The organism is Microcoleus sp. FACHB-672 (assembly GCF_014695725.1).
Classification (GTDB): domain Bacteria; phylum Cyanobacteriota; class Cyanobacteriia; order Cyanobacteriales; family Oscillatoriaceae; genus FACHB-68.
Genome location: NZ_JACJOU010000030.1, coordinates 1 through 48,129, shown reverse-complemented (window position 1 = coordinate 48,129; position 48,129 = coordinate 1). Strand labels below are relative to the sequence as shown.

The window sequence follows — 48,129 nt, the reverse complement described above, 5'->3', positions numbered from 1 at the left end:
TCTGGAGTTGATGGTTTAATTAAACTAGCACTTCAATTAATGAATCTCGAACATCTCAAAAATTGGTTTACACATTGCTGCTACTGTACCTCATAGACTTCGAATTTGCTGTATATTTTTCTACTGCATTCAGCAAATTGTTTAATCGAGCGCCAAACTCATGAGTTCGATAAATTGGGCGATACCATTGTTGTTTCGTAAAGATTGCTTTAGCGAGCGGATGGCAAAATATCAGTCCTTTACGGGCGTAAATTGAAGTTTTCATCACATACCGCTTGACCCAATCTGCATCGATTAAATCTTTTTCTGTAACTTGCCGCTGAGAAAGCCAAGGATATTCAGCTTCTTTGACTGATGTAGCAAGATAATCTGTCCATTGAGAGTTATAGACGATAGTTTGTCCGCGCAAAACATCGTAAGGTCTAACAAACTCTTCATCATAGTATAAATTGGTATAGTTGGCTACTCCACCTGCGCCGGTTAACATAATTTCAGCCCTTATCCCATCTCCTAAACAGATAGTAGTTCGGTGGCCGCCCGTTATAATCGATTCTACAAAAATGATTTCAACCGGCGCTGGATATCCAAAGATATATTCAAATAACAACTTAGGCGGCAATTCTGGAGCCACTTCAATTCTTTGGGCTTTTCCATTGACAAATGCGATCCTAAACTCTCCATCCGCTGGAAAGTCTGGAAAGAATTTTTGCAAGCCTTTTATAGGATAATTGACCATGACTTCGCGATCAACCAATGGCTTACCAAAATATCCTTCTATCGTTCCAAACGATTGATTGAGTACATAACGTCCCATAGTTTTTTTGAACTCCAAACGATAGATTTATGAAATTTGGGGAATTGGAAACCTGTTTTACTATTGCACCAGCACGATATAATGCCGGTGCAATCAAAATGTTTAAACTTTAAACTGTTGCTCCAATTGACGATATTTTGGCACGCCAATAATTTGCTCAAATTCTTGAAAATTCACTAAATCCTCGAAGCCGGCAGTGGTCCCATGTTCTTTTAAATGGCGGAAACAATTCGCCATTGCTTTTGTTGCAGCAAACAAGCCGGCAAGCGGAAACACTACAATTTTATAGCCTAATAGTTGCAATTCTTGAGCGGTGAGTAGGGGTGTTCTTCCCCCTTCTATCATATTGGCAAATAGCGGCACATCGGGAAAAGCCGATGCAATTGCTTTTAAATCTTCAATTGACTGCGGCGCTTCTATAAAAATGATATCTGCGCCGGCTTCATAATAAGCGCGTCCTCTGCGAATGGCTTCTTCTAATCCTAATGGTGCGCGGGCATCAGTCCGACCAATAATGACTAAGCCGCTATCGCCTCTCGCATGAACGGCAGCTTTAATTTTTTCGACGTGTTCTTCGGCAGAAATTACTCTTTTTCCTTCCATGTGACCGCATTTTTTCGGCCATTCTTGGTCTTCTAAAAGGATGCCGGCGACTCCCAATTGTACGATATCGGTAACAGTGCGGATGACGTTGAGGGGGTTGCCATAGCCGGTGTCGATATCTGCAACGAGAGGGATGCTAATTGACTGTGCAATGCGTCCGACGCTGTAGAGCATTTCAGTGCCGGTGAGCAAGCCGTAATCTGGGCGACCAAGGGTTGAGCCGGCGATTCCGAAACCACTGGTAAATACGACCTCAAAGCCGAGTTGTTCGACCATCTGAGCGCCAATACAATCATAAATTCCTGGGAGTGTAAGAATACCAGGTTGTTCAAGAATTTGATGCAGTTTTTGGGCTTGAGACATGAAGACTTAGATAGAGTAATTTAAAGATAAATTTAGTATTTTTATCGCCATAATTGTTAAAAGTTTGTATAATTTTAACAAATAGTAAGAAAAAGTAGTTGAATCACCCATACAGCAAGTGAGAGAGTGCGCTGGACAACCGCAGATCTGGAATTATTTCCAGATAACGGAAATCGCTACGAGATTATTGATGGAGAGTTATTTGTGACAAGAGCGCCGCACTGGAACCACCAAAAAAACTTGTGGTAGAATTTTTGCTTCCCTGGATGCTTGGTCGCTATCTACAGGTTTAGGGCAAGCGGCGACACACCAGGAAATTATTTTTTCGGATGCTGATAATGTTATCCCTGATGTTGTTTGACCTAGCCATGAAAGATTAGTTGTTTTGTTAGATGAAGCGAAACAATTTGGAGAATATACGGAAAGTTTCTGGCCATCGGTATTTATGGGATAGTTACAGAGCAAGTTTCTGCTTTTTGTTCGATAAAAGTTCACTAGATGGAATTTTTTTTGGTCTAAGAAATAGTTAGGCGCTTTACCTAAAAATCAAGAGATAAGAGATATATGAGAACAGCAATAATATCAGACATACATGGTAATTATGATGGATTAATAACTGTGTTGAATGACATTGATAGAAATAATTGCGATAGAATTATTTGCTTAGGAGATATTGTAGAGGGTGGTGATAGAGATGAGGAGGCTGTCAATGAAATTAGGAGTAGAAGTATACAATGCGTGAAGGGCAATCATGATGAATTTAATAACTTAAAGTTAACTTCAGACATAAATAACTATCTATTAAGCCTGCCAGAAGAGATTATTGAAGAGGATGTTATTTATACACATATATCACCCAGATTCAAGAAAATAAAGATTGATAGTGACATAGAAGCATGGAATGTATTTGATGAAACAAATTATCGAATAACATTTATTGGCCATATCCATTATCCCCTTGTTTTTGGCAAAAATAATGATGATCCTTTCTACGCGAAAAACTATCAATTTATTTACAATCAAATATTTGCCTTGAATTCTGATGATAAATATATAATTTGTGTGGGTGCAGTGGGCTATGGTAGAGATAGGATTGGTAAAATAAGATATTGTATTTATAATGATTTTGATAACTCTATTGAATTAAGAGCTATTGATGGGCCTTTACTTTCCCTTGATTGGATGAGACTTGACTTTCTAAGGGGGTGACATGAAGGCTAAAATGTAGATTAATTTAACTCCATAGGCCTCAAAATCAAGGAACTGCAAATCAAGGCTGTAACATTATTTTGTTTTTCACCTTCAATTTCTCCTATCTGATTTCAAACATCGTGAGGATGAGAAGTCTGGAAGAAAAACTGGAGTTTTTAGGGTTCGCAAATAACTGAATGTTGCTATAGCATTTCTAATTGAGTTGTGAAAAAGCTGGATATTTTTTAAAATTGGGAAAGTTAAAAATTTGCTTCTCTAAAAAGAAGTGAAATAAGTGTTTCACAGCTGAAAAGCTTTTGCAAAAAGGATAAAATGGCCTTGATAAGTTTTTTCTTTGGAGCCAAAGGGTTTCTACTGGATTAGATTCAGGCGCGTAAGGGGCCAATCGAGTACAGCTCACAAGCCATTGTTCTCAAGCTAATCACTTGATTCGTTTCCTCTAAGAACTTTTGCATTTCTGTACCTTGATGATAGGCGGCACCATCCCAAATTAATAAAATTCTTTGTCCGGGATGTTGAGAGTGCAATCGTTGAACGAATTCAACCGTATTTTTCTATTTCCACTTTAAAACTCCATCAAAGTGAATTCTTTAGGCCAATAATTTAAAGCTCCATAGTAAGTTTGTCTTTCTCGTTGATTAACTATTGGAATTTCTACACGAGTTTGAGTAGGCCCCCATACCATGCCACAAACATTACCCCAAACTAAGTGGTACTCGTCCAGAATATAGACGATTAGGGCCTCCGATTCAATTAAATGCCGCAGTTTTTCTAAGAGTTCGGCAATTTCTTTATTCTTTTTTTTACTATTTCTGGGTCTTTTCTCGAGTTGATGCTCTGCGCTTTCTGCCAAGTTATTTTAGCTTCTTTCAACAAGCTATAGTAGCTTTGATAAGATTTAAACTCAACTCCTTTTGCTGATGAACTGCAACTCCTACTTTGATTTGCCCCTCAATCTCTGCCCCATTATCAGCGAAGCATAAGGGCTATTTCCCTTTTGCAGTCTGTTTTTTAGCTTCCTTGTCGCCTCTTCAGGGGTTTATCAACCTAACCTTGCTCAGCTAACTTGCTAAGTCAGTCGCCTAAAGGGTTGCCGGTTTTGAGACTGTAGAAGGTAATATCTAATATCCCTTGATATGGCACTTTTTGAAGCGCAAGTAAAAACGGAGGTTGAGCCTCAGAAGCGAAATTCATTTGGCAGCAACTGAGGTGCTTAAACTCATTATTTCTATCCCATCGCTCTACTCGAATCTGGTGAAGAACTTAGCCTATAGCAGATAGCGTTGACAGTCGTATGCGCCCTTTGTATGGGTTTTTAAGATTTTTGCAATACCTCTAAGGTAAACTCAGATGTTGCACTTTGAATCGGGGTTCCCCCTGTACGGAGATTTAGAGCTTGGGCATAGAACTTCGCAGTTATGTATTTTTAGACAGCTTGCAGCCTCAGCACGCGGCTTATATGGGAACCGTTGCGCTGGGTTTCCTACCATTGCCCGGTGACACTTCCTTGTGGATTGAAATCTCACCCGGCATTGAAATTAACCGCATTACCGATATTGCACTGAAAGCCACCTCGGTACGTCCTGGGGTGCAGGTTGTCGAACGACTTTATGGGCTTTTAGAAATTCATTCCAGCCGGCAAGGCGACACCCGAACTGCCGGTAAAGCCATTCTGGACGCTTTGGGAGTCAGTGCAAGGGACTGCCTGAAACCCCGGATCGTTTCCAGTCAAATTATCCGTAACATTGATGCTCACCAAACCCAACTGATTAACCGCACTAGACGGGGACAGATGATTTTAGCAGGGCAAACACTTTATGTCTTAGAAGTGCAACCGGCTGCCTACGCCGCCCTAGCTGCGAATGAAGCAGAAAAAGCTGCTTTGATTAATATCTTGGAAATTCAAGCGGTGGGCAGCTTTGGACGCCTCTACTTGGGCGGAGAAGAACGGGATATTATGGCCGGCTCTCAAGCAGCGGTGGCAGCGATTGAAAATGTGGTTGGGCGGGAAAATCCTGTCGGTGGAAACGAATAACCAACCTCTCAGGTCAGCGTAAATTTTGGTATCACGCCTTGTTACAGTCTTTGTTGGCACTGCTGGATTTGAAGCAAAGGAAACTTTAGATGGCAAACCTAGAGCATCTCGCACGTCTGCAGAAAGGTGCAGTGAGATGGATTGAGTGGAAAACGGAAAACCCAGACTTAGAACCGGACTTGAGCGAAGCAAATCTCAGCAACGCTAATCTCAGAGGTGCCAACCTGCGCGGCGTTAACTTCAGAGGCGCTGATCTATGCAAAACCAAACTTATTGCAGCGGATCTGTGCCATGCTAACCTAACCACTGCGAATCTCTACGAAGCTGAACTCATTGATGCTTATTTGATTGAAGCAAACCTCAGCATTGCTAACCTGATCAAAGCGAATTTGACGCGAGCCGATCTCACGAATGCTAACCTGGTGGGAGCCGATCTCACGAATGCTAACCTGGTGGGAGCCGATCTCACGAATGCTAACCTGATCGCAACGAACCTCAGAGAGGCAAACCTCAGCAGCGCCGATCTCAGTGATGCTCAGCTTAACAGAACCAATCTCAGCAGCGCTAAGTTGATTGCAGCGAACCTCAGCCATGCAAACCTTAGCAATGCCAACCTTCACGAAGCGGAACTGATTAACGCCCATCTTTACAAAGCTGACCTGCAAAAAGCAAATCTCATTGAGGCGCATCTCAGTAGCGCTTACATCTTTGGGGCTAATTTGAGTTTGGCCGATCTTTACAAGGCTGATTTCAGATGGACAAATTTAAGCAAAGCCAATCTGGCTGGGGCTGATTTAAGAGGGGCTAACCTCAGAGGCGCTAACCTCAGCAAAGCCAATCTGGCTGGGGCTGATTTAAGAGGGGCTAACCTCAGAGGCGTTAACCTCAGCAAAGCAAATCTTGAGGAAGCCAATCTGATTGAGGCTAACCTGGAACAGGCTAATCTGAGCAATGCAAAGCTTCACAGGACACTCATGCCGGATGGGGCAATTCACCCTTAAATTGCAGAACTTTGTGCCAGCACCGGCAGCACTTTTTCCCCAAAAACTTCAATAAATTGCTGCTGATCCCGGTTAACATTGTGCAGAATTAACTCGCTAAATCCCAGTTCCAAATCTTTCTGAAGCCAGTCAATATGCTGCTGGGGATCTGCGGAGATTCTGACGTGTTCATTCAGTTCTTCTGGCTGCACAAACTGGCCGGCAGCATCAAACTGTGCCGGTGTCCGCAGTTCTGTCATCAAGATATTTTCAAAAATGTTATTGCGCCACTGTTTGTGTGCTTCTGTCCTTGCTGTCGCCTCATCTTGGGCGTAAGAAAGCTGTACCTTCAGGTACATGGGTTTGCCCTCTCCGCCGCCTCGGTGAAAGGCTTCTACAACTTGCCGCAGCTTTTCCGGTGGGCGAGACGTGGTAATCAGCCCATCTGCAAAACTGCCGAACCACTCAGCCGTCTGGGGGGTAACGGCTGCGCCAATGATGCGCGGTGGCGTCTGGGGGCGAGTGTAAAGCTTTGCTTCTTCAACGCAAACTCGCCCATGATGGGTTACCGTTTCGCCGGCCCATAAAGCGCGAATGATTTCAATACATTCTTTAAGACGGGCGTTGCGCTCAGCTTTAGCCGGCCATACCGTGCCGGTGATTTGTTCATTCAGCGCCTGACCACTACCGAGGGCCACCCAAAAGCGATCCGGGAACATCTCAGCCAGGGTTGCCGCAGCTTGGGCGATAATGGCTGGGTGATAGCGCTGTCCAGGAGCACAAACAACCCCAAAAGAGAGGGATGTTGCCTGCATTGCCGCACCCAGCCAAGACCAAGCAAACCCGCTTTCTCCTTGTTGCTCACTCCAGGGGTGGAAATGGTCGGAGGATAAAGCAGCAGTGAAGCCGGCTTGCTGAGCCATTTGCGCCCACTCTAGCAGAGCGCTGGGTTTAAACTGTTCGTGAGAAGCGTGATATCCAAACTTTGCCATGTTTAAGCCCATGAATTAAGAACAATTTGGGTAAGGATTTAGCAGTGTTTTTTACCTTACAAACTTCCTTTATCTATTTAGGTTGTTGTGTAAGTTTCCCACTGCTGAATCCCTTGATTATTCAGAATCGATTCAGCATGCGTGAGTTCGTCTTCATTGCCATTTAGGATGACTAAATAATCACCTTTAGCCAAATGTTCGTCATAAATTCTGGCTTGCTCTTTTGAGATGCCGTTGCCAATTGCTGCGCCGATAATGCCACCGGCTGCTGTGCCATAATAGCCGCCGGCAAACAAACCGCCTAGGGCGACTTTAGAGCCGGCAACTGCGACTGCACCCAAGCCAGGAATCGCTAGGGTACTCAGTCCCACTAATAAGCCACCGAGACTGCCCAAAGCGCCGACGGTGAGGGCACCTTTTGCCAGACCCCCGACGGTTTTATCACGAACGAATTCACTCTCAGAACGGGTGAGTTCATCCTCTGGATTGCAATCACGCACTACAACAGACACTTTATCCATCGGGTAATCAGAATTTTTCAACTCGGTGAGAGCCGATTCTACTTCTTGCCGGCTGGAAAATGCCCCAATGCCGCATTTAGGTAAACCCAAACTCATGTTTCTCTCCTCCTGTTATCAAAACGAGCGGTTACATCGGCAAACTGTTTAGTAATGATTGCATTTGCTATCTGTTTGATTTGAGCTTCGTTGGTTCCTTCCAGCAAAAAATTAAAAATTAGCGCTCTCTTCCCTTCATTTTTAATGTTTAGTTGCTTCCGGACACCTATCCAACACAAATCACTAGAGTGAATTAAGCAAACACAACAACTAACGCTCTTGCGAACGATGTAAATCCTCTTTGCCGATACGATATCAAGCTTTTGAAAGCGCTTCACTCTCCCAAAGGAAACATTTTTGGCTTAGGCAAGCGCTTAAATTAGGTAGATTGATAACAGGATTTAAATAAATTGTTAAGCCTAAATGTGGAGCCGAGGAAATATCTGTCTGAAGTCTACCCAAAGTCTACCGATGCAATCTTGTGTGCAGATTTAAGCGGCGAAGACTAATATACCAAGTTGAATCCAGCAATATGGTTAATCAATTTGAGGATGGCCGCCACTCCTTTTGATACACTCTGTTTCTCTCCACAAGAATTTTGATAGAGTCATCAGGGATGTTTAGTTCTCTTAGCAAACAGATTTGTAGAATCACGGTTAAAGTATGAAAAAGTTGGACTAACTCTTGACCTTTTCCTGCTTTCTTTCGTTTTTCCTTGTCATGATGTGTTAGCGCATTGCGAGTTTCAGAGGCTTTACGAGCAAACAATCCTCTAGCTTCTAGGCTTCCTATAAAATTAGGTGGTAATAAACAGAAAATCTCACTTAGAATTTCTTTTAGTCGGGTTTCCAAAGTAAACCGCGTTTGAGATTTCAGTTTTCCTTTCAGAGCATTCCTAAACTCATCGCTAATTCCATTTTCGTTATCAACGCTTTCACTTGGAAAATCTTTCAATACCTCTAGAAATTTCTTATAAAGTCCCTTTTCATAAACCTTCTTGTCTTGATATATACCTTCATATTTGCTTGTGTGATAAGCTTCTAAAGCTTGAATTATATTTATAAGCCCATAATGTAAGTAAAGACTGGGAGTATACATTGTAGTCATTAACAAGTCAAAAACAGATTCATACGTCTCCCTTTTCTTAATCCACGTCTCAAAAACCTCGCCCAAACTGTTTTCTACATCACTAAATAGAAACAGCATCTCATTGGGGGATAGCTTCGTCTCAGAATTCTTCTCAGAATTCCATAAGCCAAACATTATGATGACTTGAGTTTCCCGTAACTCTTCTTTTAATGTAATACTTCCATTGGCTTGCTCTATAGGCTTTGTCTGAATAACATCTGTTTTTCCAGTAACAGAGATTACTGAAGTTGGTTTTGTCATGGCAAAGCTTAATAAGTCACGAAAGCTTATCAATAAATTAATACACTCATCTAAGGGTTGATTCCCAGGATTTTGTATAGTTAGATACGTTTTTTGCTCAATATTTGCCTTGTAATAGGTTGCGCCCAAATAAAAATCAAATGGATTAACATTTATTGGAGAAAAAGTAATATTTAAATCTAAACTGCCAATCTTCGTCAAGTGAATATTTGACGGTGGCTGATAACTTATCCATATTTTATTTTCCTCTTCTAAAATGACAGCCTGTATACCAGATTTACCAATCCACTGCTCTAGGTGAGAGTATTGGACGGAAATAGATTTTAATTTTATATTTTGTTCATCTTGAAAATGAATTTTTCTGAAAATACACGCAATATTGAATAAAAGATTTGGTCTGTTTTTTACAAATTCAAAGCTTTTCATTCGCCCAGAGCATCTATATAGGGTAATTTCCTCATTGTTATCAAGTAACCCTAGAATAATAATTTCTTCAGGCTTAATAAAGTCAATTCTTACCCGTGAGGTTAGATTGAAATTCTCTTCAATGGAAACAAAATCACTTGGTAGCTCAATGCCTTCTACTTGACCTATCTCTTCAAACTGTGAACTATAAAACGAGCCAATCAATTCTAATTTTGCTCCACTTACAGGTGAAAAACTTAGTTTTCCAGGAACTACTACTTCTGGATTATTAGGAAGCCACCACTTCCCTAAACTGACAAATTCTTCAAGCATTTGCGTTCTATGTTTATTTAGCTTTGCACTGTTTATACTATGAAATTTTTCTCTAGGACGATGAGCGCCCCATAATTACCCCGAAATTACGTCCCCTTGATAACCTTGCGCCAGTTTAAATTTGATCACCAACAGTTTAGCTTCCGATTATGCCACTGCCAAGGGCTAAGCGGCATAATATTCTTTTTAGACTAAAAAGTTTCCGCATATTACCCTAAATCGGCTGGATATGCAGAAACTTTCCCTATCGTAGGCTAAACAAATGATGTATTTTTAGCTCAAATGCTGATGGAATCGCGCCCAAAAAAGCTTTTAGATTAAGCGCGAGATACAATTCGGCTCAAGTATTACGCTGCTCGCACCGAAGAAACCTATGTGCAGTTTTCCAGCCCTAATTTGTGCCGATACCCAAAACAAAAGACGCTTTCTTAAATAAAAATCAAGAAAGCGTCAGCAATTTTATGACATCTATCAGAAGATAGATTATTTCATCTTTTCTTAAGCACGCCGCTCCTATTCAGGAAAATCGGGATAAACCCATTGTGGGGGTGCTGACATTTTTTTCATTCGCGCTGCTTCAGCAATCTCCAGCATTTTATCCAGCGAAGTGCTGCTGATAAAATCTGATGTGGCTGCTGCATATTCTTTATTGGGGCATTCATCCCCTAGAACGCAGCCATTCACGCAAGCTACAGCACAGTCTACTTTGTTTTCCACCCTAACCTCCCAAGTCTAGTTTGAGTTTAGTGTTTCTATACATTGAACCGGAATAACATCACATCCCCTTCCTGCACCACATACTCTTTCCCTTCGCTGCGAACTAAGCCTTTTTCTTTCGCAGCAGTCATTGAGCCGGTGGTTACTAAATCATTATAAGCAACCGTTTCTGCCCGAATAAACCCCCGCTCAAAATCCGAGTGAATAACTCCCGCCGCTTGAGGCGCTAGCATTCCTGCGGTAATCGTCCAAGCGCGAGTTTCTTTCGGGCCGGTTGTCAGGAAAGTGCGTAAACCCAAGAGTTGATAAGTTGCCCGAATCAGAGACTTTAAGCCGCCTTCTTCAACACCTAGAGATTGCAGAAAATCAGCGCGTTCTTCTTCTGCTAACTCAACAAGTTCTGACTCGACTTGGGCAGAAACAACAACAACTTGGGCATTATCTTCTGTCGCGATTGCTCGCACTTTTTCTACCCATTCATTGCCCGTCGCTAAGTCCTCTTCCGAGACATTTGCTGCATAAATCACCGGCTTGCTCGTCAGTAAATTAAGTGGCTGCACCAACTCGGCTTCCTCTTCATTTAAAGTCACCTGACGAGCCGGCTTGCCTTCATTCAGGGCGGCGCTTAATTTTTCCAGTGCCCCTAATTCTATCTGCGCTTCTTTATTGGTACGAGCTTGCTTGCGAGTGCGATCAATGCGTCGCTCAACCTGCGCTAGATCTGACAAAGCAAGCTCTAGATTAATTACGTCAATATCTCGTGCTGGATCTACAGAGCCGGCAACGTGGATAATGTCATCATCATCAAAACATCGCACGACATGAATAATGGCACTCACTTCTCGGATGTGGGATAAAAACTGGTTGCCCAATCCTTCGCCCTGGCTTGCGCCCTTCACCAAGCCGGCAATATCCACAAATTCCATCCGCGTTGGCACCGTTTGCTCGGATGACGAGAGTTTAGTCAGCATTTGCAACCGCTCATCTGGCACCGCCACAACGCCTACATTCGGTTCAATTGTGCAGAAAGGAAAATTAGCGGCTTGCGCCTTGGCATTGGCCACTACAGCATTAAATAAGGTAGATTTGCCTACGTTGGGAAGTCCGACAATACCGGCTCTTAGCATCTGTGTTTGAGGGTTAGAAAATCAGCAACTAAAACCCAGTTTATACGGGTTCGGGAATGGGCTGTGGAATGGGTGCCGGCACCGGCTGCGGAATGGGAGTTGGCACCGGCTGCGGAATGGGTGCCGGCACTGGATCAGGCACCGGGGTTGGCTCTGGCGTGGGGAAAGGTGGCTGAGGCATTGGATTAGGAAAAGGATTGATCATAACGATTTCAAGAACTCATCTTTCTCAAAGTAGACGGAAATTGAGTGTTAGTACATCTTCCTAAATAGCGAATGTGAGTGGGAAGAAAAGTTGCCTTATAATTTGCCTCATGTCAAAAGACTCTCAAGCCACTACGCCGCTTCTTTCCGCCCTGCAAACCTGTGCCGGCAAGCCTGACGCTCCCTTTTACGCACCTGGGCACAAACGGGGACAAGGAACGCCCCAGCGACTGACAGATTTGCTGGGGTTGCCGGTGTTTCAAGCGGATTTGCCGGAACTGCCAGAACTCGATAATTTGTTTGCCCCAGAAGGCGTGATCGCAGAAGCACAGCAACTCGCCACAGCGGCTTTTGGCGCTGCACAAACTTGGTTTCTTGTCAATGGTTCGACTGCCGGCATCATCGCATCCATCTTGGCGACTTGTGGTGTCGGCGACAAAATTATTCTGCCTCGAAACGCCCACCGCTCTGCCATTTCAGGACTGATTCTCTCCGGCGCGATCCCCATTTTTGTCAACCCTGAATATGACCCGGCTTGGGATCTCGCCCACAGCATCACACCGGCATCTGTTGCCGACGCCTTAGCAGCGCATCCAGACGCCAAAGCAGTGATGATGCTTTACCCGACTTACCAAGGTGTTTGTGGTGATTTGCCGGCAATCGCAGAGCTGGCGCACCAGCATGGTATCCCCCTTTTGGTAGACGAAGCTCACGGCCCTCATTTTGCCTTTCACCCCGACTTGCCAAGCTCTGCATTGTCTGCCGGTGCCGACTTAACCGTGCAATCAATTCACAAAGTTTTGGCAGCCATGACTCAAGCATCCATGCTTCACGTACAGGGCAACCGCATTAACCGGCATCGGCTGGCTCAAGCCTTGCAATTGGTGCAGTCCACCAGCCCTAGCTATTTACTGCTTGCGTCTCTAGATGCGGCGCGGCAACAAATGGCTACAGAAGGTAAGCCACTCTTAACCCAGACATTGCAGCTAGCACAGGAGGCAAGAGTGCGAATCGCCCAGATTTCCGGACTGTCCGTTTTAGAAGCACCGGCAGCCAATCAAGCCGGTTTTCTCGCCCTCGATCCCACACGCCTCACAGTCAGCGTTGCCGGTTTGGGGATCACCGGCTACCAAGCCGATGAAATTCTCCATCAACAACTGGGTGTCACTGCCGAATTGCCCAGCCTGCGCCAACTAACCTTTATCATCAGCATGGGTAACACTGCGGCAGATATCGAACGTCTAGTGCAAGCCTTCACCACCTTGCCTGATTACGCAACAGAAAATAAAGCCACACTCTCCCCCACTCTATCCCTCTCAGCACTCAGCACTCAGCACTCAGCACTCTCTCCGCGTGATGCCTTTTTTGCCCAAACAGAAACGCTGCCGGTGGAGCAAACCTGCTCTCGTATCAGTGCTGAGAGCGTTTGTCCCTATCCTCCCGGCATTCCCGTTTTAATAGCCGGTGAAATCATTACCGCAACAGCTCTTGACTACTTGCAACAGGTGCAGCGTCATGGTGGCACAATAACAGGGTGTAGTGACCCTAACCTTAAAACGCTTAAGGTTGTGCGAGAGTAAAGACTATCCTTTGTTGCTAAGAGCTAACGGTCGGGCTTAGCAATTAGCAATTTATAATGAACAATTCGCAAAACTTTCTATGCTTTGGCCTTATATCACCCCTGGCATTCCGGATGAGCTGTTCGAGCGCTTGCCCGGAATTCCCTTAAGCAAGCGAGAAGTTCGGTTGCTGATCATCTCTCACCTGCGTTTAAAGGCAGATTCTGTGTTGTGGGATATTGGTGCCGGCACCGGCACGATCCCTGTGGAAACCGGCTTACTCTGTCCCCAAGGTCGAATTATCGCCGTCGAACGGGATGAGGAAGTCGTCAGCTTGATTCAACGTAACTGTGAGCGCTTTAGTGTCCGCAATGTAGACATTATTGAAGGCAGCGCGCCGGAGTGTCTCAAAAACCTCCCGCAAAAACCTCACCGGGTGTGCATTGAGGGAGGACGCCCGATTAAAGCGATTTTGCAAGAAGTTTGGCGCTATTTGCTGCCCCAAGGTCGAGTTGTGGTGACAGCAGCCAATCTGGAGAGTTTATATGCCATCTCAGAAAGTTTTTCTGAACTGCAAGTCCGCAATATTGAGATTGTCCAGTCTGCCGTCAACCGGCTAGAGACGCGCGGCACTCATCAGGTCTTTGCCGCTGTCAATCCTATCTTTATCCTCAGCGGTGAAAAATTGGATTGATGCCTGAGCGCCGGTTTACACTCTCCCTCTTAGCCCATCTCTTCTCCCCAAGTCCTAGCAAGGTTATTCTATCCGGCAGGTTTTTAGAACGAATCAATCAAAGTTATAGCGTTCCAGACACCGACCTAGGAAAATAGTATTAACCTTTAATTAACCTCTCTACGTGGTTTAGTGACCGGCTGCCAAAGTGCGTGCCGGCCATTTAATCAGCCTGCGTCTAGAGAATTAATTAAAAAGGGAAAATTATAAATTAGAACAGGAAGAAAAACTTTCTTTTTGTCATTTGTAATTTTTAATAAGTTGCTGTCTTCAAGAGAAAAGCGTCCTATGCCTTGGTCTCGTATCCTCAGTGGAATTGTTGCGATCGCCCTTGCTCTGGGGATGACTCTCCTAGGAGGGTGGTACTTCACCCTCGGTTTCGCTATTATTGTCTATCTGGGCCAGTTAGAATACTTCCAGCTAGTTCGAGCCAAAGGAATTGCGCCCGCCGGCAAAACGACCTTAGTCGTTAGCCAAGCTTTGTTAGTAATTTCTACCATCTCTTGTCCACTCGCTGACGCTGTCGTGCCGGTAGCGGGGACGTTTATTTGTTTCTATCTGCTGTTTCAGCCAAAATTCGCCACAATTGCTGATATTTCCGCTTCAATTTTAGGACTGTTTTATGGGGGTTATTTACCCAGTTATTGGGTGCGTTTGCGCTCATTAGACAGTGCTTCATACAGTAACCTGCCAATGGGCGGATACTGGCCAGAAACCGGCCTACATATACAAACAATGCCACAGGGATTGATCGTAACCCTGCTGGCCTTCTTTTGTATTTGGGCCGCTGATATTGGCGCTTACACTTTTGGTAAATCTTTTGGACGGACTCGCCTTTCTGAAATCAGCCCGAAAAAGACAGTTGAAGGAGCAGTCTTTGGAGTTGCCGGCAGTGTGGCGGTGGCATTAGCTGGGGCGTGGTATTTACAGTGGCCGGCTTGGGAGTGGACAGGTTTAGCACTGGGTTTGCTCATCGGGATCGCCAGTTTGCTGGGCGACTTAACCGAGTCGATGATGAAGCGTGATGCCGGCGTTAAAGATTCTGGCCAGCTAATTCCCGGACATGGTGGCATCCTAGATCGCGCTGACAGCTACGTTTTTACGGCTCCCTTAGTTTATTACTTCGTCACCCTTTTGTTGCCTCTGTTGCAAAGCTAGAGGGAGAGTGCTTAGTGCTGAGTCCTGAGTCCTGAGTTCTGATTGAGAGAGTAGGAGAGTGGAAGAGTGGGAGAGAGCTAAGGAAGAGTTCTGAGTGCTGAGTGTCTCTCCCACTCTGTTCACCCTAGTCCCTAACCCTCTTCCAGTGGGATCACCATGAGCCGGCCTCGACAAGTGAGGAGTCCGGGACTGAGGGTGAGTTCCTGAATATCAACTTCTGGGCCTAAATCGATGATGAAGCCATCCAAATTGGCCGTCGGCAATGCCTGTGAAGTCTGTAGATGGGTGCGGACAAACTGCAATTCATGACTGCTGGCTAGCTGCAAGCCGCTACGCAGGACAAAGGGCGTTGGGTTGCCGGCAGGAGACACTAACTGGGCGCGGAGGGTCAGTTGTCCGTTATCGAGGGTCATTTGAGAATTTTGCAAGCGATAGCGTGCCGGTTGAGGCGCAAGATCGTTTGTTTGTAGTAAGGGAAGTAGAAACTCGATTAAAGCGTTAGCCAGCAAGGGAGCTTGCAGGGAGGCATTGAGATCGGCTTCAGGCAGTTTCAGCTCACCGGCAACGGGGATCGGTTCTAAAAGGCGCAGGGGTTTGCCTTTGATGACTTGGCCGATGTTGATGCGAATGCCGGTGCCGGTGAGCTGAATTTCCCCGAGATGCAATCCTTGATAGACTGCACCTTTAGCGGTGATGGATACGCCAGGAATACAGCCTGAGAGGATTTGCCGGTCGCCTCCCTCAATTTTTACTTGCAGATGTTGGACTTGCTCGACTTGTGAGCGCAACCATAACCCAACTGCGGGAGATAGGACTTTACCAATCAGCCGGCTCTGTTTTTGCGTCAAGGCTTGTGGATTGGGATCTTGATTATGCATTGACAGATTGAGCGGCCTCCTGAAACATAGACTTCGATTGTACGGAATTAAAGTCTAGTTGTGCGAACGATTGTTGAAAAAAATCTGTTGAGACGTGCCGACTTGATCTTGTTGAACTCAAGTTTTAACCACAAAGAATTGAGGCAAAGTTTTGGCTAATAACGATTAGAGCATTTTACCCAATGATTACTGTCGCTTAAACTCCTGTTTGCTTTCTCAGCAATCACCTAGGTTCTGCTGAAATGTCGGCTTGTCAGGACAGTTTTCTCCCGCTTTGCTTTGCAGCCGGTTTGGGTCAGATAACTCTTTTTAAAAAAGAAGGCCAGCCGTCTAGAGAGGCCCGTTTGAGCCTTGAATGGGTTGCTGCCGGTGAAAACACTAATCTTCTCACCTTTTTTCCTTACCGAAAATTTTGAATCGCCCCTCCAATCCAGAGACATCCCTATTTTTAGAAAGGCTATCAAGTTTACTTATAATTTCTGACTCAAGCGACTGCTGATGCTATTGAAATTGTTTAAAATGATATGCAGTCTGGAGCTTTTTCCGGTATGATTCAATTACAGTCAAAAAATAACTATGTAAACTCGTAGCCTAAAAAACTGATGCTTTGCCCGGATTTTATTTCCGTCCGGACAAGTCCCAAGGTTTGAAACTTAGCGAATTGAGCTAAAAAAGACCCACTCATGTATTATTTCCGTACAAAATATTGTAGACAGCATAACCGTCACTCTTAAGATGAAGCGAGGAAAGGCGGAAAATCGCTCAGTTATCCGTGAAAATGGCCGGCTTGCCGGTTGCACGAATAGATTGACTTCTAGCTAGCCGCTCACGCTCAATCCTTAGCTCTGGTTTCTGCGGCTGCTGAGCAGTTGATAGGGTAGATACCGGCAGTCTTAGCTCTGAGCCAGAAGGTGGTAAGCACCACTTTACAGCTCACGACCTTTAGCTTAAAGTTTTTGCGCTGGGTCACAGTTTGCGGAACCTCGTGAAAACAGGGACGCCCTTGGAACCACCTGTCTTGTAATATTTGTACATAGTCTGTGCTGACCAACACGCAGATTAACCGAACGCTCAACTGATTCAAAACCTCACACCTTTACACATTTGTCTGAGCATGGAGGAACGACTGCAAAAAATTCTCTCTGAATGGGGAGTTGCCTCGCGCCGGCAAGCTGAAAAAATGATTCTAGAAGGGCGAGTGCATCTGAATGGCCAAGTGGTACGGCTGGGGCAAAAAGCCAATCCAGAGTGCGATGAAATTGAAGTGGATGGAGTCCCCCTCAAGCCGGCTTATCGTCCTCAGTCGGTGTATCTATTGCTTCACAAGCCCAAGGGAGTCGTATCTACCTGTAGCGACCCGTGGAAGCGGTCTACAGTGTTGGATTTACTGCCGGCATCACTTCGCAAAGGTCAGGGCTTGCATCCCATCGGACGCTTAGACGCTGAATCAACAGGAGCGTTGCTGCTGACTAATGACGGAGGGCTGACATTTGGCCTTACTCACCCCCGTCACGGCATTCCCAAAACCTATCAAGTCTGGGTGCAAGGTTATCCCCCTGAATCGGTTTTGGAAGCATGGCGCAAAGGCGTTATCCTATCTGGCAAAAAAACATTACCCGCCCAAGTCCGTGCCCTAGCAAAGTATCCTGGTTCTCAAACACTTTTGGAAGTAATTCTTAAAGAGGGCAGAAACCGCCAGATTAGAAGGGTCGCAGAACAGTTAGGATATCCAGTGGTTAACCTGCACCGCACGGCAATAGGACCCATTTTATTGGAACCCCCCGAAGAACCAATGTTGAAACCTGGTACTTACCGCCCTCTGAAAGATTTTGAGCTAAGGTTCTTGCAAACCCAGCTCAACCTAACATCAGTTAATGTGCCAGCAGACATTGAGGAGCACACCCTATGATGAAAAATAAGAAAAAACCTATACGCAATTTTGAGCAAGAACGCGCAGAAAAGCTTTCAGAACTGGGAGCAAAACTGCGTCAAGTCCGTGAAAACCAGGATTTGTCCCTAGAAGATGTTGCGGCTAGGACAATGATCCGGTCGGGAATGCTGCACGCAATTGAGGAAGGCAAGTTACAACACCTGCCAGAGCCGGTTTACATTCAGGGATTTATCCGGCGTTTTGCTGATGCTCTGGGGATGAATGGTGCCTTGCTGGCGAGTGATTTTCCCACGGAAACGAATCTGCGATTGTTCAAATATTCTTGGATACAATTATCCCCGCCTCAATTAAGACCGATTCATCTGTATTTGGTTTACATATTCCTAATTATGTGTTCAGTTAACGGGATGTCTTACATGATGAACCGTTCTGTAGCGCAGGTGAGCGGTTTGGACAATAAGCAGGAGTTAAAGAACCAGCCGTCTCAAGGAAACCAAGCGCCAACCGGCCAACTGGCAAAGGTAGAGAACGCTAGCTTATTGAAAACCGTCACAAATTCCAATCAGGCTGTAAGAGTTGGCCTTACTTTAAAGGCTGAATCTTGGATACAAATTGTTGCCGACGGCAAAATTGAGTTTGAGGGGGTTTTGTCGGAAGGAACGCAGCGCAGTTGGGAAGCTAAACAGCAACTGGTTGTGACTGCCGGCAACGCGGGGGGTGTGTTAGTCGCGGTTAATAACGGGCAAGCCAAGCAAATGGGCGAACCCGGAAAGGTTGAGGAAGTGACGGTTAAGGCAAATCCTCGATCTTAAGAGAGGGGAATGGGCATTGGGCATGGGCGTGAAAACTGGCAAAGTTATAGTTATCTCGCCTGTTCACCAGAAGGGAGATTAAGGACTAATCTTCAGTCTTTAATCTCCCTTGCCCTAGTCCCTAACCTCTAGTCACTTTTTTTCGGGACTCGGCCATAGGTTTCTGTTAAAGTTCTGAAGCGATCTCGCAAGTCGTCCGTTAACGCATTGTGCCAATAGCGCCACTCCCAATTTCCTTCTGCTTTGCTGGGAAAATTCATCCGGGCTTCGGTGCCTAGTCCTAAAATATCTTGTAAGGGAATTAGAGCTTGGCTAGAGACAGAACTCAAGGCTAAACGGATGAGATCCCAATGAATTCCATCGTTGCCGGTGCAGCCTAAATAACGCAACAAAGACTCTTTTTCCTGTTCAGATACTTGGCTGAACCAGCCAACGGTTGTGTCATTATCGTGGGTGCCGGTGTAAACCACGCTGTTATGCGGATATTGGAAGGGCAAATAAGGATTGTCTGCATCGCCCCCAAAAGCAAAATGCAAAACTTTCATCCCAGGAAATTCAAACTTATCTAGTAAGTCCTTCACTTCTGGTGTGATCATTCCTAAATCTTCAGCCATCACAGGAAGCTTGCCCAATTTATCATTAAGCACCGTAAAGAAAGCTTCCCCCGGCGCATCAACCCACTCCCCATTTACTGCGGTAGTTTCGCCTTGAGGCACTGCCCAGAAAGATTCAAACCCTCGGAAGTGGTCAATGCGAATAATATCCACATAATCAAGCATGAATTTGAAGCGCTGCACCCACCAATCAAAATCGTTTTGTTGCAGGTATTCCCAGTTATAAACCGGGTTACCCCAGAGTTGGCCGGTGACACTAAAATAATCCGGTGGAACGCCGGCCATTAAAGCCGGCTCACCTGTTTCTTGATTGAGGCAAAAACTTTCCGGGTGTGCCCAAACATCTGCACTGTCATGAGCAACATAAATGGGAATATCCCCAATAATTTGAATTTGGCGCTCATTCGCATAATGCTTGATCGCTGACCACTGGCGAAAGAAGACAAACTGAGTAAATTTCTGGAATAATAACTGATCGCTTAGCTGTTTTTCCCACAACTCTATGGCTTCCGGGTGGCGTTTAGAAATACCGGCATCCCAAGTGTGCCAACCATCGCCGGCGTGGGCTTCTTTGAGCGCCATGAATAAGGCATAGTCATTAAGCCAGTAAACTTTGCTCTCGCAGAATGTCCGAAATTCTTGTTGCAACTCTTCAGAAGCGTGAGCTTTAAAATTTTCACACGCTTTTTGCAGCAAGGGAATTTTGACTTGAGCAACTTTCTCAAAATCCACACGATTTTCGGGAAATTCAGGCAAATCTCTGAAATCTTCTTCGGTTAGTAACCCGTCATCCCGCAGTCGATCTGGGCTGATTAAAAGTGGATTGCCGGCGAGTGCAGAATAAGACATATAAGGAGAGTTGCCGTATCCCGTGGGACCCACCGGCAAAACTTGCCATAATGTCTGTCGGCTTTCTGCCAGAAAATCAACAAAGCGACGGGCTTCTTCTCCCAAATCGCCAATTCCAAATCTACTAGGAAAAGAAGTTGGGTGAAGCAAAATACCGCTAGATCTTGGAAAAAGCATAGTTTAGAAACTGAAGGATAAAAAACAAGAAAATAGCGAAAAGAACGAAGACAAAATCTTTGTTCAAAACTCAAAACTCAGAACTCACGACTCTTAATAAAACCGGCCATAAACTTCACTTAGGGAAAGAATGCGATGACGTAGTTCATTGGTTAATGCACCATCTGTGTATCGCCATTCCCAATTTCCCTCACCTTTACCAGGGGTATTCATCCGCCCTTCACTGCCGATTCCCAAAATATCTTGAAGCGGAGTAATTGCCCAATCCGCAACAGAATTCATAGCCGCCCGAATTAGATCCCAATGAATTTCTTCATCGTCAGTGCGACCTAAATAACGCCGGACTTCCTCTTTTTCGCGGTTTGACAGATGATTGAACCAGCCTAGAGTTGTGTCATTATCGTGAGTGCCGGTGTAAGCAACAGTGTTACGCGCGTAATTGTGGGGTAAATAAGCGTTGCCCCAGCCGGCACCAAAGGCAAAATGCAAAATCTTCATTCCCGGCATATTAAACTGATCCCGCAGCGCTTCAACTTCTGGGGTAATTGTGCCCAGATCCTCGGCAATAAAGGGTAGCCGGCCTAACTGTTCTTCGATTGACTCAAAAAAAGCGGCTCCCGGCCCTGTCATCCACTGGCCATGCAACGCAGTGGTTTCGCCGGATTTGACCGCCCAGTAGGCTTCAAAGCCCCGAAAATGGTCAATCCGAATCCAGTCTACTAATTCCAGCATTCCCTGGAAGCGCTGCACCCACCAGTGATAGTCTTTCTCTTTAAGGATGTCCCAGTTATAAATGGGATTGCCCCACAACTGGCCGGTGGCGCTAAAGTAGTCGGGTGGGACACCGGCCATGAGTGTGGTTTCGCCGGTTTTGGGATTCAAGCAAAAGTTTTGGGGGTTCGCCCAGACATCAGCGCTGTCATGGGCAACATAGATCGGAAGATCTCCGAGGATCTGGATGCGGCGATCATTGGTGTAGCGCTTGAGCAGCGCCCACTGGCGAAAGAACTCAAACTGTAGGTATTTGCGGAAGGAAATTTCGGTTTCTAGCAGCATCTTGGCGGATGCCAGGGCTTCGGGTTCACGGTTGGCAAGGGCTGGGTTCCACGCATTCCAACCTTTTCCCCGATTCATCTGCTTAATCGCCATAAACATGGCGTAGTCATCCAGCCAGTGTGCGTGATGAGCGCAGAATGCTTCAAATTCATCTTGTGGCTGCCGTTGGAAATTTTGGCAAGCTTTCCACAGCAAGTCCATTTTTACGGCGATTACTTGGTCATAATCGACTCTCTCGACGGGAAATTCTGGTACACCGGCTAAATCTTGATCGGTAAGCAAGCCATTGTCTCGCACCAGTTCTGGGCTGATCAGTAGGGGGTTGCCGGCCAGTGCGGAATAGGACATATACGGCGAATTGCCATAGCCGGTGGGACCCAAGGGTAAGACTTGCCACAACTGTTGGCCACTCTCTGCCAGAAAATCAACGAAGCGATAAGCTTCTGGGCCTAAGTCACCAATACCAAAACGTCCGGGCAAGGAGGATGGGTGTAGCAAAATCCCGCTAGCTCTGTGGGGCATATCCGCGCAAAGTCCTGATTGGGAGAGTCCTCCGTAATCTTATACTTATCTCAGTCCTGGTTACTCACTCTAGAGTCTTAAAAATTTTTGCTTGTGACTTATAAAAATCCTGTCCCTACGGTCGATATCATTATTGAGCTGATCGACCGGCCCCACCGCCCTATCATACTCATTGAACGTCGCAATCCTCCCTATGGCTGGGCGATTCCCGGCGGTTTTGTTGATGAGGGAGAGTCTGTGGAAACGGCAGCTGCACGAGAGGCTGAAGAAGAAACAGGGCTGCCGGTGCAGTTGGTGGAACAATTTCATGTATATTCTGACCCCAAGCGCGACCCACGAAAGCACACGCTTAGTATTGTGTTTATCGCGACGGCCACCGGCAATCCCCAAGCTGCTGATGATGCAAAGGATTTGGGGATTTTTGAGTCTTGGCGCGTGCCGGCAGACCTATGTTTCGATCACGATCAAATCCTGCGGGATTACTGGCACTACCGGCACTACGGCATCCGTCCTCGTCTAAATTATTAAATTTGCATAATTTATCCCAAAATTTTAAATGGAAAAGCACTGAAGCGGGACGATAGCAAGCTTCTTTTTTAGGTTGCCGATCAATTTGTTTATATAAATTAAATGTAATAACTCAAGAAGCCATCTTCATCAGGGAGCGGGGAGTAAGTATAAAGTCTATTAAAGATGAAGATTTGAAATCCTTATCAAAAGTTCAGAGATTTTTTTTATTCAAAACCTGGTAATTTAATGGAGAAGATAATTGCAAGTAATTCTCAAAATAATGTCACTTTCAAGTTTGACAAAAGAGCTATTCAGAATCGCGGGTAAACGGGTGGGACTGAATGCCGGCATCGCAGTGGTCGTGCTGGCGGGTTTAATCGGCTGTGGGCAAGAACAGTCAGCCCAAAATACCCCAGCGACGACTGAAAGCACCCCCGTTGTTAAAACAACTCAGACGACCACGACTGTCCAGACTGCGACAAAACCCCTAACTCGCCTGACGGTTGCTTTTGCAAGTCGCAAAGAATCTACAGATTTGGAGCAAAAAGCCAAGGCTGTCGGAGAGTTCCTCTCGAAAGAAGTGGGGATGCCGGTGGATACAGTGATTGGCGATGACACCGCAGCCGTTGAAGCGTTGAACGCCGATCGCGCTGATGTCGCCTTCTTGAGCAGCCGGCCCGCTTTGAAAGCCGAGGAATTAACCGGCGCGCGTATGGCCCTCGCTGAGGTGCGGAAAGATTATTCGGGTGGACACACCTATAACTCTGTATTGGTAGTGCCCGCAGATAGCCCTCTAGAGTCTAAGGCGACCGCGAAGGAAACCTTGGAACAGCTAAAAGATAAAAAAATGGCGTTTGCCTCTCGCACCTCTGGATCGGGCTTTATTATGCCCACCGGCGAGTTCGTCAACCAGGGATTTGTGGATGGCCCTGATCGCTTAGAGAATTTCTTTAGCGAAGTCACCTATGGTGATGGCTACGGCAGCGCCTTGCAAGCAGTATTGCGAGGTCAGGCTGACGTGGCTGCAGTTTCGGAATACGCCCTTAAGGCTCCTTATATTACAGAAGAGGAAGCCAAACAGTTGCGGGTTCTTCACAAGATTCCTGGTGTACCGGCGCACGGGATTGTTATAGATGATGATGTGCCGGCGGAGACCAGAGAAAAGCTCGTGAATGCAATGATGAAGTTGAACGAGCCGGCAAACAATCAAATGTTCACCGCGCTTTATAATTCAACCGAATTGGTGAAAGTCGATCATGAGACTCACCTCTCACCGATGCGCGACGCGATGAAACGGGCGGGAGTGACCCCGTAAGCTGACTGAAGAGGGGGTGAGGGATTAGTGGGTGAAAATTCCCCATGCCCGATCCCCCATGCCCCAGGCCCGATCCCCCATGCCCCATGCCCCATGACTATCGAGTGTGAAAAACTACATAGCCCTTACGCCCTGTCGCTCAATCGTCCGATTCTGAATGGCATTGATTGCACGATCCAGCCGGGGGAATTTGTGGCGTTGCTCGGGCTGAATGGGGCCGGCAAGTCTACACTATTGCGGGCGCTGGTGGGGCTACTGCCATTGCAACGCGGCGAGATCCGCATTAATGGCGTGGTGCTGACTCCGCGCACACTGGGGCGGATTCGCCGAGATGTCGGCTTAATTTTTCAGGGCGGGGGGCTGGTGCGCCAGTTGCCGGCTTTGGATAATGTGCTGTGTGGAAAGCTGGCGACGTTGCCGGCATGGCAAACCCTGTGGGGCTTCAGCAAGGCAGATCGCCGGCACGCTTTGGATTTGCTGGCTAATTTGGGGCTGAAGGATTTGGCTTACCAAAAAACCGACCGGCTCAGTGGGGGACAGCAACAGCGGGTAGCGATCGCACGGGCGCTGATGCAATCTCCGCAGATTTTGCTAGCGGATGAACCGACTGCCGGCTTGGATGTGAAGGTGGCGCAACAGGTGATGGACATTTTTGCCGATCTCCACCGGCAGCAAGGAATGACGGTTGTAACGGTTTTGCACGATTTGGGAATGGCGAGTGCCTACGCAGAACGGGCAATTATTTTAGATGCCGGTCGTGTGGTTTATGATGGCCCTTGCCGCAATTTATCAGAGCGATTTGCGGAATTAACTCAAGTTTCTATTTGATAAAAAATTGGGTTGTTTAGTGGTTGCTTAGTTGTTTAAACCGGCCAAAACGCCAAAGAATTTAAAAAGAAGGGTGAGCAGAATTTTTTAATCATGAAAGATTTGGTGAGTTGGTGGCGACGCTATCCCTGGCTGAGCCGGCTGGCAACGGTTGCCGGCATTTTTTTAGTCTATGGTTGGGCGTTGCAGGGTCTTGAGATTAATCTGGAATTACTGAAGACCAGTTGGCCTCATATCACTAATTTTATCTCCCGGTTGTGGCCTCCGAATTTGGATGTTCTGGATATCGCCGTGAAAGCGCTGATCGAGACGATCCAGATGTCGATTTGGGGAACCACAATTGGGGCAATTCTTTCTCTGCCGCTTGCTATTTGCAGCGCTCACAATTTAGCACCGCGCTGGTTGCAATGGGTTGCAAATTTTATGCAAAATGCCGTGCGTTCAGTCCCGTCTATTGTGTTGGGTTTGCTGTTTGTGGCGGCAACCGGCTTAGGTGCGCCGGCGGGGACGTTGGCAGTGAGCATTTACACCATCGGTTATCTTGGGAAGTTTTATCAAGAGGCGATTGAATCGGTTGAGCCGCGCTCGATTGAATCGTTGCAGGTGGCTGGGGCATCTTGGCTGCAAATTGCTCAATATGGAATTTTGCCGCAAGTGCTGCCCTTGGGTTTAGGTTATACATTATATATGTTTGAATACAACATCCGTGCGGCTTCCGTGCTGGGGGTTGTCGGTGCCGGCGGCATTGGTTTTGAGTTGGTTAATTATATCCGCGCGTTTGAATATACAAAAGCCACCACGATGATGCTGGTGCTGTTGGTGGTGGTGACGGTGATCGATATGGCAAGCAGCAAGTTACGTCAGCGGTTGGAGCGGATGTAGATCGGTTGCCGGCATTATTAGCGAATAGTAAAAGCCGACTTATAAATTCCTTAAAAGCAAGGATGCAACGCTATAAGAACAAGGAATAATTTATATTTCCTTTGAACGCATAACCGCCTTATTCAGTTGTTTTCAGACGACTTCAGCTATTAGCTAAAGATTATAATCCTTCGCGTGCCGGCAGTGAAAATAAGGACTTGAAACAACAGTCTGCAACGTTGCTATTTCTAATTGCCGGTTTACGCTTCGGCGGTAAACTAAATTCAGGGCAATAGAGAGGCAAATTTATGAACGCTACGGAACTTTTAGCAAAATACGCACAAGGGGAACGAAACTTTCAGCTAGCAAAACTGAGTGGGGTCAACCTAAAAGGTGCCAACCTGAGTGGGATAGACTTAACCAGTTCAGATTTGACTGGAGCAGAATTGAGCGGGGCATCCCTGAGCAATGCGAAACTTAACAGTGTAAATCTTAGTAGGGCATCTCTGACGGGTGCAAATTTGAGTGGATTAGTGGAAAGTTACTCACTCAATCTGAGTTGGGCAGCTCTCGACGGTGCTGACTTTAGTGCAGCGCAAATCAACGGTGTTAATTTAAGTCATGCCGATTTAGATAAGGCAAATTTGAGTGGGGCGAATTTGAGCGGGGCGAACCTAAGTAAAGCTTCATTAGTTAAAGCAAACCTCACTAGAGCAAATTTAAAGAGTGCAAATCTGACCGAAGCGAAATTGCAGGGAGCTGATTTAAGTCGAGCCGATTTAACTAATGTGAAACTTCAAGCAGCAAATTTACAGGGAGCTAAACTCGGAGTCGTCAGCCTGCCAAATATGGATTTGTCGAGTGTAAATTTTGCAGATGTAGATTTGAGTAAAGCCGACTTATCTAATGCAAACTTCAAAAAAGCTTGTCTGCGAGGAGCAAATTTAGAGAGAGCTTGTCTGCAACGAGCAAATTTAATGAGGGCAAATGTTAGCGGAGCAAACCTGAAAAGAGCAGATTTGACGGACTCCAATATTTATGGAGCAAACTTTGAGAATGCAGACCTCACAGGTACGATGATGCCTGATGGAGAAATCTACGAACCGGCAGACTCTCAGTCAACTTCAGAAAAACCAATCTCTATCACGAAAAAAATTATCCGTACCGAACAAGCACCGGCACCCGTTGGCCCTTACAATCAAGCAATTACAGCCACCGGCACGATGATCTTTGTTGCCGGCCAAATTGCTATCGATCCCAGAATTAATGAGATTGTCTACCCCGACGATATCGCAAAGCAGACCGAACAAGTAATGAAAAATATTGAAGCGATTCTGGCGGCGGCTGGGGCGACTTTTAACGATGTCGTGAAAACAAGTGTATTTCTTTTAGATATGAATAATTTTGCGGCGATGAATGCCGTTTATGCGAAATATTTTGATGAGAAAACAGCGCCGGCACGCGCTACCGTTCAAGTTTCTCGTTTACCCAAAGATGTGCTGGTTGAAATTGAATGCACTGCGGTAATTTAAAAATAAAATTAGGGTGCCGGTGTACACCCTTTTTCAGCGATTAAACGGTAATCAAAATTCCCAGACTTTCATTAAACATCTGATCAACCGCGCACAGGGCAATAAGTTTCAGTTCAACCGCATTCGAGGTTACAGATGCCGTCAACAGTTGCAGCAGCGTCTAACTCTGAAAAACTAAGTTGTGGTAGTTAATTCAGCAAGAAAACAATAGAGAGCTTTATCAAGATAGCCCATAGTTAAGTCTGAGACGATGCTTTGAGGTTTGTACTAAAAAATTATATCTGAATTAAGCTACAATCATGGTGTATCTGATACACAAGAATGAACCCATGATCCTCGTTTTAGAGCGTGAGGCACCTCCTCTTTGGGAAGATGAAACTGGAGCGATTCGAGTTGGAAATTCAAGGGTTTTGCTAGAGATTGTAATCCGAGCATTTCAAGATGGCGCATCCCCTGAGTCTATTGTTCATCGGTATTCAACTCTGTCATTGTCTGATGTCTACAACACAATCGGTTACTATCTTCGGCATCAAAATGCTGTAGAAATGTACCTGAATCAAAGAGAGCAGTTAGCTGAGTCGGTACAGCAACGTTTATCTAGTATTCAACCTGATTTGAGTCTAATTCGTTCTCGTTTGTTATCGCAAGAGCAGTCTTAGCAGTGGTATGTTGAGATTGCTAAGCGATGAAAACTTTAATGGTGACATTGTTCGAGGACTGTTTCTGTGTCAACCTGACCTTGATTTACTTCGGGTTCAGGATGTCGGTTTGCGGAAAGTAGACGATCAAGCGATTTTAGATTGGGCGGCAAACAATGAGCGCATTCTTTTAACCCATGATCGTGCAACTATGCCAGACTTTGCTTATGAACGTTTGGCTAGAGGAGAACAGATGGCGGGGTTATTTGTAGTAAATGACCGAATGCCGGTTCGACAAGTGATCGATGAGTTGTTACTGCTGATAGATTGTAGTGAGCAACCCGAATGGAAGGGAGTTGTATTGTACTTACCTTTGTGAAAGCTAAATTTTAAGATATTTGCGCCGGCATCACAATTTAAATGCAGCCGGCAGATAAAAGATCCGGGTGTAACTGCAAGCGTGATCAACCGGCACTCAATTCTGCCATTAGATTGCTCTCCCTGGAAATTGATTTTGACACGCCGGCACAAAACCGGCTCGCTATTCCTTTAGACCAAGCTATTCTATATAACAGTAAAATTTGAGATGCTTAACGAAATCGTTAACAAATCTCTGAGCCAAAATCGCTTATCCTAATTTATGGATTACAAAACAGCCCGTAACTTTATCCTCTCACAGGGAACTGCTCTGACCACTCAGAAAAATCCCGATGCGTTCCTGATGCTGCTCAAGGAAGGTAAGCCGCCGGTGCCAGGGCAAATGACTTCGATTTTGCTGGCGGTGAAAATCATCGGCGACGCTTTGCACGAAAATCCCGACCTTGACCGGCAACTGGTAGTCGCCTTGTATTCAATCGCCGTTGAAAGTATACAGTTATTTGAAGCCGGCTACCGAGCGGGTGTGGAATGGCCACCGCTGTTAAAAGAAGACTTAGACCGGCTTGCCCTCGCTGTGAAAAATACCTTTGCCGGCATCCCGCAAGGCAAAGATGCGCTTGATTTATAACCGTTTAATGCGATCAAAACGTGAGGATCTCCGTGATTAAAGGCACGACAAAACTTTTAGGGGTGATCGGTTCTCCCATTGAACATTCTCTCTCGCCGGTGATGCACAATGCCGCGATTGCCGAGTTGGGCGTAGATTATGTTTATCTGGCGATGCCGGTTAAACCGGCAGATTTAGAAGTCGCACTTGCCGGTTTTGCAGCGATCAATTTGCGAGGATTTAGCGTCACCATTCCTCACAAACAGGCGATTATGCCTTTTTTATCAGAAATTTCCCCCATTGCCCAAGCCGTCGGCGCAGTCAACACCGTCTGGCACACCGGCACAAGTTGGGCCGGCACCAATACGGATGTTGAGGGCTTTGTCGCTCCCCTGAAAGCGTACAATCGAGATTGGAGCCAGACAGTCGCCGTAATTTTAGGCGCGGGCGGTGCGGCGCGGGCAGTGGTTGCCGGCTGTGCAGAGTTAGGCATTCAAGAAATTCATGTGATCGGGCGTAACCGGCAGAAATTAGACGCCTTTCAGCAAAGTTGGGTAAATTCCGCTGTGCCGGTGCCGGCAATTCACACTTGGGAAAAAGTGCCGCAATTGATCTCTCAAGCAAATTTGCTAGTAAATACCACGCCGGTGGGGATGCACCCGCAGGTTGATCAGATGCCGGTGAGTGCGGCTGAAATGAAAAACTTAAATGCCGGTGCAATTGCCTATGACTTAATTTACACCCCAAACCCCACGCAATTCCTAAAAGTTGCAGCGGAAATGGGCGCAACTGCCATTGATGGACTGGAAATGCTCGTTCAACAAGGCGCAACCGCTTTGCAAATGTGGCTGCAGCAACCTGTGCCGGTGGATGTGATGCGCCAATCTTTAACCCAACACTTAGGATTAAAAGTCAAAAATTAAACTGTAGTTTTATCGTTGCCGGCTACTATCTAAAACCGCAGCAATCCGCGAAATACCCTCTAATATGCTGCAACTCGCCCTCGATTCGCTTACAGCTTTGTATCAAAGAAGTCGACAAATTTAACTAACGCAAGAATTTTTAATTTTTAATTTTTCGGTTTAGACTGTAAGCTGAAGGTGAGAGTTGCTGCCAAAAAATTATTCAATTATTAGGGAGTTAAGGGAATGGTAAAGATGCGAATGCGACCCTTTGCTGTTGCCATTGTGTCCTGTCTCATCGGGATAGCCACTTGGTTCATAACGCCGCCGGCATGGGCGTTAACTCAAATTAAACTGACCGATATTTCCTACCATGATTGCCCAGCAGAAGTGGCAGAAGGAACCGTCACCAGTGGCGGAAACCCAATGGTTGCCAACTGCTTTATTGTCACCGGCAAAGCCAACAATACCACGGGTAAAACGGTTTACGATGCCGATATTTTCGGTCGCATCTTCGATGCCAATAACAACAACGTCATGCCCAACCGAACCCGCCTCGGCTCAATTGAAGAAATTCCACCCGGCGCGAGTGATTTTGAACTAAGAATCTCTGTAGCAGCCAATCAGCCCACTCCCCTGAAACTGGAACAATTTAAAGCAGCAGGATTTGCCGGCAAAGTTCGCCGCTAATTATAGCTGCGTTCAGCTGGTACGCTATCAGAAAGTTTCTCCCATGACTGGGTTCAAGAAAGCGCTACCAGCTAAACTCCTAATAAGTTAGCTTCAAAAGATTTCTGAAGCCGTGCGACAGGCTTTAAACAAGCCTTCAATTTAAAAACCTGATGTACTTTGGAAATTAAGCAGGGAAGGAAGAATCGACTGGACAACTTGCAGCAAAATAATGGCAAGAATAGCGGAAAAGTCAATGCCGCCTAGGGGAGGAATAATGGAGCGGAATACATTGAGATAAGGATCAGTTAACTGAGCCACAATTGAAAACGGCGGGTCAAACCAGTTAATATTCGGAAACCAGCTCAAGAGAATCCGAATAAACAAAAGTACCAAATAAATGCTTAGAAAGGTACTCAGGGTATTAATCAGCAGTTCGACGACAGAAGACATAGCGGTTAAAGCTTCCTTTGCTATTTCACAGGCTGTTTAGCTTCACTTAGTTTAATCGATTTGGGCAAGCGTCAGCATTGTTCAAAGGCCGGCGCTGGTGGTGGGTGCCAGGAAAGGACGACTTGGCAGCCGGTCAACTATCTTTGGGTAGGGAACGCTCAATTTCCGATGCAGCCGGCGTTCCATTGACATTGTTCAGTTGCAGGCGCACATCGTCAATTGCGTCGTTGAGTTGAGCAATCTTATCCTCTAAGCTGCGACGCGCCACTTCAATCGTCTCTTCTTTGATCTGCCGGGTTCTGGCTCGAATTGCCTTAGCTTCTGGCCGGCTGGAACTGCGTAATCTCTCCTCTGATGGGGCGCTTTCCTCTGTTCGTCGAGATACAAGCACTCCCAAAACCCCACCCACCAAGCCGCCTACTAAGGCTCCAGCGAAAAAGCCGCCGGCGAAACCATCACGATTGCTCATTGTTTATCTGCCGTAATTTTCTATAACCATCAGCTTAACTGTTGGCTGCTCACCGTGCCTACTAGGGGCATGGGGGGAGTTTTTAGTGCTGAGTTTGGTAGGTTGAGCGGAGTGAAACGCAGGGTAGCCAAGCATAACCCAACTTGAGTTTCCTAGGTTGGATTGAGTGCTGAGAGGGAGAGGGAACGAGAAAGAACGATAATTTAATGCCGGCATGAATGAAAGCACCGGGTTAATCGCCCCAGTCTCTCAAGTGCCAAAAGTCCGATCGCCGGCATCGCCTAAACCGGGCACGATAAACCCCTGAGCGTTCAGTCCTTCATCGATAGCGGCGGTGTAAATGTTTAAATTGGGGTAAGCGACGCTCAGCTGTTGCAGTGCCGGTGGGGCAGTCACCACAGAAATAATCCGAATTAAGCTGGGATCTACGCCGCGCTGAGTTAATTCTGCCATCGTTGCCATAATGGTGCCGCCGGTTGCTAGCATCGGTTCGCTGATCAGCACCCGTGTGTTTGGATCTAAGCGCGCCGGCAACTTGTTTAAATAACAGCTAACTTGCAATGTCTCCTCATTCCGCACCATGCCGAGGTGATAAATCGCCGCTAAAGGCAGCACCATCTGCGCCCCTTCCAGTAGCGCTAACCCCGCCCGCAAAATAGGCACCACCACCACCGGCACCTCTGGAGTCACCATTGTCGCTGGACAGGTTGCTAAAGGCGTCTGAACGGTGGTTTCTTCTGTTGGCAACCAGTCTCGACTCGCTTCATAAGTCAGCCAGCGTCCCAGTTCTGTCATGGCGCTGCGAAACAGAGCCGATGGCGTCAAAGCGTCGCGAGCTACAGCCAGCCAGTGTTTGATTAAGGGATGGGGTGGAACATAGACCCGCATTTGAAGCGTCATAAGCAGGAAATTCGGATAAGTTGCAAGGGTTACAGACCTGGAATATCATACTCTGTTCTGGGTGCGCCGGCTTCATTGATGTGTCCGCCTTGAACTCCCAGCTTTTGAAAAAATTTTTCAGTAAGTATTGACAATCTTTTTCAACAACCGCTATATTAGCTTTCAGTGTTCTCCTCTCTAAGAATCGGCAAGCGGGATCGGTAAGTCTGAACAGACAGATCCCGTGCTTTTTTTTTAGGGAGCAGCAATTGCCGGTGTGGCAAGCGGTTAAGATACAGTAAAGAAATGTTTTGTCACCCACAATTCCATGCCCGCAGCTTCTTTCCAACCCTCAAACCCCAACCTGCAAGCCTCGGTTTTTGATGCAATTGTTATCGGATCTGGCATCGGCGGATTAGTCACAGCAACCCAACTGGCAGCCAAGGGAGCCAAAGTGCTGGTGCTGGAAAGTTATCTGATCCCGGGCGGGAGTGCCGGCTATTTTGAGCGAGAAGGCTATCGCTTTGATGTGGGTGCGTCGATGATTTTTGGCTTTGGCGAACGCGGCACCACAAATCTACTCACAAGGGCGCTGAAAGCGGTTGATGTTAGTTTGGAAACTATTCCCGACCCCGTGCAGATTCACTATCATTTACCGGGAGGATTGGATCTGCAAGTTCACAAAGACTATGAGAAGTTTTTGCAAGAGCTGATCCGTTATTTTCCCCATGAGCGGGAAGGGATTCGCAAATTTTACGATGAATGCTGGAAGGTTTTCAACTGCCTAAATGCGATGGAATTGCTGTCGCTAGAGGAATTGGGGTATTTGACGCGAGTGTTTTTCCAGCATCCTTTAGCGTGTTTGGGATTGGTGAAGTATTTGCCGCAAAATGCTGGGGATATTGCCAAGCGCTACATTAGCGATCCCGCGCTATTGAAGTTTATTGATATGGAGTGTTATTGCTGGTCTGTTGTGCCGGCAGATTTGACGCCAATGATTAATGCCGGCATGGTGTTTTCAGATCGGCATTATGGGGGAATTAATTACCCGAAAGGTGGAGTCGGCAAAATTGCGGAAAAACTCGTGGAAGGCTTGGAAAAGGCTGGGGGTCAAATTCAGTACCAAGCCAAAGTGAGTGAGATTATTACAGAAAAGGGACGTGCAGTCGGCGTTAAGCTAGCAACCGGCGAAGTGTATCGCGCCAAGCGAATTGTCTCGAATGCAACGCGCTGGGATACGTTTGAGAAGTTGTTGCCGGCAGATCAGATGCCGGCGGCTGAGAAGAGATGGCAAGAACGGTATAAAAAGTCTCCTAGCTTCCTGAGTTTGCATTTAGGAGTTGAGGCGAGTGTGCTGCCGGCGGATACCGATTGTCATCACATTGTCCTAGAAGATTGGGAGCGAATGGAAGATCCGGAAGGCACGATTTTCGTATCTATTCCCACGCTATTAGATCCTGATTTAGCCCCCAAAGGCTATCACATCATTCATACCTTTACCCCTAATTGGATAGATGATTGGCAGGGATTGTCTGCCGGTGAATATGAACAGAAAAAAGAGGAAGCCGGTTGGCGAATCGTTGACCGACTAGAGAAGATTTTCCCCGGTTTAGATGCGGGGTTGGATTATATGGAAGTCGGGACGGGACGAACTCACCGGCGCTTTTTAGGCCGAGAAGATGGCACCTATGGCCCAATCCCCCAGCGCAAGTTATTGGGGTTGTTAGGAATGCCATTTAATCGCACATCAATTCCGGGGTTGTATTGTGTGGGAGACAGTACATTCCCAGGGCAAGGTTTAAATGCAGTAGCCTTTTCCGGTTTTGCCTGTGCTCACCGAGTTGCCGTGGATTTGGGGCTTTAATTTGAATCCAACATGAAGGCAAATGGATAGGGGAAATCACTCTTTAAAATAGCAGCAGATTGCCCGTTGCCATCTCATCAAAAAAAGCTAAATTTTGATCGAGGGATTCGAGAGCAATTCTAATATTTCTTGCGATTTGTTGTGCAAACCGCACTGGTACAGCGTTGCCAATTTGCAGATGAATATCCCGCTTATTTCCTCCTACAAAAACCCAATCATCTGGAAAAGTCTGCAAACGTGCGTATTCTCGATGTGTGAATGACCTCAGCCGCGAAGCTGAAACCCGCCAAAGCGTTACATCTGCTTCGGGATTTCTAACAAATTTTCCATTGAGTCTATCTTTTTGATGTCTCGCCGCCACAATATTTCCTTGCGCCCAGCCCCAAATTGTTGCCGTGTCAATAGCTGGAAATGGTGCATCAAATGAGCGAATGGGGTTGCCATCAGAGGCAGTTCTCGACAAACGCACTGGCACAATTTCCTCACCCGGAACAAATGGCTGGCGGGTTTCAATGTGAACTGCACTTTTGAACCCCCACTCAGGCTGATGATTTGGCAGGTTAGTTACTCTAGATTGCGCCAGCTCGTAGAGAAACTCTCTAATAGTTGTTTCTGAGTCTGGTCTTGGCAAAAAGTATCTTAAGGGGCGTCCTCCGAGAAATGCGACAAACACAAAGCGCCGGCGAGTTTGGGGCACTCCGTAATAGCAAACTTTGAAAATATCGGACAAAACTTCATAGCCTAGCTGCTCCAAGTCAGCAGCAATTTGCTCTGCAAAAGGTCGTCCGGTATCAGGAGTTTTCATTGTGCGAAGATTTAGCACATTTTCGATAACAATGACCCTTGGTTGGCAAATTTTTGCAATCCGAATTACTTGTTTATAAAGTAGGTTACGCGTATCATAGTTATTGCGATTTCCACCGAGAGAGAATCCTTGACAAGGAACGCCGACAAGCAGAACATCAGGCTGTTGTTTAATTTGCGGATTGTAGGAACAGACATCCCCTGAAATAACGTTTTAGTGTGGTCTATTTTCCTTTAAGGTTTTAATAAACCAAGGGCGCAACCCATTATCCGCTCTATCTCCTACCCCTCTTGTTATCACTTCAGTGCAGGAGCATAATCAGGATTGACACATTAGATACTGCACGCCCGCTTTGTCCATCAAATCTATGTGCTTGTTGAGTTTTTCAATCCAACCTTACGTCTAGAGGTGGATGTGGGGTTAGAAAGATGGGAGGTTTCGATTTCTGGCTTAGAATTCATTGTAAAGTCGCGCCAGCACTTGGGAATTTATAAACGCTTTCTTGCTGGCAAGCGTCTAACGAATCGCGGTAGCATAACAAAAGTTAATATCTTACTCAGATTGAGTAGTAGCGAGGCGCGATGACAGTTAAAGTTGGAGACACTGCCCCCGATTTCACCTTACCTTCTCAAGCCGGCACCCCTGTCAGCCTCCAGAATTTCCGAGGCAAAAAGGCTGTTGTGCTGTATTTTTACCCCAAAGACGACACCCCAGGCTGTACGACTCAATCCTGCGCTTTCCGCGATAAGTACGAAGCGTTTAAAGATGCCGGTGCTGAGGTGATTGGCGTCAGCGGCGACTCCCTGGCGTCTCACCAGCAATTTGCCACCAAACACAATCTCCCTTTCACGCTGCTAAGCGACGCCGGCAACCTGCTGCGGAAGCTTTACGGCGTCCCGTCAACTTTGGGAATCCTTCCGGGTAGAGTGACTTATGTCATTGATCGCGATGGTGTTGTGCAGCATATCTTTAACTCCCAGATGAACTTTAAAGCTCACATTGAGGAGTCGCTGAAAACGTTGCGACAAATCCAAGTTTAGGAACCATTAAGAAGTAAGCAGAAGCGAGAAGTGAAAAATTTATTTCTTTCTTTTCGCTTCTCTTTTTAGAAGTAATTGACAATTGTGTACTCAGAAGTGAGTTGGCTTCTTGTTTGGAGTAAACCAGTGCTTGTATGCGCCAACTTAAACCTCTGGTGCATTTGCGATTGCCAAAGTTAAAGGCAATAAGTGTCAATCAAAATCTATTTTCTAAGTCTCTACGAGTTTTATATACTTTCTAAGTCTCTACGAGTTTTATCTATATACGCTTTTGCTACCTTTAAATACTCCTTAACGGCATCCGCGTGTAATTGTGCAGCTTCAGAGTGTTCCTCTACTGATTTCACGTACAGTTCTGTGGAGTTTGATTTGTTTTCTGGGATTGCTTGAGCGAATTCTTGGGCTAATCGAGCGTGTTCCTGTATTGTCTTACCGTATTCTTCGATTAACTTTCCCTCTTCTTCTGTGCCCTTGCTCAGATCCTTGATAGCGTTCCCACAGTTTTCGACGGACTTGCCATGTTTTTCTGACAAGCTGGTGTGTTTGTGTGCCGCCTTTGCGTTTTCGTCTGAAATTTCATGCATAACTCATCTTCCTCTTAGCTTGAGAATCGATCTGTTAGATATTCAAATCGTTTGCTTTTAATACTTGTCTGCCTTAGCGCTCGTCTGACTTAAGATTGATATGCGTTTATGTATTAATCGCGACTAGCAGAGGTTAATGTTGAGCCGGCTTTATGATTAAATTGTTTCAAATTGTCCGTTATGTTTGTAAGCCTTGAAATGAGGCCGGCAATGCCCGATCTGCGCTGATCGAGCGGGCATTACCGGCTGCTTACTTAGACCTTATATCTGCCCAGATTTTGACTTTTCCGGATTCGCACTATTGCTGTGAGCGGTCTTTCCGTTTTTACCATTGGTATGGCCATTGCCGTTACGCGGTTGAATCACCCCATAACCGCCGTGGTTTTTTCGTTCGTATATGACGTTAATCTCGCCGCTTTCGGCATTGCGGAACATATAGAAATCGTGATCGATGACCTGTAGCTGTTCTAAGGCTTCAGCAATCGTCATTGCCGGCATGGCGAAATACTTTGTCCTCACCACTTCGCTGGGAAGTTCGGCAGTGCGATCACCAATTAGATCGGGCACCACTTGCTCTTGTTCCGGAACCTCCACAGTGGCGGTTGGTTGAACGTTCGTTTTTTGATCCTGGCGTTTTTCTTTATATTTACGCAACTGCCGAGCGATCTTATCCGCGACTAAATCGATGCTGGCATACAAGGTTTCGCTGCTTTCTTCGGCACGGATCACCGTTCCGTTGGCGTAGATCGTCACTTCAGCTGCTTGATTCGGGGTGATCCGAGGATTTCGAGCTACTGACAGATGCACATCTACTTCCATTGTCAAATTCTGAAAGTGACTCACCGCTTTCTCAATCTTTTGATTGACGTACTCACGAATCGCATCGGTGATTTCAATATTTTTGCCGTGGATAACAAGCTTCATATTCTATCTTTCCGCTGAATTCCCCATCTGTGGTAAAGGTGTAAGGCAGAAGGTAGAATTAATTGTTTTCCTTCATCCTTCATCCTTTCAGTGTGGGGGGAAAGCGGGGCGGAGATTACCGCTTCCCTTGACCAATGGTGTCGCCCGTTTTCAGGGACTTTCTGTCAAAACCGGAGCTGAGAATGTTGGTAATTCTCTGCTATCAAGGCGTTGGGGTTGATTCCCATTTTTGCTGTGTCTGTCTTTGCTTGCGCCACCCTGAGTAAGAGGATTGGCTTGGTGTCCGGCTTAGTGTAGTAACCGGCGATGCGTCGCTCTTTTGTGTCCTCAGGCGTTCGACCTTGAAGGGTTATGAATCAACCAGGGCAGATTCTTCTACTTGCAACCAGCTCTCCTCAGCGCATTAAGAAGGGGTTGTTCCAACCAAGTCCTCTCCTCGATAAATTAACCTACATACACCCTATCACTTTGTATTCTGGTGAACAGAGACTTTTGGTTTCTCTTCAAAATCTGTTGCATTCCTTGAAAAATCGTGATGTCATTCTATTGACTCTTGCCTGAATATACGTCAAATTCCTCTTGCTTTTTTTCATGGATTCGACTACTTTTCCAATTCCCACCGAACACCCTGAGCCGCAGCGCTATCGTTGTTGGCTCTATAACGAGGCACAAGTTCCTTACTCGGTTGCCTGGAAGTGGCAGCAGTCACTGGTCGCAGCACGCCGCGACAACCCTGAGTTAGAAGATGTTTTGATTTTGCTGGAGCATCCGCCAGTCTACACGCTAGGACAAGGTGCAAGTTTGGACTTTCTCAAATTCGACCCCACCGGCACCGAGTTTGAAGTGCACCGGGTTGAGCGAGGGGGTGAAGTGACTTATCACTGTCCAGGACAACTGGTTGGCTATCCGATTCTCAATTTGCGCCGGCACCAGCAGGACTTGCACTGGTACTTGCGCCAATTAGAGGAAGTTTTAATCCAAGTCTTAGAAACTTATGGACTTAAAGGCGAACGCGTTGCCGGCATGACAGGCGTTTGGGTGGAAGGGCGCAAAGTTGCAGCTATTGGCATTAAAGTTAGCCGGTGGATTACCATGCACGGGTTTGCTTTAAATGTGTGTCCCAGCTTAAAAGGATTTGAGCGCATTGTTCCTTGCGGAATTCCCGATAAGCCGGTGGGCAGTTTGGCACAATTTATTCCCAGCATTGAACTAGACTCGGTGCGTCAAGAGGTGGCTGCCGGTTTCGCCAGAGTGTTTGACTTGCAACTGATTGAGCAATACGAGCTTGATCAATTGTTTTGATTGAAGCAAAGGTCAAACGCTTGAGTGTAAATTTTTTTAACAGTAGTGGAGCCGGTTAAAAATCAAACCAAGAATTTTAACGTTGCTTCGTTCTCCCAAATTTCTTAAGGATGGGGCTGCCGGCAAATTCCCTAAAAATTCCCACACTGCAAATCGCTGAAATCCCGTCTGATTATTGACTTACCCGTTTACAGCCTATCTAAAATTGAAAATTGAAAATTAATCTGCGGTAAAATGGCGTCTAAAGATTGTTTAAAATTGCCCAAACACTGAGTACCAGTAGTTTCTGATACAGAATGCCATTAAACCGGCTTGCTGATTATCAGTGTGGGGAGGGTGCATCTACTGGCTGGAATTTTATTGCATAAGACACCAAACGTAAGGTTGTTAAGAGCGCTCTTGGCTCAATAGCATTCTTTCGTTTAGTTTGATGTTAATTCTTGTTGAAAATCTGTTTTTCTGTGGTCGAATCTGGGACAAAAACATCCGGATTATAACGGCATTGCAGACAAGCAAGAAGCAACTGTTTCCAGCCTAAAAATCCATGTTGAAGCCGGCTGTCACTCAGCAAAGTTGCTTTAGCAGTGCTGCGGCGAGTTTTGAGAGCCTTCCCCAATTATGAGTAAATCTATTGACCGCGTTGACTCAGCTTTAGCTGAGCTAGTTCGTTTCAGTTTGCGAGCGTTGGCGTCTAAACCCGCCAGACGTTTGCGGAACTTTTTGGGAAAAGAATCGCAAGGCGAGACAGAGGCGCGAACCAGCACATTGAGCAGTGCCGGTGCAGGAATTGGCAGCTACGCCGCACCCCTATCACCTTTGAGAGAACGAGACACAACTGCCTTGGCAGACTTGTTTGAGCGAGAGGATCTCGATGAAATTGAAGCAGATGTTAGCATTCATCTGCACTGGTTATGGCCTGAGCCTTGTTGGGAAGAGGAACCGTTGGACTTTTTTTTAGAAGAGTCTTTTTAAAGGGGATAGGAAAGAGGGGGAAAAATACATTTCATCCCTCATTCCTACTGTTCTTGTTGGTGCAGCCTTGCCCGATTCCCCTAAAAAGGAATTTCATCAAGGGGAGAATCTGAATCGCTCTCAGGGGTGGGAGGGATCGGAGCGGGACGGGATGCCGGCGGTGGGGTTTGGGTATTGCCAGCAGGAGATTGCTGCCATGAGGGCTTTGACTCTCCGCCGGTTGGGGCGTCACTCCAGCGAGGTGCGGGAGTGGGTGGAGTCCGCGAACCCAAGGGAACCACGTTGCTGGGGGCAGATGCAGGAGCGGCAGGAGAACTGAAGCCGGCATTAGCCCCTAGGATGTGTATCCGTTGAGCCGTTAACTCAGCGCGTTTTTCCTTAAACCCTTCAGGCCGGTCAATCGTGTTCATATTCAACCGGCCTTCAATTACAACCTGATCGCCCTGGTGATAGCGTTCTTGGATTTCTTGGGCCAAATTTCCCCATCCCACCACCTTCAACGTTGCCGGTGGATCTTCTGCACGGCTGCCGGGAAACTGCACCAGCATCTCAGCAATCGGGATTTGGTTGTCAGGGGTGTAGCGCAATTGCGGATCTTGAATAATTTCCGCCATCAAAATGCAGCTGTTCATAAACGAGCGTGTTCCTCTTGCAGTGGCTAGCGATTAGCTTTTTTGAGAGATCAATCCTTACCTCAAGTTTAGTATGGGCTTGCCGGTCACGACTCTTGCGTGATAAACACCTGAATGCGGTTGCGGTAATCCCGCAAGGTTTCATCCACCCATTCGGCACTGTTGCTGTTCGCGAAGATGTGCACCAACGGTTCGCCGGCATCGGGCAAAATTAACACCCAATTATCCCGACCCCGATCAAAGACCTTCACCCCATCCACTAACTCCAAACTATCAGTAGAGTGGATTTCTACCAGATGGCGCATCAAAGCCCCTTTAATCGTCCAAGGGCAGCGCATGGTGTAGGAACGATGAACAACGCGGGGCAATTCCGAGCGAATTTGGGCCAGGGAACGCTCTTGCAAGGTCAGCATCTCAATTAACTTGGCAATGCAGAACATTGCATCAAACCCCGGATGCAGTTGCGGGAAAATAAAGCCCATCTCGCCGCTGCCGCCTAAAACCACATTCGGATTCATCTGACACGCCTCCATCAAGGCTGTGGGATTGGCTTTCGTGCGAATCACTCGACCATCGTGCCGGCGGGCAATTTGCTCAACCGCACTTGAGGTGTGAATCGGCACCACCACTGTTCCCCTGGGATTTGCGGTCAGAATCATATTCACCATCATCGCGGTCAGCATTTCCCCACGAATTGGGCTGCCAGATTCATCCACAAGAATCATCTGTTCCCCATTGGCAGATACCTGCACGCCAAAATTAGCCCTGAGCGCTTCCACCACATGGCCCAGTTGAATGAGCAGGCTCTCCCGGTCGTCTGTTGAGGGTGCGCTTTGGTTGAGACTGGCATTGAGCACCACGGCATCACAGCCAAATTTTGCCAGCAGTTGCGGCAGCACGGCTCCAGAAACGGCATAAACATAGTCAATCACCACCTTGGCGCGAGTGTGGTGAATTGCTTCTCTATTAAGATTCTTTTCAAAGGCGATGCTGTAGAGATCGAGCACTTGACTGGGGTAAGCCATGTGGCCGATTTCATGAATCTGTGCTCGCCGAAAGTCTTCTTTGAAATAAGCCCCCTCTATTTTTTTCTCGCGGGCTTTGGTGATATTAATGCCGTTCTCATCAAAGAATTCTATTAAGAGGGAATCCGCCCGGTCAGGGTGCACGCGCACGTGAATGCCACCGGCAACGGATAAGGTGGGCACAACTGTGCGGGTTACAGGAATCGCGGTGGCTTCTAGGTTTTGGATATTGGTTCCCACAGACATTAAACCGGCAATCAGGGAGCGGGAAACCATGCGGGAGATACTGCGCTGATCGCGCGATACCGCGACATTGGCACCGGGTTTTAAGGTGGAACCATAAGCGGCTCCTAATTTGACAGCAAATTCTGGGGTGATGTCGATATTGGCCAGTCCGGAGACACCCCGCTGGCCGAAAAGATTGCGCTGGGCGGCGTGACCCCAAATTAAGTTAATGTTTAAAGTTGCCCCAGATTCGATATTTTTGCTGGGCCAGACTCGCACGCCGGGGCTGACTTGGGCTTCTTCTCCGACGCTTGAGAGCGCCCCAACGACGGCACCTTCTAAGACATGAGCCCGCCGATCTACCCGCACCCCTCTTGCAGTTACGCAGGCTCGTAGATGGGCTTCATCGCCGACAATAACGCCATTCCAGATGATGGGGCGTTTGATGTCGGCATCAGCACCGATGGTGACGTTGTCGCCAATCACGGTACCGGCATCGATCTGCACACGAGGGCCGATCCGGCAGTTGTTGCCGATCAGAGCCGGTGATTCAATGTGAGCGGTGGAATCGATATAAGTGTTTTGGCCTATCCACAGTCCTACAGAGCGCTCTTCGTAGGCAAAATCGAGTTTGACTTTGTTATGCAGACCATCGTACTGGGAGGAGCGGTAAGTGTCTAGGTTCCCGACATCGCACCAGTATCCCTCTGCAATGTAGCCGTACATCGGCTCATCTCGGTCTAAAAGCATGGGAAATAAATCGTTGGAAAAGTCGCTTTCTCGATTAGCCGGCAAATAATCTAAAACTTCGGGTTCTAAAATATAGATGCCGGTGTTCACGGTATCGGAAAAAATTTCGCTCGTGGAAGGTTTTTCTAAAAATCGGCGAATCCGGCCTTCTTTATCGGTAATCACCACGCCGAATTCAATCGGATTGGGAACGTGGGTGAGAACAATGGTGGCTTTTGACTTCTTTTGTTTGTGATACTGAATCGCGGCGGCTAAATTAAAGTCGGTGATGCTGTCACCGCTAATCACTAAAAAGGTTTGGTCTAGCAGTTCTGCAATATTCTTAACGCAGCCGGCGGTTCCTAATGGCTGATCTTCTTCTACGGCATACGTCATCTGCACGCCAAATTCGCTGCCATCTTGAAAGTAGTCGCGCATGACATCTGGCAAATAATGCAGTGTCGCAATAATTTCTGTAATATTGTGCCTTCTGAGAAGATTGATGATGTGCTCAGCAATCGGTCGATTCAGGATAGGCACCATCGGTTTGGGCAGATCGCAAGTCAGCGGTCTCAGCCGCGTTCCTGAGCCTCCAGCCATTAGCACTGCTCGCATAATTCCTCCTTAGCTGTGTGCACGCTTCATTACATCGTGGCGAATTCTGCGCGTTCGGATGGTCGCTCTCTAGTCTCCATCTGAGGTAGAACTCTAGGCTCCTACTCAGATGCGCTCTTGCTTCAGAATAGGTTGGCTTTTACAGCCGCTCCTCAATATAGATTATCGGATGAATTTACAGCCGTTGTGGGGACGAGATTTGGCCAATGTGTGACTGTATGAATCAGATCATGCTTAATCTTTAATATTTATTAAACATTAGTGGGGGTTCGCTGTGGCACAGTTGCGTGTTGAAAGCGCTAGAGTTGCTGGGCATTAAACAACGCCGAACCTTTGTAGAAGGATATAGCGGTGTAAAGTTTTCCGGTTTGGGAATCAGACCCAAGCAGACAGGTGGGTAAACTGGATAAACTAGAACAGAAGCTAAGCTTCTTTGAAATGTTGCTAAAATTCGCTGGTTAGCGTACCTGAACGAAAACATGAGGCCATTACCGGCCCGCAGGTCGATCCGCGTAGTCAAGCTGTTGCAGCGAAGGGTTTAAGCCTTATTCGCTGTGATCTACTCTTACCTGATGGTCAGATTCGGCTTGATGTTTTCAATCTTAATTTCTTTAGTCATTCTGGGAATAGATTGTAATTATGGGTCAGTTTATCTTTTTCGCCTTGCTAGTAGGTTATGGAGTGGGGATGTGGAAGTTTTGGAAGGGGTTTGAGCGCACGAATTTTGAGCGCTCTCTACCTAACCGGGTGAAGTTAGCCCTGTTGTGGCCGGGGTTGTGGGTGGCAAATCCGTCCTATCGCAAGAATTTCACGAAGGCACTAAAGGGCCGATAATGAAGTGATGTCTAAAAAGCGCGATTTGCCGGTTCAGGGCGGTAAAGATATTCCGCCGGAACGTTCCTATGATTTCAGCCTGACATCAGACAACTGGCAATCTCAATTGTCTCAGGTGGCTTTGCGCTTTAACCGGCAGTATCGAAAAGAACCTTTCGATCTGCCGGCAGAAGTTGAAGCGATGCCGATTTTTCACGAGTGGGCTGCCGGTACTTTACAAGCTAAAATTGTTTCTCCTTTCTGGGAAATTGCCCAACCCCAAAAGAATCAACGCTGCTTGGATGTTGGCTGTGGTGTTAGCTTTTTAATCTATCCGTGGCGCGATTGGGAAGCCTATTTTTACGGCCAAGAAATCAGCACTGTAGCACGGGAGGCTTTAAATGCCCGTGGTCCCCAACTTAATTCAAAATTGTTTAAAGGGGTAGAACAGGGGCCGGCTCACCAGTTAAAATATGAGCCGGCTCAGTTTGATTTGGCAATTGCTACAGGTTTTAGCTGTTATTTCTCTCTCGAATATTGGGATGCGGTGATGGCTGAGGTTAAGCGGGTGCTTAAACCAGGTGGTTTGTTTGTTTTTGATGTGCTCGATCCTGAGGCACCTTTATCGGAAAATTGGGCGATTTTAGAAACTTATCTGGGGGCTGAAGTGTTTCTCGAACCTGTAGCGGATTGGGAAAAAACGATAAAAGCTGCCGGTGCTCAGATCGTTAAGCGGCAACCGGGTGAGTTATTTCAATTGTATAAAACTCGATTTTAAGAAGTTCTCTGTTCTGCTTCTGTGCCCGCAGTTCTTGACACGCTTCTGCTGCTAAGGTTTTTGCAAAGGTTAAGATTTTTTTAACCGCAGATGATAGCGCAGCGTGCCGCAGGCATACGCAGATGTAGGCGAGATCTTGCTTACTGTTAGTTATACGCAGATGTAGGGGATAGTCTGTCGTTAGGTATAGACAGATTTTGATAATGGTTGATGATGGGTTCTGCAAATAGTTTGTTGACTCGCTCTAATAATGGTCGCATCTGGCTGATTGGCGGAACTCAAGAAAGTGCGACTCTGGCAAATAGGATTGCTCAGGAGCAATGGCCTTGTACAATCTCTGTAACGACGGAAGCAGCTACGGCTTTGTACCCACCGGCACCAGTGTTGCGCGTGCGGGTTGGCAAGTTGGACGCACTTCAGCTAGGGCAATTTTTGCAGACTGAGTCAATTTGTGCGATTTTAGATGCTTCCCATCCCTACGCGGTAGAAGTTTCTAAACTTGCGATTGCGACTGCTTGCCAATATCAAATCCCTTATCTGCGTTATGAACGCCCAAGGCTAGATTTAATCTCACACGCCGATAATCCAAATTGTGCCGATCTTGGCTTAGAAAATTCTCAAATCTTCACCAGCTTAGACAGTTTCGACACGCTGTTAAGAAGTGAAATTTTAACAGGACAGCGAGTGTTGTTAACTGTCGGATACCGGACTCTAATTTTATTTCAACCTTGGCAAGATAAATGCACCCTATTTGCCCGGATTTTGCCTTCTGTGCCGGCGCTAGAGGCAGCTTTGGCGGCTGGATTTACTCCTGATCGCCTAATTGCGCTGCGTCCGCCGGTTTCGTTGGATTTGGAGAGATCCCTATGGCAGCAGTGGCAGATTTCTCTAGTGGTGACAAAGGCATCTGGGGTTGCCGGTGGTGAGGATGTGAAGCGGATCGTTGCGAGTGAGTTGGGTGTGCCGGTGGTGGTGATAGATAGGCCGGCTATTGAGTATCCGCAACAAACAAGTGATGTTGCAACGGCTGTGGAATTTTGCCGGCAGCATATTACTCTTTAACAGTTAGGGTAAATGCATCAAAATAATAGCTCAGATTATACCTCCTCAGATGCAAGGAAAGGGGCAAGAATTTGTAGCATGAACTGGTCATCGAGTCCGACTCTATAGCGTTTCATCGCTAAACTGCCCTTTGAGGGTTCCTGACGCAATAAGTTGAGGGCAAAACGACGCAGCAAGCTCTAGTTAAGGGGTGCAGGGTCTTTGCGAACGCGAAAAGCATCTTCTGTTGAAGACGACATCGACGCACCAATGTAGATTGTCCTTTGCCAAACTGACCCATCATTGCCCAACCTTATCCTTGTGCCACAATCTCAATATCGAGTAGCGCAAGTGCCTGCACATAGAAGGCTTTACTCTGCTCAAAATCATTGATGATCAAAACCCATGTGGTCAAGGATCATTACAACCTCCAAGCAAAACTAACGCTGTAAAAGTTGGAAGACAATGTTTCGTCCTAACTTCTGCTCATAGACTAACTTGCCCCAAAGTTGCGCCAATTATTCGAGTAAACCAGAGTTGGCTAGTGAACCTGCATCGACTGATTCAACCCTACCAACTTCTACTTTTTTCTCAATTACGATTTTTCAACCCCCTAAATGGTTACTTTTTAGACACTATCTAACCTTTTTATATAACCGCAGAGGGAAGATGTTATATTAAAGCCCTATGTAAAATTAGCAACAGACAAAGAAACTACGAAATCGTATAGAGAAAATACGATTTCGTAAGATGTAATAAGCAACTTCCTGAAAACTACTTTGAATTTACTAATTAATCCTCATCTGGCTGAACTAATCTTTACAGAATCTTTTACGCTTCTTATAAACGTAAGCAGTAGCCAAATATTTAAGCGATTTTACATACTAGAATGTGCTTAAGTTTTTGTTTTTTTCTTATGCTGGTGAGGTCTTAAAAGGTCGTTCATGACTGTATTCTTGCTGTCCTTAACAGTTTTCTATTTATATATTGCTTGGCTTCAGTTGGGTTATCTAAACTTTCAGAAGCAACGAGACAAGATTGAGTGGCGAGTTCATGTGAATGGAATTAGAGGAAAATCCACTGTTACTAGGTATGTTACTGCGGTGTTTCGAGAGGCTGGATACCACACCTTTGGTAAAACCACAGGTAGTGCTGCTCGCATTTTGCGTCCTGACGGACAAGACTATGATTTTGGGCGCAAAGGATATCCAAACGTAAACGAACAGGTCAAAATGGTTAAGGACTTTAGCCGGCAGAAAGCAGAAGCAGCAGTGCTGGAGTGTATGGCAGTGAATCCAGTCTATGCAAAGTGGTTGGAAGAAAAGGTCATGCGCTCGCACATTGGCATTATTACTAATGTGCGTTATGACCATCCCGAATATATGGGAGAGACTCTAGAAGAAATTGCTGAATCATTATCCAATACTATTCCTGAAAACGGCATTCTAATTACAGCAGAAGCGGAACCTCGTCTGCTCAAGATTTTAAAGAAGAACGCTAAGCGCAACAACTCCCTGTTGCTTGTTGCGGATGGAAAAACAATAGATGTGAGTGATTTGGCAGGGTTCTCTCACTTTGCGATTGAAGATAACATTGCCGTTGGTTAGGAAATTGCTAGGTTGCTAAAAATACCCAAAGATAAAGCCTTAAAAGCTATGCAGAATGCTGTCGCCGATTCGGGTGCTTTCAGCGTTCAATTTATCAAATTTTAACAGTATCAAATTGCATGGGCAAATCTCTTTGCTGTGAACGATCGTGAGAGTTTCGTTGAACTCAGCCACAAGCTATTTAAGCAATATCCAGAATATGAAAAAGTTGTCATCCTCAACAATAGACATGACCGGCCTGCTAGAGTAGAACTTTTTGCAAATTTAGCTCATGATTTAGCGTTTAATTGGGTTGTCACTCTTGGAGATTACGAAGAAGAAGTTAACAGAGTCTTTGATCGGGATAAGACGCGAGTTATTAACTTAGGACACTCCTCGAAATTTAAAGGTTCTTCAGCCACACAGCTTTTAACTCAAATTACTTCAAAAGCAAATTCAGAAAAAATCCTTTTGATTGGAACCGTTAACATCCATAGCGATCAAGCTGAACTACTTCTACATTTCTTTGAAGAACAGCTTAATCTTGAGACAGCAGCTAACAGTGAGCCGATTGAAGTAGAAAAAGTTGATGTTTGAGCTTCCGAATACACCTGAAATACATAGATTAGCACTGAATGTTGGTGCTTTTGTATCGATAGTTTATAGAGATCGTTATGGAGTGATACCAGGAGGTGTAATTGTTCCTGGATTTATCATTGTTTTATCTTTACTATCACCCATTTGGTGCATCACGAGCTTAGCTTTCTCTTTTTTTGTTTACGTTATCTACAAGCGTTTCTTACAACAAACAAGTTATAAACGTCGTACACCGATATATATTTTAGCGTTTCTTTCTTTAGCAATCGCTAGCTCTATAGGACTGATATACATCAAGTTAGGTTGGTTATATCCTTCTTTAGACAGTCTATCTGGAACTTTACTACCCGCTGTTATCGCTTTTACCTTGACTAAGCAGAAGTTAAATAGAGTAGTAAGAGCAATAATTATTATAGCGTTTCTCAAATAGATGAAGTACAGTAACAGCAGTGAGTAAACCAATTACAGCGCTTTTGAGAGATATGAGGTACACTCAAGGGAACATTAAAGGTATTGAGAATCATAATGAAACCGTACTCAGTAGATTTGCGAGAAAAAATAGTCAATGCTTACGAC

Annotated in this window: 49 protein-coding genes and 1 pseudogene; 28 read left to right on the top strand and 22 right to left on the bottom strand. The window is 46.2% G+C overall.

All coding sequences use genetic code 11. The features are described 5' to 3' along the window. Positions 1-67: 67 nt before the first annotated feature. Positions 68-814 (bottom strand): YARHG domain-containing protein, encoded by a 747-nt coding sequence (locus H6F56_RS22035; protein ID WP_190672858.1) that lies wholly within the window; start codon positions 812-814, stop codon positions 68-70. Between the two features lie 102 nt (positions 815-916). Next, entirely contained in the window at positions 917-1,780 is an 864-nt protein-coding gene (locus H6F56_RS22030; RefSeq protein ID WP_190672855.1) for an isocitrate lyase/PEP mutase family protein, read from the bottom strand. 564 nt (positions 1,781-2,344) lie between these two features. Here H6F56_RS22030 and H6F56_RS22025 point away from each other — a divergent pair. Next, positions 2,345-2,989 carry a metallophosphoesterase family protein gene (locus H6F56_RS22025; RefSeq protein ID WP_190672850.1) on the top strand — a complete coding sequence of 215 codons (645 nt, stop codon included), beginning with the start codon at positions 2,345-2,347 and terminating at the stop codon, positions 2,987-2,989. A gap of 368 nt (positions 2,990-3,357) precedes the next feature. On the opposite strand, the gene H6F56_RS22020 is transcribed toward H6F56_RS22025, so the two are convergent. Together H6F56_RS22020 and H6F56_RS22015 are read right to left on the bottom strand one after the other, a co-directional pair. Then, positions 3,358-3,519, bottom strand: coding sequence for a hypothetical protein (locus H6F56_RS22020; RefSeq protein ID WP_190672847.1), 162 nt, complete (start codon positions 3,517-3,519; stop codon positions 3,358-3,360). 38 nt (positions 3,520-3,557) lie between these two features. Beyond that, on the bottom strand, positions 3,558-3,845 hold the full coding sequence (locus tag H6F56_RS22015) for a hypothetical protein (protein WP_190672843.1): 288 nt from the start codon (positions 3,843-3,845) through the stop codon (positions 3,558-3,560). Positions 3,846-4,388: 543 nt separating this feature from the next. Here H6F56_RS22015 and H6F56_RS22010 point away from each other — a divergent pair. Then, positions 4,389-5,027 (top strand): hypothetical protein, encoded by a 639-nt coding sequence (locus tag H6F56_RS22010; RefSeq protein ID WP_190672840.1) that lies wholly within the window; start codon positions 4,389-4,391, stop codon positions 5,025-5,027. An 89-nt stretch (positions 5,028-5,116) separates the two neighbouring features. Continuing rightward, on the top strand, positions 5,117-6,028 hold the full coding sequence (locus H6F56_RS22005; protein ID WP_190672837.1) for a pentapeptide repeat-containing protein: 912 nt from the start codon (positions 5,117-5,119) through the stop codon (positions 6,026-6,028). Here the strand turns inward: H6F56_RS22005 and H6F56_RS22000 are convergent. The 6 genes from H6F56_RS22000 to H6F56_RS21975 all read right to left on the bottom strand — a co-directional run bounded on the left by H6F56_RS22000 (position 6,025) and on the right by H6F56_RS21975 (position 11,708). Further along, the gene (locus tag H6F56_RS22000) at positions 6,025-6,999 is read right to left on the bottom strand and encodes a TIGR03885 family FMN-dependent LLM class oxidoreductase (protein ID WP_190672834.1); all 975 of its coding nucleotides are present in this window, start codon (positions 6,997-6,999) and stop codon (positions 6,025-6,027) included. The genes H6F56_RS22005 and H6F56_RS22000 overlap by 4 nt on opposite strands. 77 nt (positions 7,000-7,076) lie before the next feature. Continuing rightward, positions 7,077-7,616 carry a hypothetical protein gene (locus H6F56_RS21995; RefSeq protein ID WP_190672832.1) on the bottom strand — a complete coding sequence of 180 codons (540 nt, stop codon included), beginning with the start codon at positions 7,614-7,616 and terminating at the stop codon, positions 7,077-7,079. Positions 7,617-8,096: 480 nt separating this feature from the next. Continuing rightward, entirely contained in the window at positions 8,097-9,683 is a 1,587-nt protein-coding gene (locus H6F56_RS21990) for a HEPN domain-containing protein (RefSeq protein ID WP_190672829.1), read from the bottom strand. Between the two features lie 513 nt (positions 9,684-10,196). Beyond that, the gene (locus H6F56_RS21985; RefSeq protein WP_190672826.1) at positions 10,197-10,400 is read right to left on the bottom strand and encodes a hypothetical protein; all 204 of its coding nucleotides are present in this window, start codon (positions 10,398-10,400) and stop codon (positions 10,197-10,199) included. Positions 10,401-10,435: 35 nt separating this feature from the next. After that, positions 10,436-11,527 (bottom strand): redox-regulated ATPase YchF, encoded by a 1,092-nt coding sequence (gene ychF / locus H6F56_RS21980; RefSeq protein WP_190672822.1) that lies wholly within the window; start codon positions 11,525-11,527, stop codon positions 10,436-10,438. A 40-nt stretch (positions 11,528-11,567) separates the two neighbouring features. Beyond that, positions 11,568-11,708: a hypothetical protein gene (locus H6F56_RS21975; protein WP_190672818.1), complete on the bottom strand. Its 141-nt coding sequence runs from the start codon at positions 11,706-11,708 to the stop codon at positions 11,568-11,570. 133 nt (positions 11,709-11,841) lie between these two features. On the opposite strand from H6F56_RS21975, the gene H6F56_RS21970 reads away from it, so the two are divergent. The 3 genes from H6F56_RS21970 (at position 11,842) to H6F56_RS21960 (ending at position 15,181) form a co-directional block, all read left to right on the top strand. After that, positions 11,842-13,311: an aminotransferase class I/II-fold pyridoxal phosphate-dependent enzyme gene (locus H6F56_RS21970; RefSeq protein WP_190672815.1), complete on the top strand. Its 1,470-nt coding sequence runs from the start codon at positions 11,842-11,844 to the stop codon at positions 13,309-13,311. Positions 13,312-13,390: 79 nt separating this feature from the next. Then, positions 13,391-13,984: a precorrin-6Y C5,15-methyltransferase subunit CbiT gene (gene cbiT / locus H6F56_RS21965; protein ID WP_190672812.1), complete on the top strand. Its 594-nt coding sequence runs from the start codon at positions 13,391-13,393 to the stop codon at positions 13,982-13,984. A 327-nt stretch (positions 13,985-14,311) separates the two neighbouring features. Beyond that, on the top strand, positions 14,312-15,181 hold the full coding sequence (locus H6F56_RS21960) for a phosphatidate cytidylyltransferase (protein ID WP_190672809.1): 870 nt from the start codon (positions 14,312-14,314) through the stop codon (positions 15,179-15,181). Positions 15,182-15,312: 131 nt separating this feature from the next. Here the strand turns inward: H6F56_RS21960 and H6F56_RS21955 are convergent, their stop codons facing one another. Continuing rightward, on the bottom strand, positions 15,313-16,059 hold the full coding sequence (locus H6F56_RS21955; protein WP_190672805.1) for a DUF2993 domain-containing protein: 747 nt from the start codon (positions 16,057-16,059) through the stop codon (positions 15,313-15,315). A gap of 1,114 nt (positions 16,060-17,173) precedes the next feature. Between H6F56_RS21955 and H6F56_RS21950 the strand changes: the two genes are divergently transcribed. Continuing rightward, the gene (locus tag H6F56_RS21950) at positions 17,174-17,968 is read left to right on the top strand and encodes a pseudouridine synthase (RefSeq protein WP_190672802.1); all 795 of its coding nucleotides are present in this window, start codon (positions 17,174-17,176) and stop codon (positions 17,966-17,968) included. Next, positions 17,965-18,762, top strand: coding sequence for a helix-turn-helix domain-containing protein (locus H6F56_RS21945; RefSeq protein WP_190672799.1), 798 nt, complete (start codon positions 17,965-17,967; stop codon positions 18,760-18,762). The genes H6F56_RS21950 and H6F56_RS21945 overlap by 4 nt, the downstream gene beginning before the upstream one ends. A 128-nt stretch (positions 18,763-18,890) precedes the next feature. Here H6F56_RS21945 and malQ (H6F56_RS21940) read toward each other — a convergent pair whose 3' ends face one another. Beyond that, entirely contained in the window at positions 18,891-20,402 is a 1,512-nt protein-coding gene (gene malQ / locus H6F56_RS21940; protein ID WP_190672796.1) for a 4-alpha-glucanotransferase, read from the bottom strand. Between the two features lie 93 nt (positions 20,403-20,495). Further along, complete coding sequence (malQ, locus tag H6F56_RS21935) at positions 20,496-21,980, bottom strand: 4-alpha-glucanotransferase (protein ID WP_190672793.1); 1,485 nt, start codon at positions 21,978-21,980, stop codon at positions 20,496-20,498. Positions 21,981-22,073: 93 nt separating this feature from the next. Between malQ (H6F56_RS21935) and H6F56_RS21930 the strand changes: the two genes are divergently transcribed. The 10 genes from H6F56_RS21930 to H6F56_RS21885 all read left to right on the top strand — a co-directional run bounded on the left by H6F56_RS21930 (position 22,074) and on the right by H6F56_RS21885 (position 30,241). Next, positions 22,074-22,508: an NUDIX domain-containing protein gene (locus H6F56_RS21930; RefSeq protein ID WP_190672790.1), complete on the top strand. Its 435-nt coding sequence runs from the start codon at positions 22,074-22,076 to the stop codon at positions 22,506-22,508. A 262-nt stretch (positions 22,509-22,770) separates the two neighbouring features. Next, positions 22,771-23,805, top strand: a complete 1,035-nt coding sequence (locus H6F56_RS21925; protein ID WP_190672787.1) for a phosphate/phosphite/phosphonate ABC transporter substrate-binding protein — start codon at positions 22,771-22,773, stop codon at positions 23,803-23,805. A gap of 93 nt (positions 23,806-23,898) precedes the next feature. Next, on the top strand, positions 23,899-24,633 hold the full coding sequence (locus H6F56_RS21920; RefSeq protein WP_190672784.1) for a phosphonate ABC transporter ATP-binding protein: 735 nt from the start codon (positions 23,899-23,901) through the stop codon (positions 24,631-24,633). Positions 24,634-24,726: 93 nt separating this feature from the next. Further along, entirely contained in the window at positions 24,727-25,515 is a 789-nt protein-coding gene (gene phnE, locus H6F56_RS21915; RefSeq protein ID WP_190672780.1) for a phosphonate ABC transporter, permease protein PhnE, read from the top strand. A 287-nt stretch (positions 25,516-25,802) separates the two neighbouring features. Further along, complete coding sequence (locus tag H6F56_RS21910; RefSeq protein WP_190672778.1) at positions 25,803-27,026, top strand: Rid family detoxifying hydrolase; 1,224 nt, start codon at positions 25,803-25,805, stop codon at positions 27,024-27,026. 299 nt (positions 27,027-27,325) lie between these two features. Then, positions 27,326-27,685, top strand: coding sequence for a DUF433 domain-containing protein (locus H6F56_RS21905; RefSeq protein ID WP_242032121.1), 360 nt, complete (start codon positions 27,326-27,328; stop codon positions 27,683-27,685). A gap of 7 nt (positions 27,686-27,692) precedes the next feature. Continuing rightward, complete coding sequence (locus H6F56_RS21900) at positions 27,693-28,043, top strand: DUF5615 family PIN-like protein (RefSeq protein ID WP_190672774.1); 351 nt, start codon at positions 27,693-27,695, stop codon at positions 28,041-28,043. 261 nt (positions 28,044-28,304) lie between these two features. Continuing rightward, on the top strand, positions 28,305-28,670 hold the full coding sequence (locus H6F56_RS21895) for a Dethiobiotin synthetase (RefSeq protein ID WP_190672770.1): 366 nt from the start codon (positions 28,305-28,307) through the stop codon (positions 28,668-28,670). A 32-nt stretch (positions 28,671-28,702) separates the two neighbouring features. Next, positions 28,703-29,572 (top strand): shikimate dehydrogenase, encoded by an 870-nt coding sequence (locus H6F56_RS21890; RefSeq protein WP_190672768.1) that lies wholly within the window; start codon positions 28,703-28,705, stop codon positions 29,570-29,572. 234 nt (positions 29,573-29,806) lie between these two features. After that, entirely contained in the window at positions 29,807-30,241 is a 435-nt protein-coding gene (locus H6F56_RS21885) for a hypothetical protein (protein ID WP_190672866.1), read from the top strand. Positions 30,242-30,382: 141 nt separating this feature from the next. On the opposite strand, the gene H6F56_RS21880 is transcribed toward H6F56_RS21885, so the two are convergent. From H6F56_RS21880 to upp, 3 genes are all read right to left on the bottom strand, one after another. Beyond that, entirely contained in the window at positions 30,383-30,673 is a 291-nt protein-coding gene (locus H6F56_RS21880; protein ID WP_190672766.1) for a YggT family protein, read from the bottom strand. Between the two features lie 133 nt (positions 30,674-30,806). Beyond that, positions 30,807-31,142: a hypothetical protein gene (locus tag H6F56_RS21875; RefSeq protein WP_190672762.1), complete on the bottom strand. Its 336-nt coding sequence runs from the start codon at positions 31,140-31,142 to the stop codon at positions 30,807-30,809. A 249-nt stretch (positions 31,143-31,391) separates the two neighbouring features. After that, complete coding sequence (gene upp, locus H6F56_RS21870; RefSeq protein ID WP_190672759.1) at positions 31,392-32,042, bottom strand: uracil phosphoribosyltransferase; 651 nt, start codon at positions 32,040-32,042, stop codon at positions 31,392-31,394. Between the two features lie 307 nt (positions 32,043-32,349). Here upp and crtH point away from each other — a divergent pair, with 307 nt between their 5' ends. Next, the gene (gene crtH / locus H6F56_RS21865) at positions 32,350-33,885 is read left to right on the top strand and encodes a carotenoid isomerase (protein ID WP_190672756.1); all 1,536 of its coding nucleotides are present in this window, start codon (positions 32,350-32,352) and stop codon (positions 33,883-33,885) included. A 43-nt stretch (positions 33,886-33,928) separates the two neighbouring features. Here the strand turns inward: crtH and H6F56_RS21860 are convergent, their stop codons facing one another. Next, the gene (locus H6F56_RS21860; RefSeq protein ID WP_309236610.1) at positions 33,929-34,897 is read right to left on the bottom strand and encodes a DNA (cytosine-5-)-methyltransferase; all 969 of its coding nucleotides are present in this window, start codon (positions 34,895-34,897) and stop codon (positions 33,929-33,931) included. Positions 34,898-35,271: 374 nt separating this feature from the next. Here H6F56_RS21860 and H6F56_RS21855 point away from each other — a divergent pair, with 374 nt between their 5' ends. Then, the gene (locus tag H6F56_RS21855; protein ID WP_190672753.1) at positions 35,272-35,730 is read left to right on the top strand and encodes a peroxiredoxin; all 459 of its coding nucleotides are present in this window, start codon (positions 35,272-35,274) and stop codon (positions 35,728-35,730) included. A 227-nt stretch (positions 35,731-35,957) separates the two neighbouring features. On the opposite strand, the gene H6F56_RS21850 is transcribed toward H6F56_RS21855, so the two are convergent. Both H6F56_RS21850 and hpf read right to left on the bottom strand, forming a co-directional pair. Then, on the bottom strand, positions 35,958-36,314 hold the full coding sequence (locus H6F56_RS21850) for a hypothetical protein (protein WP_190672750.1): 357 nt from the start codon (positions 36,312-36,314) through the stop codon (positions 35,958-35,960). A gap of 261 nt (positions 36,315-36,575) precedes the next feature. Then, positions 36,576-37,238 (bottom strand): ribosome hibernation-promoting factor, HPF/YfiA family, encoded by a 663-nt coding sequence (gene hpf / locus H6F56_RS21845; RefSeq protein ID WP_190672747.1) that lies wholly within the window; start codon positions 37,236-37,238, stop codon positions 36,576-36,578. Positions 37,239-37,829: 591 nt separating this feature from the next. Between hpf and lipB the strand changes: the two genes are divergently transcribed. Together lipB and H6F56_RS25955 are read left to right on the top strand one after the other, a co-directional pair. After that, a complete protein-coding gene (gene lipB / locus H6F56_RS21840; RefSeq protein ID WP_190672744.1) occupies positions 37,830-38,540 on the top strand; it encodes a lipoyl(octanoyl) transferase LipB in 711 nt (236 codons plus the stop codon). 618 nt (positions 38,541-39,158) lie between these two features. Next, positions 39,159-39,512 (top strand): hypothetical protein, encoded by a 354-nt coding sequence (locus H6F56_RS25955; protein ID WP_199313173.1) that lies wholly within the window; start codon positions 39,159-39,161, stop codon positions 39,510-39,512. Positions 39,513-39,592: 80 nt separating this feature from the next. Here H6F56_RS25955 and H6F56_RS21830 read toward each other — a convergent pair whose 3' ends face one another. Together H6F56_RS21830 and H6F56_RS21825 are read right to left on the bottom strand one after the other, a co-directional pair. After that, positions 39,593-40,144, bottom strand: coding sequence for a single-stranded DNA-binding protein (locus H6F56_RS21830; RefSeq protein ID WP_190672741.1), 552 nt, complete (start codon positions 40,142-40,144; stop codon positions 39,593-39,595). Between the two features lie 86 nt (positions 40,145-40,230). Beyond that, positions 40,231-42,738 carry a mannose-1-phosphate guanyltransferase gene (locus H6F56_RS21825; protein WP_190672738.1) on the bottom strand — a complete coding sequence of 836 codons (2,508 nt, stop codon included), beginning with the start codon at positions 42,736-42,738 and terminating at the stop codon, positions 40,231-40,233. 639 nt (positions 42,739-43,377) lie between these two features. On the opposite strand from H6F56_RS21825, the gene H6F56_RS21820 reads away from it, so the two are divergent. The 3 genes from H6F56_RS21820 to H6F56_RS21810 all read left to right on the top strand — a co-directional run bounded on the left by H6F56_RS21820 (position 43,378) and on the right by H6F56_RS21810 (position 45,391). Further along, complete coding sequence (locus H6F56_RS21820; RefSeq protein WP_190672735.1) at positions 43,378-43,572, top strand: hypothetical protein; 195 nt, start codon at positions 43,378-43,380, stop codon at positions 43,570-43,572. A 7-nt stretch (positions 43,573-43,579) separates the two neighbouring features. Continuing rightward, positions 43,580-44,329, top strand: a complete 750-nt coding sequence (locus H6F56_RS21815; protein ID WP_190672732.1) for a class I SAM-dependent methyltransferase — start codon at positions 43,580-43,582, stop codon at positions 44,327-44,329. 210 nt (positions 44,330-44,539) lie between these two features. Next, positions 44,540-45,391, top strand: a complete 852-nt coding sequence (locus H6F56_RS21810) for a cobalt-precorrin-6A reductase (protein ID WP_242032120.1) — start codon at positions 44,540-44,542, stop codon at positions 45,389-45,391. Between the two features lie 35 nt (positions 45,392-45,426). On the opposite strand, the pseudogene H6F56_RS26535 reads toward H6F56_RS21810, so the two are convergent. After that, positions 45,427-45,655, bottom strand: a pseudogene (locus tag H6F56_RS26535) (transposase); the annotation flags it as partial. 659 nt (positions 45,656-46,314) lie between these two features. On the opposite strand from H6F56_RS26535, the gene pgsB reads away from it, so the two are divergent. The 3 genes from pgsB (at position 46,315) to H6F56_RS21795 (ending at position 47,983) form a co-directional block, all read left to right on the top strand. Beyond that, the gene (pgsB, locus tag H6F56_RS21805; RefSeq protein WP_190672728.1) at positions 46,315-46,977 is read left to right on the top strand and encodes a poly-gamma-glutamate synthase PgsB; all 663 of its coding nucleotides are present in this window, start codon (positions 46,315-46,317) and stop codon (positions 46,975-46,977) included. 138 nt (positions 46,978-47,115) lie between these two features. After that, positions 47,116-47,553, top strand: a complete 438-nt coding sequence (locus H6F56_RS21800) for a hypothetical protein (RefSeq protein ID WP_190672725.1) — start codon at positions 47,116-47,118, stop codon at positions 47,551-47,553. Continuing rightward, entirely contained in the window at positions 47,546-47,983 is a 438-nt protein-coding gene (locus H6F56_RS21795) for a poly-gamma-glutamate biosynthesis protein PgsC/CapC (RefSeq protein WP_190672722.1), read from the top strand. The genes H6F56_RS21800 and H6F56_RS21795 overlap by 8 nt, the downstream gene beginning before the upstream one ends. The last annotated feature ends 146 nt before the right edge of the window (positions 47,984-48,129 follow it).

Coding starts and splice junctions, on each gene's coding strand:
- H6F56_RS22035 (WP_190672858.1), bottom strand. CDS start 814: ATGGGACGTTATGTACTCAATCAATCGTTTGGAACGATAGAAGGATAT.
- H6F56_RS22030 (WP_190672855.1), bottom strand. CDS start 1,780: ATGTCTCAAGCCCAAAAACTGCATCAAATTCTTGAACAACCTGGTATT.
- H6F56_RS22025 (WP_190672850.1), top strand. CDS start 2,345: ATGAGAACAGCAATAATATCAGACATACATGGTAATTATGATGGATTA.
- H6F56_RS22005 (WP_190672837.1), top strand. CDS start 5,117: ATGGCAAACCTAGAGCATCTCGCACGTCTGCAGAAAGGTGCAGTGAGA.
- H6F56_RS22000 (WP_190672834.1), bottom strand. CDS start 6,999: ATGGCAAAGTTTGGATATCACGCTTCTCACGAACAGTTTAAACCCAGC.
- H6F56_RS21995 (WP_190672832.1), bottom strand. CDS start 7,616: ATGAGTTTGGGTTTACCTAAATGCGGCATTGGGGCATTTTCCAGCCGG.
- H6F56_RS21990 (WP_190672829.1), bottom strand. CDS start 9,683: ATGCTTGAAGAATTTGTCAGTTTAGGGAAGTGGTGGCTTCCTAATAAT.
- ychF (WP_190672822.1), bottom strand. CDS start 11,527: ATGCTAAGAGCCGGTATTGTCGGACTTCCCAACGTAGGCAAATCTACC.
- H6F56_RS21975 (WP_190672818.1), bottom strand. CDS start 11,708: ATGCCTCAGCCACCTTTCCCCACGCCAGAGCCAACCCCGGTGCCTGAT.
- H6F56_RS21970 (WP_190672815.1), top strand. CDS start 11,842: ATGTCAAAAGACTCTCAAGCCACTACGCCGCTTCTTTCCGCCCTGCAA.
- cbiT (WP_190672812.1), top strand. CDS start 13,391: ATGCTTTGGCCTTATATCACCCCTGGCATTCCGGATGAGCTGTTCGAG.
- H6F56_RS21960 (WP_190672809.1), top strand. CDS start 14,312: ATGCCTTGGTCTCGTATCCTCAGTGGAATTGTTGCGATCGCCCTTGCT.
- H6F56_RS21955 (WP_190672805.1), bottom strand. CDS start 16,059: ATGCATAATCAAGATCCCAATCCACAAGCCTTGACGCAAAAACAGAGC.
- H6F56_RS21950 (WP_190672802.1), top strand. CDS start 17,174: ATGGAGGAACGACTGCAAAAAATTCTCTCTGAATGGGGAGTTGCCTCG.
- H6F56_RS21945 (WP_190672799.1), top strand. CDS start 17,965: ATGATGAAAAATAAGAAAAAACCTATACGCAATTTTGAGCAAGAACGC.
- malQ (WP_190672796.1), bottom strand. CDS start 20,402: ATGCTTTTTCCAAGATCTAGCGGTATTTTGCTTCACCCAACTTCTTTT.
- malQ (WP_190672793.1), bottom strand. CDS start 21,980: ATGCCCCACAGAGCTAGCGGGATTTTGCTACACCCATCCTCCTTGCCC.
- H6F56_RS21925 (WP_190672787.1), top strand. CDS start 22,771: ATGTCACTTTCAAGTTTGACAAAAGAGCTATTCAGAATCGCGGGTAAA.
- H6F56_RS21920 (WP_190672784.1), top strand. CDS start 23,899: ATGACTATCGAGTGTGAAAAACTACATAGCCCTTACGCCCTGTCGCTC.
- phnE (WP_190672780.1), top strand. CDS start 24,727: ATGAAAGATTTGGTGAGTTGGTGGCGACGCTATCCCTGGCTGAGCCGG.
- H6F56_RS21910 (WP_190672778.1), top strand. CDS start 25,803: ATGAACGCTACGGAACTTTTAGCAAAATACGCACAAGGGGAACGAAAC.
- H6F56_RS21905 (WP_242032121.1), top strand. CDS start 27,326: ATGGTGTATCTGATACACAAGAATGAACCCATGATCCTCGTTTTAGAG.
- H6F56_RS21900 (WP_190672774.1), top strand. CDS start 27,693: ATGTTGAGATTGCTAAGCGATGAAAACTTTAATGGTGACATTGTTCGA.
- H6F56_RS21895 (WP_190672770.1), top strand. CDS start 28,305: ATGGATTACAAAACAGCCCGTAACTTTATCCTCTCACAGGGAACTGCT.
- H6F56_RS21885 (WP_190672866.1), top strand. CDS start 29,807: ATGCGAATGCGACCCTTTGCTGTTGCCATTGTGTCCTGTCTCATCGGG.
- H6F56_RS21880 (WP_190672766.1), bottom strand. CDS start 30,673: ATGTCTTCTGTCGTCGAACTGCTGATTAATACCCTGAGTACCTTTCTA.
- H6F56_RS21875 (WP_190672762.1), bottom strand. CDS start 31,142: ATGAGCAATCGTGATGGTTTCGCCGGCGGCTTTTTCGCTGGAGCCTTA.
- upp (WP_190672759.1), bottom strand. CDS start 32,042: ATGACGCTTCAAATGCGGGTCTATGTTCCACCCCATCCCTTAATCAAA.
- crtH (WP_190672756.1), top strand. CDS start 32,350: ATGCCCGCAGCTTCTTTCCAACCCTCAAACCCCAACCTGCAAGCCTCG.
- H6F56_RS21855 (WP_190672753.1), top strand. CDS start 35,272: ATGACAGTTAAAGTTGGAGACACTGCCCCCGATTTCACCTTACCTTCT.
- H6F56_RS21850 (WP_190672750.1), bottom strand. CDS start 36,314: ATGCATGAAATTTCAGACGAAAACGCAAAGGCGGCACACAAACACACC.
- hpf (WP_190672747.1), bottom strand. CDS start 37,238: ATGAAGCTTGTTATCCACGGCAAAAATATTGAAATCACCGATGCGATT.
- lipB (WP_190672744.1), top strand. CDS start 37,830: ATGGATTCGACTACTTTTCCAATTCCCACCGAACACCCTGAGCCGCAG.
- H6F56_RS25955 (WP_199313173.1), top strand. CDS start 39,159: ATGAGTAAATCTATTGACCGCGTTGACTCAGCTTTAGCTGAGCTAGTT.
- H6F56_RS21830 (WP_190672741.1), bottom strand. CDS start 40,144: ATGAACAGCTGCATTTTGATGGCGGAAATTATTCAAGATCCGCAATTG.
- H6F56_RS21825 (WP_190672738.1), bottom strand. CDS start 42,738: ATGCGAGCAGTGCTAATGGCTGGAGGCTCAGGAACGCGGCTGAGACCG.
- H6F56_RS21820 (WP_190672735.1), top strand. CDS start 43,378: ATGGGTCAGTTTATCTTTTTCGCCTTGCTAGTAGGTTATGGAGTGGGG.
- H6F56_RS21815 (WP_190672732.1), top strand. CDS start 43,580: ATGTCTAAAAAGCGCGATTTGCCGGTTCAGGGCGGTAAAGATATTCCG.
- H6F56_RS21810 (WP_242032120.1), top strand. CDS start 44,540: ATGATGGGTTCTGCAAATAGTTTGTTGACTCGCTCTAATAATGGTCGC.
- pgsB (WP_190672728.1), top strand. CDS start 46,315: ATGACTGTATTCTTGCTGTCCTTAACAGTTTTCTATTTATATATTGCT.
- H6F56_RS21795 (WP_190672722.1), top strand. CDS start 47,546: ATGTTTGAGCTTCCGAATACACCTGAAATACATAGATTAGCACTGAAT.